Source organism: Serratia sp. MF1(2023), from assembly GCF_030954545.1.
Lineage (GTDB): Bacteria > Pseudomonadota > Gammaproteobacteria > Enterobacterales > Enterobacteriaceae > Serratia > Serratia sarumanii.
In genome coordinates, this window is record NZ_JAVHUX010000030.1 from 1 (window position 1) to 54573 (window position 54573).

Here is a 54573-nt window from a genome sequence, read left to right on the forward strand (position 1 = left end):
GCCGGTTGTCCAGTGAGAGTGTCTTCGATTTTTCCTCACACCGTTTCCGTCACACTATTGACTCGGAGTTGATGAAATCCCCAGACAGAAATCTTAAACTGGTGATGGTTCTGCTGGGTCACCGTAACGTCAGTACAACACTGGAGTATATCGTATTGGATATGGAGGTAGTAGGTAAAGCTCTGGTACAGGAGCTTGTTTTACATTCGGGTATCTCTGCTAGGAGTAGGTTTCAATGCTGGTCAGAGGTATGTTTTGCTGTGAATATCACCAGCGATCGAGAAAAGGACGCCTGTAGGCAAACACAGGCATCCTTCTTGAGGAATTCAACTTACAACGTCGTAGTGGTAAAGGGTTTCTTAACCACCTATTTGACAAGTTTATTCCGTATTAACCACCCGTTAAAGTTCTCATCCTTTAACCAGTGTGCATTGATGCAGAATTAGTGGTGCCCGGACTCGGAATCGAACCAAGGACACGGGGATTTTCAATCCCCTGCTCTACCGACTGAGCTATCCGGGCAACGGGGCGCATTAAACCGTATTGGCCGGATGGCGTCAATCGCTTTCTGTCACAAAGCCGATCGGTTGCTCTATTTTCAGGCAGCGAACCCGGCGGGATGGGGGGCGGGGGGATATCGCCTTTCAATAAATATGCATATAAAACGTGTATTTATACCGATGACACGAGCGTGGGTTCTTATTTTTTAATTAAATAACAATGCATTATGATTTAATCAACGAGCGTTCAATCAAGGCGATTCTTGCTTGAACCCCGCAACGAATCATGCAATCATTGCGCAAATTTTAGCACTATCCGTTCCCTGACGGTGTTCACGCTTCTTATAAGCCAGAGGGTTATTGGCATGACTGGTTTTGTTGCTCAAGCGCTGCTGCGCACCAGACATCTGACGCCACCACCGTTCCGCCGTTGTTTCCTCCGTACGCCATCCGCCCGAATACGCCTGCCGGCCATGCGGTAAGCCGCCTGATGCCCGCTGTTAGGCATGCGTAAAGCCAGCGCTGCGGCCCTGATTTTACTGATGCCTGTCGGACGCTGCCAAGACCAGTTTTCCCGATAGCCGCCTGATGATCGCCGATCATGAGCCGGTCACGCACGCCGCTTATGCTGCCGTGCCCGGGTATCGCTTTTACCGGGATAACCGCGTTATCTCATTACCGTGCCGGTGGCACACCCTCATCCTTCACCGTTTGAGAGTCAGCATGATGAAAGAATTGAAAATCGCGACCAGCGCCAGCCTGGTCGCCACCATTGAGACGCTGCGTCAGATCGTGCGCGTAGAGCAGACGGACTACACCGACGTGGCGGCGGTGGTGGTGTCGGTCGCCGACGTGAACGCCGGTATTCTGGCGCGCTTGCAGGCGACGGGGTTCGACATCCCGACCTTCGTGGCGGTGGAAGGGGACGAGCATCTCTCGCCGGACTATCTGCCATTCGTCAGTGGGGTCTTCGCGCTGCTGGCCGGCGCCAGCAAGCCGTTCTACATGGCGCAGCTGGAGGCCGCCGCCGACGCCTACGAGCAGGCGCTGCTGCCGCCGTTCTTCAAAACGCTGAAGACCTACGTCGAGATGGAAAATTCGACCTTCGCCTGCCCGGGGCACCAGGGCGGCGAGTTCTTCCGCAAGCACCCGGCCGGCAGGCAGTTCTTCGATTTCTACGGTGAAACCCTGTTCCGTTCCGACATGTGCAACGCCGACGTCAAGCTGGGCGATCTGCTGATCCACGAAGGATCGGCCAAGGATGCGCAAAAGCACGCGGCGCGGGTGTTCAACGCCGATAAAACCTATTTCGTGCTCAATGGCACCTCGGCGGCCAACAAGGTGGTGACCAACGCGCTGCTGACCCGTGGCGATCTGGTGCTGTTCGATCGCAACAACCACAAATCTAACCACCACGGGGCGCTGATCCAGGCCGGCGCCACGCCGGTCTATCTGGAAACCGCCCGCAACCCGTTCGGCTTTATCGGCGGCATCGACGCGCGCTGCTTCGACGAACGCTACCTGCGCGAGCAGATCCGCGAAGTGGCGCCGGAGAAGGCGGCGGCGGCGCGGCCGTTCCGGCTGGCGATTATTCAGCTCGGCACCTACGACGGCACGATTTACAACGCTCGCCAAGTGATCGACACCATCGGCCATCTGTGCGACTACATCCTGTTCGACTCCGCCTGGGTGGGTTACGAAGGCTTTATTCCGATGCTGAAAGAGTGCTCGCCGCTGCTGCTGGAGCTGGACGAGCACGATCCGGGCATTTTCGTCACCCAGTCGGTGCATAAACAGCAGGCGGGGTTCTCGCAGACCTCGCAGATCCACAAGAAAGACGACCATATCAAAGGGCAAAAGCGCCACTGCAACCACAAGCACCTGAACAACGCGTTCATGTTGCATGCGTCGACCAGCCCGTTCTATCCGCTGTTCGCCGCGCTGGACGTCAACGCCAAGATGCACGCCGGCCCCGCCGGGCGCCGCATGTGGATGGACTGTGTCAAGCTGGGCATCGAGACGCGCAAACAGCTGCTCAAGCGCTGCTCGCAGCTGAAGCCGTTTATTCCGCAGCAGGTGGCGGGTAAAGACTGGCAGGATCACGATACTGACCTTATCGCCAACGACGCGCGCTTCTTCACCTTCGTGCCGGGGGAGACGTGGCACGGCTTCGAAGGCTATGCCCAGGATCAGTATTTGGTCGATCCGTGCAAGCTGCTGCTGACCACGCCAGGGATTGACGCCGCGACCGGCCAATACACCGAGTTCGGCGTGCCGGCCACCATTCTGGCCAACTTCCTGCGCGAGAACGGCATCGTGCCGGAGAAGTGCGATCTCAACTCGATCCTGTTCCTGCTGACCCCGGCGGAGAACCCGGCCAAGATGGAACAGCTGGTGGAGATGCTGGCACAGTTCGAACGCTATGTTGCAGAGGACGCGCCGCTGAGCGTGGTGCTGCCGACGGTGTACCGCAAGAACGAGCAGCGCTACCGCGGTTACAGCATTCGCCGGCTGTGTCAGGAGATGCACGATCTGTACGTCAGCTTCGACGTCAAACAGCTGCAAAAGGAGATGTTCCGCCAGGATCATTTCCCGCCGGTGGTGATGAACCCGCAGGACGCCAACGTGGAGTTTATCCGCGATAACGTCGAGCTGGTGCCGATCGGCCAGGCGGAAGGGCGCATCGCGGCGGAAGGCGCCTTGCCGTACCCGCCGGGCGTGCTGTGCGTGGTGCCGGGCGAAGTGTGGGGCGGCGCGGTGCAGCGCTATTTCCTGGCGCTGGAAGAGGGCATCAACCGCCTGCCGGGCTTCTCGCCGGAGCTGCAGGGGGTCTACATCGAGAAAAAAGATCACGGCTGGAAGCACATCTTCGGCTATATGATCAAGCCATAGAAAAAGGGCCGGTTCGCACCGGCCCTTCCCATTTATCCACGCGGAACGCGTTACTTCCTGCGGTAGCTCTTCTGCGCGGTATTCACTTTCACCAGATAGCGGCGCGACTCGGCGGCCGGGTGCTTGGTGGTCAGCGTCTGATACACGTCGCCCGGCTGCATGGCGTTGATGATGCCCACCGCGCGCGCTCTGTCGCTGGAGAACACCCGCAGCACGCTGCCGGCGCCGCCGTTGTAGGCGGTGATCACCGCATAGCGGCGCGAGGTCGGGTTCTGAATGCCGCCCAGGTAGTTGTTCTGCAGGATCGCCAGGTAGGCGGTGCCGGTGTCGATGTTGTTCTCCGGATCGAACAGGTAGCTGCGGCTCGGGGTGCCCCACTTGCCGCGCATCTGGAACACATCCTTGCCGGCGGTATGCTGCATCACCTGCATCAGGCCCAGCGCGTCCGAACCGCTCACCGCATACGGGTTGAAGCTCGATTCGGTCTGCATGATAGCCAGGATCAGCGATTCGTCCACGCCGTATTTTTCCGACGCCTTGCGCACCATCGGCAGATATTTGTGCGCACGTTTGTCCAGGTGGTTCGGCACCAGCTGGATGGTGACCGAGTAGATCACGTGCAGGCCGGAGGTGCGTTTTTGCAGCTTGGTCTGCAGCAGGTAATCGGCGAAGTGCGCCGCGCGCCATTCCCAGCGGATCGGCGCGCCCTTGTTATCCAGCACCTGGCCGTACAGGAACGGCTCTTTGCTGATCTGGATATCGTTGGCGTCGGAATAGAGATCGATGGAGCCCGGATCGTCACCCATCAGCAGCGTGCTGATGATCGCCTGGCGCAGGTGCGCGGCCGGATCGGTGGTGGCGATGGTCTCGATGGTAATGGCGCCGGTGTCGAAGTTGATGTGGCTGCGGGTTTGGTATTGGTCGGTATATTTGACGTAGTCTTTCGGCCCGGCGATCAGAACTTCGTTCAGACCCCAGATGTTCTCGATGTTGTGGGCGAATTGGCCCATCAGAATGTCGAAGCCGTTGGTATCTTTAATCCAGGCTTCGTTGATTTCTTCACTTTTTTTGCCGGAACAGGAGATCAGCAAAGGCGCTATTACGAGCAAAGCTAAAATTTTCTTCATCTTAAAGCCGTTTGGAAGAAGTATAAGAGGATTGAAGCGGGCCAGCGCCTGGCCCCAACAGCGTTATTCGCTCGGCGGCGTATAGCCTTCGATGTGCACGTCGTGCCCTTCGAACAGGAACTTGATCATTTCCTCTTCCAGCAGCTTGCGGTCGTCCACGTTCATCATGTTCAGCTTCTTCTCGTTGATCAGCATGGTCTGCTTCTTCATCCACTCGCCCCAGGCTTCCTTGGAGATCTCGTTGTAGATGCGCTTGCCGACGTCGCCGGGATAAAGCTGGAAGTCCTGGCCTTCGGCGTCGCGCTGCAGGAAAGTACAAAAAATGGTGCGGCTCATGCTAATTCCTCATCGATGGCGCTATCGCCATATAAGTTTTGTTGGATCGGGGGCTGCTTGGCCAGCTGTTGCAACAAACGGTCTACCGGCGCCGCCAGCCCGACCGACGGCGGCTGCGCTAAGTTATACCAGAGACCCGCGCCCTCATCCATGCCGCTGCCCGCCGCGTCGAGCGACAGCCACATCGGCACGATATCGAGGTGGAAATGGCTGAACGTGTGGCGAAACGCGGTCAGCTGTTCCAGGCACTTGCCTTTCAGACCGCGCTGCTGCAGCCAGAGTTCCAAATCGACGCGCGCGCTGAACTGCGGGAAGCAGAACAGGCCGCCCCACAGCCCCACCGCCGGGCGCTGTTCCAGCCACACGCGCTCGCCGTGCTGCAGCAATAAGAAGTAGGCGGTTTTTTCCGGCAAGGTCTGTTTGGGTTTCTTGCCGGGGTAGTTGGCCCAGCTGTGGTTGGCGTAAGACAGGCAGCCGACGTTGAGCGGGCAGAGTTCGCACTTGGGCTTGGAGCGGGTGCAGACCATGGCGCCCAGATCCATCATCGCTTGGTTGAACTGGCCGACGCCCTGCGCCGGGGTGACCTCTTCGCTGATTTTCCACAGCCGGTTTTCGACCTCTTTCTTGCCCGGCCAGCCCTCCACCGCGTAGCAGCGGGCCAGCACGCGCTTCACGTTGCCGTCGAGGATCGGATAGTGTTGGCCCAGCGCCAACGACAGCACCGCGCCGGCGGTGGAACGGCCGACGCCCGGTAAATCGGCGATTTCTGCGAAGGTTGTCGGGAACTCGCCGCCGTGCTGTGCGACAATGGTCTGCGCCGCCTTGTGCAGGTTGCGGGCGCGGGCGTAATAGCCGAGGCCGGTCCACAGATGCAGCACTTCGTCCAGCGGGGCCTCCGCCAGCGCGCGCACGTTGGGAAAACGGGCCATAAAGCGCTGAAAATAAGGAATGACGGTGGCAACCTGGGTCTGTTGCAACATCACCTCGGAGAGCCATACTTGATAGGCGGTTTTCTCCAGCTGCCACGGCAGGGTCTTGCGGCCGTAGCGCTGATACCAGTCAAGCACCACCTGTGCGAATTGTTGTGCTTGCATCATGAGCAGCGTCGTTATCCGGCAGAAAATGAAGCGAGATTGCAGCATAGAGTCATGGTGCTGTAAACCGGAACTTTCCGACGCCGCACGGCGGGTACAGAAGATGAACACTTGCTAAACCAATGTATCTTTGCATAATGCGCGTTTCCCTAATTGGCAGCCAAACAGACAGAAAGCACTATGATTAATGACGTCATCTCCCCGGAATTTGATGAGAACGGCCGCGCGATGCGCCGTATCCGCAGTTTTGTCCGCCGCCAGGGGCGGCTGACCAAAGGCCAGCAGCACGCGCTGGAGAACTATTGGCCGGTGATGGGCGTGGAGTATCAGGCTGACGCTGTCGATCTCGCCGCGCTGTTCGGCCGCGACGCGCCGACGGTGCTGGAGATCGGTTTTGGCATGGGCGCCTCGCTGGTGACCATGGCGGGCAACAACCCGCAGCAGAACTTTTTAGGGATTGAGGTGCACTCGCCGGGCGTGGGCGCCTGCCTGGCCGACGCCCACGAGGCGAAGCTGAGCAACCTGCGCGTGATGTGCCACGACGCGGTTGAGGTGCTGGAAAACATGATCCCGGATGGCTCGCTGGACATGGTGCAGCTGTTCTTCCCCGATCCGTGGCACAAGGCGCGTCACAACAAGCGCCGCATCGTGCAAACGCCGTTTGTCGAACTGGTGCTGCGCAAGCTGAAGACCGGCGGCGTCTTCCACATGGCCACCGATTGGCAACCTTATGCGGAACATATGTTAGAGGTTATGAACGGGGTCGCAGGCTACCGTAATCTTTCCAGCGATAATGATTACGTGCCGCGTCCGGATTCGCGCCCACTGACGAAATTTGAATTACGCGGCCAGCGCCTGGGACATGGCGTTTGGGACTTGATGTTTGAGAGGAAAGAATAATGGCTAAGAACCGCAGTCGTCGTTTACGTAAAAAGTTGCACATTGAAGAATTTCAGGAGCTGGGTTTCTCCGTAGCCTGGCGCTTCGCCGAAGGCACGTCGGTGGAAGACATCGACAGCACGCTGGATACCTTCATCGATGAAGTGATCGAGCCGAACGGCCTGGCGTTTGACGGCAGCGGCTACCTGCAGTGGGAAGGTCTGATCTGCCTGCAGAAGATCGGCCACTGCACCGACGAGCATCGCGAGCTGGTGAAAAACTGGCTGGAAGCGCGCAAACTGAGCGACGTTAAGGTCAGCGATCTGTTCGATATCTGGTGGGATTGATCGCGCTTGCCCGATGAGCGCGGCTTCGCGCCGCGCCGTTTTATTGATCTAAGGTGCCTTAACGGCGCCTTTGTTTTGCCCGGAGTGTGACCGAGGTGGTAACAACATTGGATAACGCGTTGCTGGAGGAGATCCTGCAACAGGTGCGCCCGCTGATTGGCCAGGGGAAAGTGGCCGACTACATCCCGGCGTTGGCGGAAGTGCCCGCCGATCGGCTGGCGATCGCCGTCTGCACGGTGGACGGCGAACTGTTCCAGGCCGGCGACGCCGCGGAGCGCTTCTCCATTCAGTCGATCTCCAAGGTGCTGAGCCTGACGCTGGCGCTGACGCGCTATCAGGAGCCTGAGATCTGGCGGCGCGTCGGCAAAGAGCCTTCCGGCCTGCCGTTCAACTCGCTGCTGCAGCTGGAGATGGAACAGGGCAAACCGCGCAATCCGTTTATCAACCCCGGCGCGCTGGTGGTGTGCGACATGCTGCAAACCCGGCTCAGCGCCCCCAAACAGCGGATGCTGGAGGTGGTGCGCCAGCTGGCCGGCGAAGACGACCTGGCCTATGACCTGCGGGTGGCGCGCTCCGAGTTCGAACACTCCGATCGCAATGCGGCCATCGCCTACCTGATGAAGTCGTTCGGCAACTTCGAAAACGACGTGATCACCGTCCTGCAAACCTATTTCCACTACTGTGCGCTGCGCATGAGCTGCGTGGAGCTGGCGCGCAGCTTCGTCTATCTGGCCAATCGCGGCCGCGATCTCAGCGGCGAGGCGGTGATCAGCCCGTTGCAGGCCCGCCAGATCAATGCTCTGATGATGACCAGCGGCATGTACGACGGCGCCGGCGAATTCGCCTATCGGGTGGGGATGCCGGGCAAGTCCGGCGTGGGCGGCGGCATCGTGGCTATCGTACCGGATGAGTTGTCGATCGTCGTCTGGTCGCCGGAGCTGGATGCTTCCGGCAACTCGCTGGCGGGAACTGCGGCGCTGGAACTGTTGTCTCAACGTATCGGTCGTTCGATTTTTTAATCCCAATCTGGATGGGAGTCAGGAGAAGCTATGTTGAAGAAAACCGGGTTAGCCTTACTGCTGCTGGCGGCGACTGCCGCGCAGGCCCACGCCGAGTACCAATGCAGCGTTAAACCCCAGGATGATGTGATCATCAGCCCGCAGAGCGTGCAGGTGAAAGGCGCCAGCGGCGACCTGCAAATTTCGCCGGATGGCGACGTGATCCGCAACGGCCAGGCGCTGAGCCTGAACGACAGCCAGCGGCAGAAAGCCTTCAGTTACCAGAGCGCGCTGCGCAAGCAGCTGCCGTGGATCGACGACGGCGCGCAGCAGCACCTGGAGAAAGCCCGCTCGTCGCTGGATAAGGTGATCGTCAAAGAGCTGGGCAGCAACAGCAACGTGCGCAACCGGCTGACCACCCTGAACGGCCAGCTGAAACAGCAGATGAACCGCATCATCGAGCACCGCAGCGACGGCCTGACCTTCCACCACAAGGCGATTGACCAGGTGGAACAGGACGGCCGCAACATCGTGCAGCAGAGCATGGGCGGCGTGCTGCAGGACAGCCTGAACGAGATGGGCGTCAAACAGGCCGCCAACAGCGGCGGCAACCCGCTGCAGGCGATCATGGGCAACCTGGGCGGCTTGCAGAAGGCGATCCAGAACGAATGGAACAACCAGGAGCAGGACTTCCAGAACTTCGGCCGCGACGTTTGCAACCGCGTCACCGCACTGGAAACCCAGCGCAAGGATCTGCTGAAGGCGTTGAAGTAAGTTAAGAATTTCCTCGGGAGAACGTTCTTTGACCTTCTGAAGCTTATCTGACAGACTGGTCAAACTACGTACAGATTTAGGGATGTTTACGGAGGACGCTATGAGCCATACACGTTACGAAACCGATGTTGTCGCCTGGGCAAATGAACAGGCAGCTCTTTTGCGCTCCGGGAAATTGTCTGAGATCGATATTGAAAAGATCGCCGAGGAGATTGAGGACGTGGGGAAGAGCGAGCAAAGGGAACTTGCTAGCCGGATGACGGTGCTGATTGCACATTTGCTTAAATGGAAATATCAGCCGGCTAGGCGCGGAACCAGTTGGGAGAGAACGATTAAAGCGCAGCGCAAAGAGGTGCTTTACAGCTTGAAAGAGTCTCCCAGCCTAAAAGGTAAACTGGGCGATGCTGATTGGCTGGATGTCGTCTGGTCGAAGGCCGTTGCGCTCGCCACGGCCAAAACCGGGCTGGATGTGTATCCGGAAAATGACATCTGGGAAACTCAGCAGATTCTGTCTCAGACGTTTTACCCGGATTAACACCAATAAAAAAGCGCTGATTATTCAGCGCTTTTTTTTACTCGTCGTCCGCCAGGAACAGTTCCAGCAGCGAGTTGAGGAACAGTTTGCCCTTCTCGGTGATCTGCCAGTGCTCCGCGGTTTCTTCCAGATAGCCTTTGGCCAGCGCCTCGTCCAGCTGCGGGCGAATGACGCTTTCCGCCAGCCCGGTGTAGTTGGCGAAGTCGGCGCGCGGCGCGGCTTCCAGCAGGCGGAAGCGGTTCATGAAGAATTCGAACGGCCGATCCGCCGCCGCCACCTCATGCTGCTTGTCCATGTAGTCGCCGCGCATAAAGCCGCGCGGGTGCTTGGTCTTGGCGGTGCGCAGGATGCGCCCGTTGCTGAAGGTCACCTTGCCGTGCGCGCCGCAGCCGATCCCCAGATAGTCGCCGAAGCGCCAGTAGTTGAGGTTGTGCTGGCATTGGTAGCCCGGTTTGGCATAGGCCGAGGTTTCATACTGCTGATAGCCGGCGGCGCTCAGCAACTGGTGGCCGCGTTCGAAGATATCCCACAGCGCGTCGTCGTCCGGCAAGACCGGCGGGCGCGAGCTGAACAGGGTGTTCGGCTCGATGGTCAGCTGATACCACGACAGGTGCGGCGGATTGAGGGCGATAGCCTGGCGCAGATCGTCCAGCGCCTCTTCCAGCGACTGATCCGGCAGGCCGTGCATCAGATCGAGGTTGAAGCTGCGCAGGCCGAGGCCGGTCGCCAGCGTCGCCGCGCGCTTGGCCTCTTCCGGGCCGTGGATGCGCCCCAGGCGGGTCAGCTTCTCGGCGCTGAAGCTTTGCACCCCGATGGAGATGCGGTTGACGCCGGCGCGCTGGTAGCCGCTGAAGCGATCGGCCTCCACGGTGCCGGGGTTGGCCTCCATGGTGATTTCGGCGTCGTCGGCGACGCGAATGCGCGCCCGCACGCCGTCCAGCAAGGCTTGCATCGCCTCGGCGCTCAGCAGGCTGGGGGTGCCGCCGCCGATGAAGATGGTGCTTATCTCCCGGCCGCCGGCCAGCGGCAGGTCGGCATCCAGATCCGCCAACAGATGATCGACATACTCCTGATGCGGCACGTCACCCTTCAGCGCATGGGAGTTGAAGTCGCAGTACGGGCATTTCTGCACGCACCACGGGATGTGGATGTAGAGACTCAGCGGGGGCAGCTTAAGCATTGCGCATGGCTTCCAACATCAGCTTCAACGCCTTGCCACGGTGCGAAATCGCCCGCTTCTCGTCGCGGCTCAGCTCGGCGGCGGTGCGGCCTAGCTCCGGCACGTAGAAGACAGGATCGTAACCGAAACCGCCTTCGCCGGCGGCCTGCTCGGTGATTTCGCCGGCCCAGCTGCCGTGGAACACCAGCGGCGTCGGATCTTGCGCATGGCGCAGATAGACCAGCACGCAGTGGAATTGCGCGCCGCGCCGGCCTGGCGCCACGTCTTTCAGCGCCGCCAGCAGCTTGTCGAGGTTCTGCCGATCGTCGGCGTCTTCACCGGCGTAGCGCGCGGAGTAGATGCCCGGTGCGCCTCCCAGCGCGTCTACCGCCAGGCCGGAGTCGTCGGCGATCGCCGGCAGGCCGGTGACCTGTGCCGCATGGCGCGCTTTCAGAATGGCGTTTTCGATAAACGTCAGCCCGGTTTCTTCGGCAGATTCCACGCCCAGATCGGTTTGCGCGACCACGTCCAGGCCGAAATCGGCCAACAGGTCGGCGAGTTCGCGCACTTTGCCCGGGTTACCGGTGGCAAGAACGACTTTTTGCATAATGACTACCTTGAAAATTATTCGATGAGCGCCGCGACCACGGCGGGGATCTGTTGCGGATTCACGATGCGTAACTGTTTATGCCGCCCCAGTTCGCCTTTCTCGATGGTGACGTTGCTTTTCGCCACTTTGAACTGCTTGGCGATAAACTTGATCAGATGGGCGTTGGCTTGGCCGTCGACCGGCGGGGCGGTGATGGCGACTTTCAGTTCGTCGCCATGCAAGCCGATAATTTGGTCGCGGCTGGCTTTCGGCTGAATATATAGCCTGATCGCCAGCCCGTCCAGCACCGGAGTGACTGCACTCACAGCAGGAACCAGATCTCGCCGAACAGATCCATGCCCAGGTAATTGATCAGATAGAGGATCAGGATCACCACCATGGCGGAAAAGTCGATGCCGCCCATCGCCGGGATGATGCGACGGATCGGCGCCATCAAGGGTTCGGTAAGCTGGTACATTACATAGTCGATCGGGCTGCGGCCCTGGCTTATCCAGCTCATCAGCGCACGAATGATCATCACCCAGAAGATCAGGTAGCCGGCAGACTTCACCAGCGAGATCAGGCCGAACAGCAGGTTATATGGGCTGAGCGACATCGCGCCGCCCTGGATCAGCAGCAGCAGCGGGTACTTGATGGTCATCAGCAGGAACGCCAGCAGCAGCGAAGCGCTGTCGATGGGCCCCAGCGACGGGATGATGCGGCGCAGCGGGCCGACCACCGGCTGGGTGATCTTCACCACAAACTGCGAGAACGGGTTGTAAAAATCGGTGCGTGTCCACTGCATCCAAATGCGCAGCAACAGCACCATCACGTACAGATCAATAACGGTCTTGACCAGGAAAGTCAGCGTTAGCATGAAGTGGTCCTTCTCCTTAACTCATGGTTATTTAAAATAATTTTTCCATCTCTTGCGCGCGGGAAACGGCGGCCTGCATCGCTTGCGCCACGGTTTCCGGCAGATGGCGTTCATTGAACACCCGCAGCGCTTCGGCGGTGGTGCCACCTTTGGAGGTCACCTGCTCGCGCAGCGTGCCCAGCGGCGTATCCGGGTTGGCTTCCACCAGTGCGGCGGCGCCGGAAGCGGCCTGCTGCACCAGATCGCGCGCGGTCTGGCTGTCGAAGCCCATACGTTCGGCCTCTTTTTGCATCGCCTCCATAAACAGGAAGAAATAGGCCGGGGCGCTGCCCGCGGCGGCGATCACGCCGTTGATGCCATTTTCGTCATCGACCCAGCAAACTTTACCGACCGACGCCATTAAATCACCGGTGTAGTCGCGATCCTGCTGGCTGACCTGCGCCGGCGCGTACAACCCGCTCATGCCCTTGCCGACCAACGACGGGGTGTTGGGCATGATGCGCACGATGTCCAGCTTGTCGCCGAGCAGCTGATAGAAACGGCTGACCTGAATACCGGCGGCGATCGACAGCACCAGTTTGCCGCTGAAATCGACCTGCTCGCGCAGCGGTTGGCAAACGTCGGCCATCATCTGCGGTTTGACCGCCAGCACCACTACTTCGGCCGCGCGCGCGCAGGCGACGTTGTCGCCGTTGCTGACGATGCCATAGTCCGCCGCCAGCGCATCGCGGTTTTTCGCCGAAGGAGCGCAGACGCTGATGGATTTGGCCGGATAGCCGCCTGCCACCAGGCCGGCGATGATTGCACGCGCCATGTTGCCGGCGCCGATAAAGGTAATCTTGCGATGTTGCATCAAATCCCTCGTCTGTTTGTCAGGCCTGCGAGTAGTCGCGGGCGCCAAAAATTGCGGTGCCGATGCGCACCAGGGTGCTGCCTGCGGCAATCGCTGCCGCCATATCGTCCGTCATGCCCATCGACAGCGTATCGGCCTGCGGATAACGCTGACGCAGGGCGAGAAAGGCGTCGTTCATCCGGCCGAATACCGCCAACTGCCGCTGATAATCCGCTTCCGGTGCCGGGATGGCCATCAGGCCGCGCAGTGTCAGGTTCGGCAGCGCAGCGATCGCTTCGGCCAGCGCTGGCAGTTCGCTTAACGCGATGCCGGATTTGCTCTGCTCGTCGCTGATGTTGATTTGAATCAGCACGTTGAGCGGCGGCAGGTCGGCCGGGCGCTGATCGCTCAGGCGCTGGGCGATGCGCAGCCGATCTACGGTGTGGCACCAGGCGAAGTGTTCCGCCACCAGCCGACTCTTATTGGATTGCAGCGGGCCGATAAAGTGCCACACCAACTCGCCGCCCTGCGGCGACTCGGCGAAATGCCGGATCTTGTCTACCCCTTCCTGCACGTAGTTCTCGCCGAAGGCGCGTTGGCCGGCGGCGATGGCTTCTGCGATCGCCGCCACAGGTTTGGTTTTGCTGACTGCAAGCAGGGCTACTTCTTCTGGCGCCCGCGCGCAGTTTTGCGCGGCGGCCGCGATGCGGTTTCTGACATCCTGCAGGTTCTGTTGGATAGTGCTCATTATTGACCCGGGAGAGTGATATGGATATCGATGAATTCGTGGCCCTTAGTGTAAAGCATAATGCTTCCGATCTGCACCTTTGTGCCGGTCATCCGCCGATGTTGCGCATCGACGGTGAACTGCAGCCGCTGGCGGCGGCGCCAACGCTGACGGCGCAAGGCGTGCAGGCCCTCTGCGACGGATTGCTGAATGCGCAGCAGCGCGAGAGCCTGCGGCGGCTGGGGCAGGTCGATCTGGCGCTGCACCGGCCGGGCGGGGAACGGCTGCGGGCCAACGTTTTTCAGCAAAGCGCGGGGATGTCTCTCGCATTGCGGCGCATCGCCGGGCAGGCGCCTTCGCTTGCCGAGCTGGCGGCGCCGGCCATCGTCCCGGCGCTGCTGCGGCGCGACGACGGGCTTCTCCTGGTCACTGGCGCCACCGGCAGCGGCAAGTCCACCACGCTGGCGGCGATGATCGACGAGATCAACCGGCACCAGCAGCGGCACATTTTGACGCTGGAGGATCCGATCGAATTCCTGCACCGCAGCCGGCGTTCGCTGATCCAGCAGCGGGAGATCGGCCGCGACAGCCACAGCTTCGATGCGGCGTTGCGCGCCGCGCTGCGCGAAGATCCGGATGTGATCCTGCTGGGTGAGCTGCGCGATATCGCCACCATCCGGCTGGCGCTCACCGCGGCGGAGACCGGCCATCTGGTGCTGGCGACGTTGCACACCCGCAGCGCGCCGCAGGCGGTGGAACGGCTGGTGGACGTGTTTCCGGCGGAAGAGAAACCCTATGTGCGTGCCCAGCTGGCCGGCAGCCTGCAGGCGGTGATCGCACAAAAGCTGATGCGGCGGCCCGGCGGTGGGCGAGTGGCGATCTTTGAGGTGCTGACGGCGACGGCGGCGGTCAGCAACCTGATCCGCGAAGGGAAAAACCACCAGTTGGCGAGCGTGTTGCAAACCGGCGCGCAGTCCGGCATGCAAACCTTTGAGCAAGGTTTGCAGCAGCGGATCGACGCCGGCGTGTTGGGGGAGAGTGCGGGGGAGGGAACGGAGGGTTAACCCAGCTGCCGTTCGAACCAGCTTTCGAGGATCACCACCGCAGAGGCGGAATCCACGCTGCCTTTGTCGAGCGCGCGGAAGCCGCCGCGATCGAACAGGTTGGCGCGCGCTTCCACGGTGCTCAGGCGCTCGTCATGCAGATCGATTTGGATGCCGAAGCGGCCGTGCAGGCGGTTGGCGAACTTGCGCGCCAGGGCGGTCACGGGTTGTTCGGTGCCGTCCATGTTCAGCGGCAGGCCGACCACCACCAGATCCGGCTGCCACTCCTTCAGCAGCTTTTCGATTTTCAGCCAGTCCGGCGAGCCGTCCTGCGCTTTGAAGGCCGGCAGGGCGCGGGCGCTGCCGGTCAACTCCTGGCCGACGGCCGCGCCGATGCTTTTGGTGCCGAAGTCGAAGGCGATAATGGTGCGGTTGCTCATCAGGCGTGTCCTGCGTGGTTGGCGATGCTGCGAATGTCGATACCCAGAAGGTTCCCCGCCTCGCGCCAACGGCTGGCGATCGGCGTGCGGAACAGAATGTCGGTGTTGGCCTCGATGGTCAGCCAGGCGTTCTCCAACACCTCCTGCTCCAGCTGGCCCTTTTCCCAACCTGCATAACCCAGCGCCACCAGCACGTCGTCCGGTTGTTCCGGGGTGCCGAGCGTTTCCAGCACGTCTTTCGAGGTGGTGATCATGGTGTTGGGGGAAATTTGAATGCTGGCACCGAAGCCGTGGCGCGGCGTATGCAGGATAAATCCGCGATCGTCCGCCAGCGGGCCGCCGGCGAACACCGGCTTGTCCAGGCTGATGGCCGGATCGCGCGCAGGCGGCATGATCTTCAGCTTGCTCAATACCGTGGCTACCGTGAACTGCTCCACCGGTTTATTGATCACCAAACCCATGGCGCCTTCTTCGTTGTGCTCGCAGACGTAAATCACCGAGCGCTTGAAGCGAGGATCCTGCAGGGTGGGCATGGCGATCAGAAAATGGTGCTGTAAATTCATGGCGTTAGTATAAGGTAATCAATGGGTGAGAAAATAAACAGCCGCCAGTATGCGGCTATACCCGCCGCCTTTCAAGCCGCGAAAAGGCGGCTTTGGCGGGCGCGATGCTGGATAGCGGGCGGCAGGCCGCCCGCATGCGCATTACTTCGCCGCCAGGCGCTTTTCAATCGCGTCCATCAGCATGCCGGTAATCGAGATCGGGAATGCCGCCTCAATTTCGCGTGCGCAGGTTGGGCTGGTCACGTTGATCTCGGTCAGGCGATCGCCGATCACGTCCAGGCCGACGAAGATCAGCCCTTTCTCTTTCAGCGTCGGGGCGACGGTGCGGGCGATTTTCCAGTCGCTCTCGCTCAGCGGGCGCGCTTCGCCGCGGCCGCCGGCCGCCAGGTTGCCGCGGGTCTCGCCCTGCGCCGGAATGCGCGCCAGGCAGTAAGGCACCGGCTCGCCGTCGACGACCAGGATGCGTTTGTCGCCGTCCTTGATCGCCGGCAGGAAGTTCTGCGCCATGCAGAAACGGCTGCCGTGTTCGGTCAGGGTTTCGATGATCACCGACAGGTTGGGATCGTCCTGCTTCACGCGGAAGATAGACGCGCCGCCCATGCCGTCCAGCGGCTTCAGGATGATGTCGCCGTGCTGCTGGTGGAATTTGCGGATGTGCGCGGCGCTGCGGCTGACCAGCGTGTCCGGCGTCAGCTCAGGGAACCAGGCGGTGAACAGCTTCTCGTTGCAGTCGCGCAGGCTCTGCGGCTTGTTGACCACCAGCGTGCCTTTGACCTCGGCGCGCTCCAGAATGTAGGTCGCGTAGATGTATTCGGTATCGAACGGCGGATCCTTGCGCATCAGGATCACGTCCAGATCGTGCAGCGCCAGATCCTGCTCGCTGCCGAAGCTGAACCAGTTCTCCTTGTCTTCCTTCACGCTCAGCAGGCGAGTGCGGGCGCGCCCGTCACCGGCGTGCAGATAGAGATCGTTCATCTCCATGTAGTGCAATTCGTAACCGCGGCGCTGCGCTTCGAGCAGCATGGCGAAGCTGGTGTCTTTCTTGATGTTGATGGAATCGATAGGATCCATCACGATGCCGAGCTTAATCATCTTTTCTCCTTTAACCCAGGTCGCCGAAGCGGACCTGCAGAGCGGTAATGGCGGTGAGCGCTGTGGTTTCGGTACGCAGAACGCGTGGCCCCAACAGAATATCAGTAAATCCGTGGCCGGTGGTCATGGCGATTTCGTCGGCGGACAAACCGCCTTCCGGGCCGATCAGCAGGCGGACGCGGTCTACCGGCTGTGGCAGGGTGTTGATGCTGTGGCTGGCGCGCGGATGCAGGTTGAGCTTCAGGCTGCCGTCTTGTTCGGCGCACCAGGCTTCCAGCGACATCGCCTCGCGGATTTCGGGAATGCGGTTGCGGCCGCACTGTTCGCAGGCGGCGATGGCGATCTTTTGCCATTGCTGGATTTTCTTCGCCAGACGCTCGCCGTCCAGTTTGACGCCGCAGCGCTCGGAAAACAGTGGGGTAATGACGTTGACGCCCAGCTCGATGGATTTCTGGATGGTGAACTCCATCTTCTCGCCGCGCGAGATCACCTGGCCCAGATGCAGGTTGAGCGGCGATTCGATGTCGTCCACGCGGCCGTCGCTGAGGCGCACCAGCACGCTCTTTTTGTCCACCCGAACTATCTCGGCGTCGAACACCTGGTTGCTGCCGTCGAACAGCTGCAGCGCCTGGCCGGCGCTCATGCGCAGCACGCGGCCGACGTGGTTGGCGGCGTCCTCGCTGAGGGCGATCTCCGCCCGATCGGTCAACGGCTGCGGATGGTAAATGCGGGGTATGCGCATGGGTAGTCTGATCCTGACGAAACGGCGCCGTGGGTTGGCGGCGCCATGAAAGATAAAGGCTATAGTAGGTTAGCTTTTCCGCTGCTGACAAGCCTGTTGAATATAGGGGTTGTGGTTGCCCTGCACCTTGGCGATACGTGCTTCACGCTGACATTCCCATTGGCTCACCGGATATTGCCGGTTCCACACCTCGAACAGCTGGGTTTGCTGGCGTGACAGCCGCAGCTGGTAGCGATCGCGCATGTAGAAGTAGGTGCGGGCGATGGCGCCGCGGGCGCGGGCGGGCGGCTCCGCCTGTTTATTCTTGAAGTCCACCTTCATCGGGCATTGCCCGTACTGGCCGGCGCCGCCGTTCCATTGGCTGTACATGAAGTTATTGCGGTCGCCGTTCACTTCGCCGATCGCCGGCTGCAGGTTGTGCAGATCGGTTTCTATCTGGCGATAGGTGGCGTCCTTGTTGCAGTTTTTGCGCCCGCCGTCCTGCCAGCACTGCAGCTGGTGGCCGAACTGCCAGGCCGGCACCACGTGTTCCCACTCGATACGCTGCGCGCGCTGGGCGTTTTTACGCACCTGATAGCCGCAGCCGGCGAGATCCGGGATGCCCTTCTTGCCTTGCCAGTCGATGCGGCAGCCGCAGTAAAAGCTGCCCGGCGCATCCTGGTTAATCTTGGCCGACGCCGCCTTGGCCTGAGAAAAATTATTGATGCCGTGCGCCTGTACGGCGCCTGCGGCGAAAACCGCGATAAACAAAATTCTGCGAAGCATATTCCAAAACAGCTCAAAATTGGAAAAGCAGGCAGGGTAACGGAACTTGCCGGCAGTGGCAAATGGCGATATTTGCTTGTTTTAACGTATAAATCGTTTAACTAAAGGTTCTCGCTAGCGAGAAATTTCAGTTTTTCGCCGCACCGGCGGCAGCGGTATTCGCTTTCGCCGCGCAGCACGCGATTATGGCGGCGGATGGTGAGCTGGTGCTGCCCGCAGCCGCAGCGATAGGGGAAGGTTTTGCTTTGCACCGAGGCGGTTTCGAAGCGGTGGGTGCGGCTGGCGGGGGTCAGCAGCACGCTTTCCATCATCCAGCGCCATTCGCGGCCGTGCGGCGCCACCCGGCCGAATTGGCGAAACACCAGCAGGTGCGCCAACTCGTGCGGCACCACTTCATCGATAAACGGCTGTTGGTTTTCCAGCAGCAGCACCGGATTCAGGCGGATTTCCCAGCTTTGCAGCCAGGCGGTGCCCGCGCTGGTGCCGCGTTGCTGATAGACGATACTGGGTTCGGGGAACTCGACGGCAAAATGCCGGCGGGCCAACTGCAGCTTTTCTCGCAGGCAGCGCATTACCGCTTGTTGCAGCGCGATGGGGATTCTCGGTTTGTTCATTGCGGCCTAGCTTAAGCAATGGCGCGGCGGCTGACAATACGCCCCGCGTAAATCGCATCCGGCGCTTTTTCGCCACATTGATAAGACGATCGCCGCCGATGGATTGTAATCAATGTGTTAACTGCGGGATAATAAAGCGTGCATGATGAGCCTGTACCCGCAGTTCTCACCGAGCAAGGTTGAAACGCCGCCTGTGGTAATCCCTTACGCAAAGAGCGGTTATTTTGCGATTTGGCGCAATAACTGACTGATTAAAAATACGTAAGGTGGAGGCAGTTTTTTGACAAGGCGCCGAGCCGTGCGCCGCAAGTGTGAATTTAACGCAGCTGATGTTGCAAGTGAGAGATCAATGTCGAATAAACCGTTCCACTATCAAGATCCGTTCCCGCTGAAGAAAGACGATACCGAATACTACCTGCTGAGCCGCGACCACGTTTCCGTGAGCGAATTTGAAGGCCAGGAAATTCTGAAAGTTGCCCCTGAAGCGTTAACCCTGCTTGCCCAGCATGCGTTCCACGACGCCTCGTTCATGCTGCGCCCGGCGCACCAGCAGCAGGTGGCCGATATCCTCAAAGATCCGGACGCCAGCGAAAACGACAAGTATGTTGCGCTGCAATTTCTGCGTAACTCAGAAATCGCCGCCAAGGGTATTTTACCGACCTGCCAGGACACCGGCACGGCGATCATCGTCGGCAAAAAGGGCCAGCGCGTCTGGACCGGCGGCGGCGATGAAGCCGCGCTGTCGCGCGGGGTGTACAACACCTACATCCAAGAGAATTTGCGCTATTCGCAGAACGCCGCGCTGGATATGTACAAAGAGGTCAACACCGGCAGCAACCTGCCGGCGCAGATCGATCTCTACAGCGTGGACGGCGAAGAGTATAAGTTCCTGTGCATCGCCAAGGGAGGCGGTTCCGCCAACAAAACCTATCTGTATCAGGAAACCAAGGCGCTGCTGTCGCCGGGCAAACTGAAAAATTACCTGGTCGACAAGATGCGCACGCTGGGCACCGCGGCTTGCCCGCCGTACCACGTGGCGTTCGTCATCGGCGGCACCTCGGCGGAAGCGACGCTGAAAACCGTCAAGCTGGCTTCGACCAAGTATTACGATGGTCTGCCGACCGAAGGCAACGAGCATGGCCAGGCGTTCCGCGATCTGGAACTTGAAGCGGAATTGCTGCAAGAAGCGCAGAACCTGGGTCTGGGCGCGCAGTTCGGCGGCAAATACTTCGCGCACGATATCCGCGTGGTGCGCCTGCCGCGCCACGGCGCGTCGTGCCCGGTCGGCATGGGCGTCTCCTGCTCCGCGGATCGCAACATCAAAGGCAAGATCAACCGCGACGGCATCTGGCTGGAAAAACTGGAGCACAATCCGGGGAAATTCATTCCTCAGGAGCTGCGCCAGGCCGGGGAGGGCGAGGCGATCAAGGTCGATCTCAACCGTCCGATGGCCGAGATCCTCAAACAGCTGTCGCAGTACCCGGTTTCCACCCGCCTGTCGCTGAGCGGCACCATCATCGTCGGCCGCGATATCGCGCACGCCAAGCTGAAAGAGCGCCTGGATCGCGGTGAAGGCCTGCCGCAGTACGTCAAGGATCACCCGATCTACTACGCCGGCCCGGCCAAAACGCCGGAGGGCTACGCGTCCGGTTCGTTGGGGCCAACCACCGCCGGGCGTATGGACTCCTACGTCGATCTGCTGCAATCCCACGGCGGCAGCATGATCATGCTGGCGAAAGGCAACCGCAGCCAGCAGGTAACGGATGCCTGCCACAAGCACGGCGGTTTCTATCTCGGCAGCATCGGCGGCCCGGCGGCGGTGCTGGCGCAGCAGAGCATCAAGAGCCTGGAGTGCGTGGAGTACCCTGAGCTGGGCATGGAAGCGATCTGGAAAATCGAGGTGGAAGATTTCCCGGCGTTTATCTTGGTGGATGACAAAGGCAATGACTTCTTCCAGAAGATCCAGGCCGGTCAGTGCTCCAGCTGCCTGAAATAAGCGCGGCCCCCTTCGCCGCCTGCGGGCGGTGAAGGGGATTGTGTAAAGTCCTGTAGCCTGCTGGACGGCGAGTTTTAACCTGTATACCCTACGCGGACAGCACTAAAATTCGACTAATGGAATATCGGCAACAGAAGGCTCGGCAAGCACATGAGTACGCAGGAAAGTCATATCAAGGAATTGCTGGTCTGGATTGAGGATAATCTGACCAATCCGCTGTCGTTGGATATCGTTTCCGCCAAGTCAGGCTATACGAAATGGTATCTGCAGCGCATGTTCAAGAAGCAGACCGGATTATCGTTAGCTTCGTATATCCGCGCTCGCCGCCTCTATCTCGCCGCCTTCGCCTTGCGTTTCACGCAGAAGAGCATCCTCGATATCTCGGTCGAATACCAATTCGATAACCAGCAGACGTTCTCGCGCTGTTTCAAGAAACACTTCGCCGAATCGCCCAGCGTCTATCGCCATGCCCGCAAGCAGGACTTCAGTAATCTGGTGCGTTCGCTGGCGGCCAGCCAGCCGGGCGATATTCAGGTCGAACGCGTCAGCATCGCCAGCGGGCAATACGCCTTTCACGGCAAGCAGTACGCTTATCACCTGGATATCGAGAAGCTGGACAAGTCGCACCTGCCGCAGCGCAGCGCGCTGCGGGCGCAGTTCTATACCTTATTGGGCGAGCGCCCGATGCAAACCTATTCGTTTACCCAACTGGTGCCGGACGGCGAGCGGGTCAGGGTCGATTATACCCTGGGCGTGACGACGGAATACCCGCTGCGCGAAGGCGTGGTGCTGGAGCCGCTGCCGGAGATCCACGGCGAGTTTTGCCGTTTTCGCTATTCCGGCAAGCCGGTGGCGCTCAATGACCACATCATTCAAATCTACACGCAGGTGCTGCCCGAAATGGGGCTGGCCCGCGGTGACGGGCCGGACATTACGGTGTTCAGCTATTCGCTGAGCGGGAAAGAGGAGCTGCATCTGGAGTTGCAGCATCTGGTGCCGGTGGTGCCGCTGCATTGAGCCCGTCGGCGGCCGGCAGCCGGTTTTTTTGCTGCACGATCGCCGCCATCACCGCCAGGGCGATCTCCGCCGGGGTTTTGCTGCCAAGCGGCAGGCCGATCGGCGCATGGATGCGTTCCAGCTCCTGCGGGGTGAATTCGGCAATCTGCTGCAAACGCTGGCGCCGCCGCGCGCTGTTTCTGAGCGAGCCCATGGCGCCGATGTAAAACGCCGGGGTGTGGATCGCTTCCATCAGCGTCAGGTCGTCCATGCGCGGATCGTGGGTCAGCGCCACGACGGCGGTATTGGCGTGGCAACCCCCTTCCTCAATGAATTTGGCCGGAAACTGACGCAGCAACGTCACGCCCGGTTTCAGCTCGGTGGCAAAGTTATCCAGCGCCTCCGGGCGGTTCTCGCACACCAGCATATTGCGCGCGAAATCATTTGACACCATTTTGAAAAACATTTGATACGTGCAACAATGCAGGAAACAAAGACTTTTGATACCAAATGACGCCAAGGGCCACATGCGTGCAGCCCCTGGCATCAGGTCAATTTACGTGGTTTCGTCCCTTATAATGTCTCAGTCATCAACTATTGACCTCAATGCCGAAAAGCTCTGAGGCGGAAAAAATAAACGGGTAATAGGATGAAAAGTTGTCAAAAACGACCTCATAGTAAACTTCATCCTCATCCGCTGAATCTCCCCCGAGCACAACAGATACCACCCCCGTCGCCGGTAGCCCAGAAAAACTACCGGACTGCGAAACTCGTTCACCTACTTCAAATCGTGGCATATGACCTCACTGAGCTAACTCATCAACAATCTTGGCCGTAGACCCTGGCGTTTTGTTTACTTGCCCCAAGACTCCCGCGGAAGAGATGTGATACATGGCAGAACCCATAGCGCCCGACTCTACGGTCAAATCATACGAAGGTCGATTGGGTTGGCCAGAATCAGATATGATATTGAACCTATTGCGATTTCCACTAACGTATCTCAGGGATGAATACGTTGCATCTTGTGAATAACCGGCGTCATAAACTTTCAAATTGGTGTTGCAGTCAGTGATCTGTTGCATCGTTATGCCGTTACGACCACAGTAATTTACTGCATAATCAATTTGTGTCCGTTTTACATCGGTGAGTACCCCTCCCGCTAATAAAATATCGCTTAGTTGAATGATGAGGTTCCCATTGTAAAATGAGTTGATGGCGATGCCATTTCTTCCTGATTTCTTGATATTAGCATTCAAGATCAAGCCATCGCATGCGTTGACAACGACAGAGTTCACTTCAAACGCTCTGCTCACATCGTACCCAGTAATTTCAACTCTCCCGGTACAATTGTTAACGGTTAACGCGCCACCTTGTGTCGTTCTCACATCAAAGCGGCCATTTACATTGATGACATTGACCAACTCAATAGCAAATGTGCCAGACCTGCCTTGCCCTATAACTTTGCAAGAGCCGTGGTTTACATCACGGACATAACGAATGCCCACTGCGTTAACTATCGTATTAATAAAGATATTGTTATCTAAAGTTATCCCTTCAATTAAGAGTCCTGCCGCGATGAAATCAGCATTGACAGTACCAATCCCAATGCCACCGTAACACCCAACAAAAACATTATTCACATAGGTGTTATAGCTTGCTTGAAAAACCGAATCTACATCTTCAGCGTTGTTTGCAATTCCAGCGCCTTTCAACCCATTCCCAATATTTTTAAAATAGCAGCCGTCGATGAGTACAAATTTCCCCTTCACAACAATGCCGTCACCACCACCCAGCGATGCGATCATGGCGGAGTCAACTATCTCGCAATTGGTGAACGTAATTTGTTCACATGTCTTCCTGATGATTGCGCCGTCCTGGCCAGAATGATGAAACTTACATCCTTCAAAAATCAATCTCTTACAGTCATTTTGGATGGCTAAATTTTTGAATTTGGCATTTTTGAACGTCACATTAATAAACTTACAGTCAGTCCAGTTATCAAGCGTGTTCTCTGCAAATAAAAAGCCTGACGCTCCCGTCGTATCCGTATAATTGGTATCAATTATGATGTTTTTTATAATCAAATTTGATACTCCAGAGGTTCCATTGGCCGTGTCGTTCGAGTCCCCCTGGGCTGTTTTGATTGAGGAAATGAAAGGACATCGGACATCGGAAACACACTTAAATGTTGTGTTTTTACCAACCCATCCCTTGCCTAAGCTGTGGTTTATTGAGCGGGAGAAGTTATATATTTTATTCTCAACCAACGGCACTGGCTTTGTTGAAACGGTTTGCGCAATTTCCATCAGGTGCGCATCATCGTTGCCAAAACCACCGCCAAGAGACTCAATGGAAACACTTCCATTGATTGGCATCAATTGGAATGCACGGCCATTCACATCATAAATCAATGCCTTACCTCGAATTGCACCGTTAGCTACCCAATCTGTCCCTGATAGCAGTACGTTATCTTCATATTCATCTCTTTTTAATTGGCTTTCATTTAAAACAAGAGATGAATTTGAGTGTTTTCTGGTATAGACGAATTGTACGGAATTCGGTATTGATCGCGACTTTATCTCTGATGAGTTTTCATAGTAATGAACAACACTGGTTACACGCTCTCCCCCGTAGGGGTCAGAGAGTTTTTCAACCCCTAATTCCTTTATGGCTTCACTGAGCTGGAATAAATCGCGTTTATTTAAATCAATACCTGCTTTTTTTACTGTATTTATCAATTCAGCTTGTACAATGTTAAACCAGTCAGCGCCAGGCCAGCTTATACCGCCTTGTTGCACGCTTTCCCCAAACCAGCGTGTCGTATTGCTCTGCGGATCTTTCACTTCCGGCATTTCAGGAACACCGCTGGTATTGTCTAAATGAAACATAACGCCCCCTTACGGTTTCTCTGGCCAGGTGATTACCGTGGCTGTGGTATCTACACGGTTGACAGCCAGGCGGTATTCTTCCCACAGTGCCAGTTTACCTATTTCGCTATCGGTGGCGGTGCCTTTACTGATGGCGTAGGTCAGCACAGCAATTTGTTCTGTCGCCTCAGCTAATAACGTAGTTTTCTTACGTTCTGCTTGGTCGGCGTAGAATACACGTTCGGCAAACTCATCCTTCACCCAGTGCTGACCCTCCCATTGTTCGAAACGGCCAGGGGGCAGCAGCGTGTAACCGTCAGGCACTGGACCAACCTCGGTGATGGAGAGCGGGTCTTTGGTTTCGGTGTTATAGGCAAGCTGGCCGCGCAGGTCTTTCACGTAAATCCATTCGGTGCCGTTCCACTGAGTGACGAACGTTGGTTTGGCCTCTGGAGGCGCAATAAAAGTGCAGCCTTCCGGCAAGATGTAGTACGCATCCGGCACGATGTGTTTATTGCCGTTACCCTCATAGAACGCCTGGCCGGTTCTGTCTTCAATCTGCCACCACTGGCCATCAGTGAACAATAAAACGCAACCTGCATCAGCTACAGGCGGCGCAATGTTGACAGCCCAATCAGGTAGCGATTCCTGTAGGCTGGAAATAACAAATCCCTGGCCGCGTGCGTTCCAGTATTGCGTACCGCGTATATCCTTAACATAACGCCAGGCTCCGTCATTGAATATGCCGGTTTCCCCTAAATTGCATTCACAGGGAATGTGCGTAGTATTGGCAGGCAAGCCCATATTGGCCGGTATGGTCATGAATACAGAACCAATATACGTGCCATCGGCATCATATTGATAAAGCCACAGAGCCTGCGGCGATGGTGAATAAATAAAAGACATTACGCTAACCTCACGATGGCGTTAAAGGCGATATTTTTAACGGTATTTTCGCCACTCCCTGTCATGGCGATAGACGCGGTGTGTGCATGTGCACCGATGTAGACAGTGTGGTGGTGCGCTGGGGCTGTGCTGGTATTGTTGCGTGTGCGGTGTGAATCATTGTCGGAGCCGATAATGAAATCGGGGTCCCAGGCAGCACCGGGGCCAGACATCCCCCCCTGATGGAAGTGTTCGTTATCATCGCTGGTCAGTTTGGTTCCAAGGTCGGTACTGTTGATAGTGATGCTATGCCCATGAGAAATCACGCCGTCAGCCTCATAGCTCAACAAGGCTCGACCAGAGGCTGGCAGGAACTTGATTGTTTGACCACGCATGTCTGGGATAATACCTGTCGGATAGGCTTGTGCCAGGCGCGGGTACGCCACCATGCTAAAGCCTTGCCCCAACATCAAGGCAAAGCCAGTGGGTGCCGTATAACCGGGCCATGGCAATGGAATACCGGGTGGCAACATATAGTCCGACGAGAAAGCACGAATTGCTCTGGCGAATTGGTCGAATTGTGATTTATCCGGGGTGATATTAGCCAATGCCAATACGTTCAGCATTTCCATCTGGATAATATTGAACCAATCAGCACCAGGATAACTTGGTGCGACGCCGTCACCGCCTTCGGTAAAAAATCGCTGGTTAGCAAAGAGCACCGATTTAACCGGCGGCATATCGGGAACACTGGAGGCATTATCCAGGTGATACATAATTACACCTCGTATAAAAAATCATAATCGTGACCGGCCAGGCGGTAACGACGCAGAAAGCATTCCAGGATTTGTGCCTGGTAACTGATTAATGGCGTCAAGACATTGCTGACACTTTTAAACCGGATCATCGGCATATCAGTGACAGTCACTTGCATAATGAAACGGTATTTATGGGAATAAATCGGATACATGATATTGCGCATGACATGGTGCGGTAATATCTCGGTCACCTCGATAGTGAAGCCCAGCGCATCTTTAACTGCCTGCTCGATTTGCCAGGGGGCTAACCCGCCTCTGCGGTGATATTTCTCCACCACGGCATCGCGGCGCCGCTCAAACCCATCAGGCATAGCGTTACAGTCCGGCAATCCCAGATAGTCTTCCCACTCTTCCAGTAACAGTTCCGTGGTCTCCGGGCGCATCTCTTTAACCAGCAGATCGGCGTGGTTTTCCACTGCGTTTAAACGCCCACTGAACCCTCTTAGAAGGGAGGTTAACGCGGCTGTCTGGTCACGGGGCCAGGCTTTGCCGCGCGGCATCAGCTGCTGCAGCACGTCGTGCCATTCGTCTAGACTATGCGCCATTTAACAATCCCCAGGGTGATCAGCTCGTAGTTCTCGCTGGGTTGGCTGGTCGTGAGATCCAGCTCATAGTCTGACACGCCGGTTGCTGAGCCAATGGCCGTGCGAATTGACGACAACAGCATCGTTTCACCCGGCGATTGCGAGCGGAATAACGCTTCGAGGCTGGCCATCACCGCACGACGTGTCGCCGCCGTGTCGGGAACAACACGGACTGTCATATCTAACGGCTTGATCGTGAGTGGAATGGGCCACACTTCGACGCCGCCGGGTTTGCCGACATACGTGCCGGTTGCAGGGTCTTGATGGCGAAACAGATAGGCTTGCATCACAGCCCGGTCTGTCTCCGTTGGGGTAATGTCGTCTCGCTGGTCATACACCCATGCGAGGCCAACGGTACCGATGCCATGCCAGCTATCGAACGCCCAGGCGCGGCTTACACCCGCCGTCTCGGTGGCCCAGATGACAAAATCATGCAATGCACCCCCGACAGGGGGATTGCGCTTGCGATACAGCAGGCGCACCAGTAATTCGTTGATGGTCTCGACATCGGCACCGCCGGACACGCCCTCGTCAGCAACCACACCGTCACTGTTGATGCCAGGAACAGGAGAAATCAGCGTGACCACGTCGCCGCTTTTGAGATTGCCGCTCGTGCCTACATCATCTGCCTGGATGGTCACCCGCACCTTTCCGGCAACAGGTGATTCGGTCGCAATGACGTGATAACGGACACCGTCTTGCGTCTGCATTTCGGTGTCCAGCGGCAATGGGCTATTGCCGGTGAATACTGCCGGGCCAGCGGCATACTGCGCAGCTTTACGGATCACGCCCTCATTGCGAGCGGTATCGATAATGGTCTCATCGTCAGATTTATCGGACGGGATAATTTGATTCACTATCCACGACTGATAATCGTAAACATCGCGCAGCGCGCCGCTAAAGGCGATATTTAACGCGCGCTCGACACCGACGATAGGCACCTGTTGATTTAATTCAACCTCCAAGTCCTGGAGGCCGGTACGAATAATTTCACGCGTGGTCGGTACATTAAATGGCATTTCCCATTGCCTCCCAGCGTTTTTTTATTTCTACGGTGAGCGCGGTTTTATCGGGACGGGTGAGCACAATACTTAAGGCCAACCAATTCATACGCGGAATGGTGGCAACAACCTGCGCACTGCGGGCATAGCCGTAGCGTAATAATGGCTGCAATGATAATGAGGCGTAATTTTCCGCTCGCAGGCGAATTTCTTCGGTCAGCTTTTCGCGGTCAATTAACCAGAGCTTTGAACCCCAGGGGAAATCACTGAATGAATCACCGGGCCAACCGCGCCGGTCGTCAGTGCCATCGGGCAGGATGTCGCTGGTTTCAGCGCGGGCATCGGTGAACAGGCAAATCAGCACTAAAGAAACAAGGCCCTCGTCAAGCGAAAGGCCACTGTGTTCTATTTCAATATCGCCACCGGCGGGGAGGTGCCAATTTACTTTGATGGTCATAACGGTTTCGTTGTATCAGCACCGTCGCCATCCTTGTGAATGTGTTCAAGGAAACTTTTTCCCTGAACCTGAATATCTTCACTGAAGTTGGCGGGTCCGGTGAAATTAATGAGTTTACTCACAATGTCACAGGATTCTTCAGCAACCAGATTAACCGCTTTCCCTCTTATTTCTATGACGCCATCCTTCTTGAGGGTAATGGTGTGGCCCTCACTGTGATACGCGCAAACGTCGCCGGGGTCTAGCCCCTTAGGGCGTGATTTCTTGTCCTCGACGGCGATGGCAACCAGGCCGGAACGGCGACCGCCGACGGCGACAACAATGGCCTCAGCGCCGACCGGTGGCACCGATGACATGCCGTAGTTCTGGAAGCGCTCCACGTCGTCATTAGTCTCATCCGCCAGGCTTTGTACCTGGAGGTTCTGCCGCCCCAAACTGTCGGTGACGATGCGCACCACGGCGCGGTCTACCATCAAACGCAAGCGGCGACCGATCGCTCCGATGGAGCGCGCCACATTGCCATCTTTCAGTCCCATGTTGCCCCCACGGTTGCCTTTTTCTTGCCTTTCTTGCCCTTGGCTTTTTCTGCCGGAATATCCATGGACTCCGGCGGGACCAACGACAGTACGGTGACGCGGCCGGAGTCACCCTCCATGAATGACACGGTTTTAATCAGCCAGGTCACATCCAGTTGCTGGATAGCATCCTTCACAACGACCAGACGGTTGAGTTGCCACAAGGGGCCGGTCTCGCCGTTCTCGCGCCAACCTGCCACGGTGATTTCGCTGGTGTTGGCTTCTCCTTGCATCCGGGCCTTGTACCATTCGCCACGCGCGCTGGCACCGCCAACCGTGAGGTTGTCCTCATTGACCAGAATTTTTGGCCGGTAACGGGTGATTTCACTGTCAGTGACGATGACCTGACGACCCCCCACCACTTTCGCCGGTTGATCATCCCAGGTGCTACCACCGGCAGCGACGGAGCCTTTGACGATGTATTGGCTGGCTCGCCCCTGCCAACTGAAACGGCCACGCGCCGCCAGGATGTTTTCGCCCAGCACCAATGCCACTCCTGCACGCCGAGTGGATGCACGGGTGATAACCAGCCGTCCCCAGGCATCCGAGGTCATCAGCACACCGCGCTGTTTGGCCAGCCTGTCCAGTAACTCGAACACGGTTTCGCCTTGCTCCAGCGTGATACCGCTGAAGGCGTCGCCGGTGTCGGTCTCGTTGATGACTTCGATACCGTAGGGCTTGCAGAGGCTCACGGCGAGGGACTCCAACTTTTGGCCGCGCCACTGGCCGGATTTATCCACCACGGAGCTGTCGACCAGGTCGCCGGTCTTGTCGCGACCCAATACACGCATTGCCACGTTCTCCGCGTCATAGCTGGGAATAAAATCATCAATGTATCCGGTCAGCACACGGTCACTGCCGATGTTGACCACGCAGGGCATACCGGGCTTGATAGCGCGTGGCGCAGCAGCAGACCAGCGGGCGGTGATAGTGAGATCAAACTCACCGGCGACGCTTTCCAGGGAACGGTTAATGGTCATATCTGTCCAGCCGCCCCAGATTTTGCCGTCAACATTCAGGGTTAACTCTTCACTCATCGCCGATCACCTCAATCACCTGGGAGGGAAGGATAAACGACGGATATCGCAGCCGGTTACGGGTCACCAGTACATCGCGCTGTTCGGCATCGCCGGTCTCGTGCCAGGCCAGTAACATCACTGGCGTGGTTTGTCGGGTCGATACCCGGCGTAGCTCCGGCAATTGGACGCTACGAATGCGCACGTCATTAACCACAGCAAAGCGTAATGCGCGCAGCGAACGCCACAGCTCGCGCTGGCCGGACTCCACCGCATCAATGGACTGTTCGCCAAGGCGTTCGGCCAGCTCGTCGCCGGTGCTCTGGGCTTCCTGGCTGGTCTGGAATGTCGCTGTGGCCACTGTTTCTGCCTTGGCCACCAGGGCCGATGTCACCACCACCAGTCTGAAGTCTTCGATGTTGGTGTTCATCTCGTCGGTAATATCGACCAAAGCCGTGGGCGTGACGCTACTGGCGAATCCGGTGGTGGCATTCACCGCCACATTGTCCGCCAGGGATTTTGTTGCGGACTGCGCCGCCCGATCACCGTCCCATTTGGCGCGTAGCTGGTCATAGACTTGCAGCGCCCAGGGGGCCTCCGTCACCAGGTCTTTCATCTCACTGATAAGGTTGGTCATATCCCGAATCAACTCACCCGGCGTGGCTACAATGATGCCCGCCAGGTCTTTGAAGCGGTTGAGCCTGTCCATCCACTCATTCAACTCATCGGGCAGGGTCGGCAAGTTGGTGGCAAAGCCTTGCAGGTCATCCAGCAAGGTGTCCACCATGCTGCCGACGCCGTCCAGCGCGGCAAAGTAGTCGCCGTTGGCCAGCGCCGCTTTGACACTATCCGCTGCGCTGAGCGTGGTGGCTGTCGTGTCTTCCTGCTGGGTTGGGAAAAGCTGCTCACCCGCCTCGAATACTTCGAAGGAGACATAGGCAATGCCGCCTTCTTCGGTGCTGAGCTTGTGGGTGACTTTCCCCGCCTGAACCTGCTGCACACCAAACCAGGGGTGCACCAGCTCACCTGGCCCTGGGGTGTTCAGTGCCGCCAGCAGACGATTGAACTGGGCCTGGTAATCGTTCCCCAGCAGGATGCCGTTAATTTGTTGCTGGGTCAGAACGGCCCCGTGGTCTTCCGTCCAACCCACCTCTTTTTTGGGGTAGGCATGGGGGATCGCGCGACGGCCGCCAGTGCCTTCTACATCGACGAAATAAAAGGGTACGCCCCGGAAAGAGGCATCACGCAGATCTTCCCACTTGATTGTGGCCATTAGTCCTGCTCCACATTACTGATGCCGGTTTGTGCGCTCATCGTCACGCCCGGCGTATTGATTTTGACGCTGGTCACCTGCACCCGGTCATCCTTAACGGATACCTCAATCTTGCCCTGGAGCTGGGGAGGTATCATCGGGTAACTGCCCATTTGATTTTGCGGCTGGAGTGACGCCCAAGGGGACGGGTCTTGATAGGTTGGGGCAGAAGCCATCCAGTCCTTTATTTCCTGCAACACGCCCCCGATGGGGGTTTGTTCCGGCAACTGCGACTTGTCCACTGATGTATCGACCCAGTTGCGAAACGATGAACCCTTAGCCCATTCACCGACACCGCTGGAATCGTAGAGGGTTTTGGCTGCCCACTGTGTGGCTTCGTTCTGCAAGTAAACCATCGCTGCACCTGTACCGGCAGCTCGCGCCAATCCCCAATATCCCACCGAACCTAAAGCTGTTTCTGCTGCTGCGGCACCACCAAGACCTAACGGCACACCTTTCCCTTTCGCCTTACCGGCAGCAGCGCCACCCATGCCACCTGCACCCATATTGACCACGTAGACCGGCATCACGCCTGAGCCGAAAACATCCGTAACGTCCTTGGGAACACCTTTCTTACCAGGGCGCAAAAAGTCATAGGTACCTTTGCCAATCTGGAATGCCTTGCGGGCCACCAGCAGGCCACCTGTAGCGATGGCCACGTTTTTGCCAATCTCCAGCCAGTTTTGGACGGTATCCTGGTCAACGGAGTTAAGTGCGTCAGCCAGCTCTTGCACTGGCTTAGCCAGTTGTGAATTGGAGAACTTTTCCCATTGAGTGTTAAGGCTTTGCAAGGCGGAGGTAAAATCTTGGGCTGCGTATTTAGCATCGTCAATCAGACTTGTACCATCAGCAACAACCCCCATGTATGTTTTTAGCTTAGCTGCTCCGGCCTCGCTGGTGACCCCGGCAATCAAGTCCATGCCGTACTGATCGAAGCCAGCCTCCATTAGCCTACCCCGTTGTTTCTTAACCCCACCTCTGGATGATCGTTCTGCAATTTCCTTAAGCAACAAAGGCAATGGCCTAATCGCCCCCTCATTATCGAAAACATTTACACCGTTACGTTTCAACGTGCTGACTACTTTGGGCTCTTGCAGTTTACGAATGAAATTTTCTACGGTTGTTTTGGCCACATCTTTGTTTGCAGTGACATCTTGGGCTGCTTCAGCAACAGCCATAACATCCATTGCGGCCTTTGGGCCTTTAGCACCTGCGGCTGCATATAGTGAGATTGAGGCTGGTAATTTCTCTGCTGCATCTTTCAGCTCAAAAGCGCCTTCTTTACCCAGCTTATTCATGCCGTCCAGAGCGATTTTTACACCATCACGCTCAGTTATCAGGAGTTTTTTAAACTCAGAGATAAGACCACCAATGCTCTCTCCCGAACCTCCGGAACCCGCAACGGCAGCGCCAATGTTATCTTTGTTCTGAAGTGCAAAATCCAGGTCACCAGTTCGTCCGTTAATTTCTTCATACGCCCCCATAATTTCCCTGGTGTCGACCCTGAACTTAATTGATACGTCCTGTATGCCATCGAAAACACCAGCGATATCCTTACGGGTTTTGCCTGCTGTAATCCCCATTCGCGTTAGGCGACGATCTGTTTCGCTATATTTGTTCAACATGGCACCACCGGCAAAACCAGCAACAGCCGCCGTATAGCGGTTTCCCAACCGATCAAGCCCACGACCAGCAGCCTCGCTCGTGGCTTTGACGACAGACATGGCGCGTTGATTCCGCTGGGCGAACTCTGACATGTTGGCACCGTACTGGCGGGCCTTGGCCGTCAGGTTACCTGCTAGGTTGATGATGATTTCGGTATCAAGGCGCTTTCCCATGCTGCTTCCTCAATTGTGCTGTGATGCGGAACAGTTGCCGTAAGGGCAACTGTTCCAGGTAGGACACGCTAAACCGCGCGGAAAGGTTGACGAGTAGATTACTGAGCGCCGTCGCCAGCGGCATCAGTTCGCCCCCTCTGACTAACCTCCGTCAGCAGACTGTCGATATCATCCGCACGTTTGGTCAGCAGCTTCAGATCTTCAGGATGAAGCTGGTAAATCTGCTTCAGACTTAATGGGCCGGGGATGCTACCGATGGAGGCGATTTGGCGGCGCAGCATCTCCAGCCCCATCATGACCTCAGAGCAATAGGCTACGGCCTTACCGTTATCGGCCAAAACTACCCGCTCAGAAGCTAACTGGGATTCCACCACATCCTGGGTATTCAGCTCGCGCAGCTCCACTTCCCTGTGGGTCGCCTCATCCGGCGAGCCTTTACCGGTGACCAGGCCGTGCGTCAATGTCACTGTCATCTTGGCCATGCGTTACACCCTCACCAGTTTGGTGCCGATAAAGGTGACATCAATTTCACCCGAGTCTTCGCTGAGGGTTGCCGGATTATCCGTTGCCGCGCCGGTCATCATGTAGCTCAGCCCGTTATCACCCTCGAACATCACGGTAACGTTCTCCCACTGGCTGATTTCAATAACGTCAACGTCCTCCGCTGCGGCAATGCTCATCTGAATGGATGGCCCAGCCAGCTTGCGGGAATACCCCCAGTGCTTGCCGCCGCCGCTGTGAAGCGTGCGGGCATAACCGCCCGGGTTCAACGTGGATTTACCCGCCGTTTTAATCTCGCGACCGTTAATGCGGATCGCCGCCATGCCTAAAATCATAGTGCCCCCTTAGAGCTTGAACTGGATCAGGCCCGCGAGAACGCGGAGCTGGTTGATGATGTTCGGGTGAATGATGAAGTTCAGCCGGTTGCGGTCACTGGTGTCACGGGTGACGGACAACGTGGACTTATAGTCGTCAAAGTCTTCCACCAGCCCGGCAGGCTCCAGCTCGGTAATGAAGATATCCAACAGCTCCTGGGTACACAGTTTCGGTGTCATGACCGGCTGTCCCGGCTCCAGCGTACCCAGCACATCATCGTCAGCCAGCTTGTGGCGAGGGTAACGGGTGGTGAAGCGGTTCTTGATAACGTAACGAATATGGCCCAGTGTCGCCGGGGAGGTGATATCCAGATACGAGGTATCCGCATCCCCGAAACGGTTCACACGGTAGGTGGTGATCTCCCGCTCGATGCAGACGTTGCCGCCCGCGTCAACAAAGTGTGTTGCCACACCGTCGAACAGATGCAGATTGCGTTCGACCATATCCCAGCGCACTTCTTTGGCAGGGGGTAGGATGCCCGGTAAGGCCAACGTCTGGAGGGGCCGTGCCGGATCAATCGCCAGGTAATACGCTGCACGGCCTGCATAGGCTGCGGCCCACTGGTAAGCCGGTTGCGGAGCCAGGTTGGTGCCGAGTGCTGTGATCAGGAAATCATTGCGGTCATTCCCCCACGTGCCGGTCTGCGCGTGGGTACCGCGCACGGCGGTATAGGCAATGGCTTCGACCATGCGCATCGGCCCCCAACGGTCAAGCAGTTCGTCACGCAAGGTATTCATACTGGCCACATCGTTGAATGGGCACACAATATGGTTGAACCACTCATCGCCCAGGGCGGCAATGATTGCCGACATATCCGGGGTGCCGGTACCGCCGGTGAAAGCGGTCGTGGTCACGTCCAACCCGGCCGGTGTTTGTTCGCCTGTATAGTAGTTGACGCGAACATCCATATCGTTGGTGGTTTGGCCTTTCCATTTTGCGGTCAGCTCGACGGTGCCGCTGGCATCTGCTTTCGCTGCTGCGGTGACCGGCAACGTGTTCACGCCGTTGATGGCGGCCACAATTGCCGACGCTACCTTGGCGGCGGTATCTGTAGCTTTCACCCCCACCGGCACCGAAATACCGCACACCAGCAACGCCAGCGTACCGGCCGCAGTGGCTGTTCCGGTGACGACCAGTTCGCTATTAGCCGCCGCCCCGGATGTCAGATCGCCGATCCCCATCGACCAGGTTTCGGTGTAACTGTTGCCTTTACGCAAGGTCTTGAGCATCTCCGCCAGCATGGAGCCACGTCCATACAGGCTATCGGCGCTGTTGTCACTGGTAATACGGTGCTGTGTCAGCGGTGTCGCGCTGCCGCTGGCCAACTGCTGGCCAATGACCAGGATTTTATGTTGCTGTGCCGGCGCGCTGTCGAGCGCCATCGAGTTGTCTACCTCGATATATACCAGTGGCACCCGAACATCATTGGGGATCGAGCCTACGGTCATGGTTTACTTCTCCGTCTTGGTGTTTTTTGATACGGACGACTCGACAGGAGCCACCTCGGCTTTTGGCGATGGAATGTCGCTCACGGCAACATCGCCTTCGGCAATACGTCGCAGCCAGTAGGCGGTCAGCGTCAGGCTTTCCCCCTCCTTGGCCAAATGGGAGCCGTCCGGCTTGCGCACGAGTACGTCGGCGTTGGGCTTAAGGTTCTTGGTCTTCATCATCCAGTTCTCTCACGGGGATAACGGCTTCAATGACAGGGACGCCGCCTTGTGGTGTGGCGGTCATCCCCAGTCTCAGGAAATCAGGCAATGTGCTGATGTCCGTTTCTTGGTCGAGCTTAAATTCTTGCTGCCACATCACCGCCCACATGGTCACGCCCAGACTGTCCAGGCTGCCGCTGTAAATGTTGTCGGCGGAAATATCGAGCGCCTTGCGCTCTGCACCCATTCCCTTGGCCGCAGCAGGGTCGGCCAGGCGGCGGCACACCTTACCGGTCATCACTTCGGCACGTAGATCACGACCATAGCCCCAGAAGTCGGTGGCCATCACGTAAGCCACCCAAGTCACTAGACCTACCGTGCCACCGGCCTCATGTCGGATATCGCGCACCCGGATCGCCGCCACACGGATGGTGCCGTTGCGGTCAGACAGGTGGCGCTTCACTTCTTCGGGGGTGTTGAACTGACCGATATGGCGCTCAACCTTGCGTACCTGGTCGGGCTGCTCACCTTCAAGCACGGGTTGCAGCCAGGCCACAATCCGCTCGGCTGCACTCACGGTGCTGCCGAGGGTCACCAGACTCGGGCGCTCAATACTCATGGCAATACCTCCTTCCAGAAATCGCCAATGACATGCATCAGCTCGTCACTGTTCTGGGCCGACAGACCCAGCCATTCACGTTGCGGGATAGCCATCATTCGCGTGTGCGCTTTCACTGACTGCCACACCGGGTGTCTGAGCGCCCGGCCAAACGCCTGCTTGATTAACCGCTGGTGAGCATTGATAGAGACGCTGCCGCTGAAACCGTCCTGATGCACGCCACCGTAAGCCAGCGGTGTACCGACGCGCACCTGGTTACGCTCGGTGATGAAAGTGACGCTGTCGAGGAGATCGCCATTACCTTGCAACAGGCTCTGATTGCCTTGGCGGGTTTTGGCGTAGCTGCTCGACCATTTCTCCCAGGCCTGACCGGCGGGAGATTGTTTTTCATCGGTGATGCGGCGGCGGGTTTGTGATTCCACCACCGCGCCAATGCTGTCGAGCAGTTCAGCACGCAAGCCACTGTCCGCCAGTTTTTCCATGGCACGCTTGATATCGGCAAGCTTCGCCGTGCCCAGGACTTCAACCTGAATGCCCATCAGAGCACGCCTTTCAGGCTATTGCGGGTGAACAGACGTGTGTTCTCGCCGACCATGATGACCTTGCCGCCGGTGCCTTCCGTGGGTTGCTCAGTCGTCGGCAGGCCCAGGTCGCGCTGGCCGTTGGCGATATCCTTCAGCGTCTTGATCGCATCGTCGTAGCGCTTTTGCACCAGCTCGGTGACCTGATTGTCACGGTCGGCCAACCAGTAAAAGGCGATGGACACCGCCACCCGTTGCAGCAGACGCGGCACCGTTGTTTCCAGCGGTAACTTGAAGCGACGTGACAACCAGGAGTTGATCTCCTCGTCGGTGTCGTCCAGCGCCTGGCTGATGGCGGCTTCGTCAAGCTGCTCCGTCTCCGGGTTCATGGCGACGTTCCAGACAAAAGAGCCGTCAGCCGTCAGCAGGTCTTCACGGGTGGCGTATCTCATCATTCCCCCTTGTCATCGGTGCTGACCGTTTCGACGACGGTGACATGGAGGTTTGGCTCTGCTTTCAGCCGTTCGGCAGTCGCAACGCTAATGAACGGAGCTGCGCCGTCTTCCGCCAGGCTGGCAGCATTATCGACGTCCGGATCATCACTGACGAAAGCATGGACACCTTCATTAGGCCAGAACCGCCCGGCACGCCAGAAGCCGTTACCTGACGCGGCTTTTACCAGCAACACCTCAACGCCTGCCGGATTAGCATCGCCGGGCGTTGCCAACGTCTCAGTGGTCAACGTCTGTGCCTGATTGAGCTGCTCAGCGTCGAGTTGAGTACCGCTGGCGTCACCTGTTGCGGTTCCGGGGATACCTTCGCCGGTCAGCTCAGGTGCTGGCGTATCCGGTTGCGATGGCGCACCGGGCTGGGTAACGGCCTGATAGTGTCCTGCAACAGTCGGAGTAATAACCGGCGCTTCAGGCGCTTTAACTTCTGCTGGAGCTGCCTGACCGGCTTGCTCCTGCTGTTTCTTGTTTGGCTTCCCACTCACTTTTCCATCCTCTTTCTGGTGGCTTTATCGGGTGTTTGAACACCCGATAAAGAGGGTGTAAACGCTGGTTAACCCGGCTTAGCCGCCGGACGGTGGCGCAGCAGGCGTCACGATGAACGGGCTGTTGAGGATATCCACATCCTTGTAGTAGATGTTGGAGTCACCGCCATCGACCAGCATGGCGTCGATAACCCGTTTCGCCGCTGCGCGATTTTTGCGCCCGACGACCAGCGTGGTCGGCCGGATGCCCAATGGGGACCCATCGGCACGTTGCATCCCCTGAAGGACTTCCACGGCTTTCTCATAGTTCGCCACGTTCAGCGGCGCGCGCGACCCCACGGCGGTTTGCCAGAAACCGAAACCAACGTTGCAACGACCATCCACCCCATAAAGAAACTCATTCTTCAGGAAGGTGTGCTCGCTGTTGAGGTCATCCAGGGAGACGAACTTAAAGGGGCGACGGTTTTGGTACAGGATGGGCTTCAGCACCTGAGACTCATCAATCAGGAACCACGGCTCACCCGTCTCGGTACCGTCACCCACGATGTTGCTGTAGGTGCCACCGGCCATCGGGTGGTCAGTGTCGAAGAAGTTCTGGCCGTCGAAGCACAGCGTGTTGAAGCCTGCGACCAACAGCGGGAAGCTCAGCGTGTCCGGGAACTCGCTCACCTGGCGACCGAACGCCTTGGCAATCACGCTGTATTGGCCAATCTGGTCATCTTCGATGTTTTCGCGCTTCACACGGATGGAGCTTTCCCAGGTCTTGTTGCTGATGGTGTAACCCTGCTGGCTCAGCACGGCAAGCTGGCGGTCGCTGATCCATTCCTTGATGCCCGGTAAATCTGACAACCAGCCGTAGGTGTTGGAGGCGGACCCGCTCGGCACTTCTGTGGCGATACGCAGGTATTGCGGCTCTACGCCTGACAGCCCGGCGGTAAACGCGGCGCTCAGGGAGGTTGTTAGGGCGTGCAAAATCTCTGCATTAGGTGTTGGCATTACGGTTATTCCTCAGTGGCGTTAGGTTTGGCGGCCAGGAACTCCGCCTCGGTGATACCCATGGAACGGCACATGGCCACCTCGGTTTCGGTCAGCGCCTGCTTGTCCTTCTGGCCTGGCGCTTTCTTTTTCTCCGGGTCGGTGTTCACAATCACCGGTGCGGCTTCGGTGAACGCGCCGAACTGCTTGCGACCTTCCTCGGTGCGGCAGGTTGCCAGGTACATATCACGGTTGGCTGGGGCGATTTTGCCTGCGGCAATCGCCGCATCCACCAGGCCTTCCGCGTCTTTCTCTGCGCGTTCTTTCAACGCGGTCTCCGCTGTTTCAGCACGATTGAGCGCCAACAGATGGGTCTCTTTCGGCACCCAGGTCGTCAGATCGGGGTTTTGCGCACGGTTCAATGCGACCTGTTCGGCGGTCTTCAGGCTCTGGATAGCAGTGACACCGGATTCCACGGTGGCATCTGCGCCCAGGCCCAAGACTGCCGCAATCTGTTCAGGCAGTTTCATGTCGGTGTTCTCCGAGTTAAGGGCAGGTACAAATAAATTGGGTTTGTTGGTCAGGCCGACGCTGGATAATTTCGTAACCAGGCCATCAGCGGTGTAACCGAAGGCGGGGCTGTAGTAGCGATACTTTTTCCCCAAGATGAGTTCAGCGCCCTCAGCATTCCAGGCAACATGCGCCCAGACCTGATCGCCCTGAATTTTCAGGTCGTCAATCCAGCCGTAGGCGGGCGCGGGGTCACCTTTCGTCCCTTTAAGTTCGGTGGAGTGCTCCATATCGAACGGCACGTCGCTGAATTGCAGCGATTTGGAAATGACGGCTTCGGGCTCGTTGTTGATCCACGAACGGCCATCGCGCCCTGTGAAGGGGCCGATAGGCAACATCGGCAGCCAGTCAGGCAGCTTGTTGTCAATGGTGTCCGGCAACTCGAAACAGAGCGCCAGCAATTCAACGGACATGGGGTCATCCACACAAAGAAATCGTATGGACAGTGTGCGGGGGAACGGAGGGAAAGGTGGATTAACCGCTTTCCCTCCAAATGCGGGAGAGAACCGTGTTTAAAACACGTTTAAAAGCGCACAGGAACGTTTAACAAATTTTCTATGCGCCATCGTACCACAGAGCGCGTTAGCGTCACTACGCGCGTTACAGCGAGGTTACCCGCCGGAGTTAGCGGCCAGCACCAAATGCCTGCTGCTTGGCCTGGAGCTGGCGTTCCAGTGCGGCCTGGCGACTGATGCCGGGATTGTAATTCCACCCAGGGTCAATACCCTCCGGCACCAGTTCCTCCTCGCCGGTGCGCTTGTTCAACCATTTGACGTTTTTGACTGGCGGAGCCTGCGTTTTCAACGGTACCCTGGAGCGACTGACCTGTCCGGTGGGCTGGCCATTACCGTCGTACACTGGCGCAGCCTCTGTGACGCCGTTTTGCACCATCTGGTCATACTCGTATTTGCTGACCTGGCGCACACCGCATTTGCAGCCCCAGCCGTTCGGGCCGATGTGAGTCAACCAGAACGGGTGATCGACAGGCAGGCAAGTGTTGGCCCATTGGAGATGATCCACGCGGTGCTCCCTGGACGGCCCCAGGGTATAAATCAGGTACGGCATCGCGCGCTTGGTTCGCTCAATACGCTGCCACTGCCCGGCGCTGCGGGCGGTGCGCATGTTGGTGTTGTAGATAGTGCGCAGGCGGCTATCGCTGCCGAGCTGCACGACGCGGGTTTCGCCGGTCAACGGGTCGTCCATCTCCCGCACTCCCCACCATCCGCGTTTGACCAACAGCGGCTCCAATACTTTCTGAAAGTCGCGGAAGGTCTGGCCCTCGGCTAGCGCCTGGGTGACCAGGGCTTTCACATCACTGAGCAAATCGAGCTGCGTTATCTTCGCCACGGTAAATGCGGCGCTGTGCTCCTCAAGCCACACATCACGGTAATCAAAGCCGGGTTTGAGCTTCTTGGCCTTGAACCAGGCCAAGGCCTCCTTGGGGATAATGTCGTTATCAGCCATCGTTCATATCTCCCAGGCCGCGCGCCTTGAAGCACAGTTGCGTCAACCCTTCGATAAACTCGCTGGCATCCAGGCTGGCTTGCAGCTCCGGCAATCGCGCCAGGAACTCTTCATAGCTGCCAACCTCATTGACCAGCGCTAATACCGGATTGGTGAACGCCGTGCCAACGCGCTGCCAGTCGTTGATCCCCTCGCTGGTCAACAGGTCAATATCATCCGGTGCAGACTCTCGATTCAACGCCAACTGTTCGCGATTAAGGGCGGGCAACATGGCATAGCCACTCTGGCTACCGGCAGGTTGCAGAATATCGGAACCTTCTTCCGGCTCGTCCAGGCCAAACTTGTCACGCAGCGCCGACGACTGGATCTTCATCCCTCGATCAATCAGCGGAACCAGCGCTTCCACCATGGCCTTGAGGTCTTCCGGTTCATTGATACGCAGGCAGACTTTCGGGTAATTGGCCTGCGGGCCATAGTTGAGCATGATGAACGGTCGCACCAGGAACTCATTGAGGGTGTTCTCCAGTTGGCGAGCATCCCACCTGGCGATATCCATGCGCACCCGGTCATGCACGTTGGCCTGGCTCTGACTGCTGCCGTTGTCGGTGGTCATCGTCTGCCCCAGCACCGCCTTACTGGTCTGTGCGTCACACCATTCCGCCATGCCCTTGAACAAGTCGCCGCCGCCCTGGCGGCTGGCGGTCTCGACCATGTCCACCTGCATGGTGGACGGGATGGCGCACCCGGCATCGGAAGCCAGAGACGCGATGGCGTCAATAAGGGTCTGAATATCTTCAGCGCTGGCGTTGTTACCATATTTGCCGATGGTGATCGGCAAACCGAACTTCTCACCGAACGCCCACCAGTCGCGCACCGTGAATGACTTCAGCATATACATGACCGCCACCAGACGCGCCAGACCGTTGCGCAGCGGCAAGCCGGATTTAAGGCGGGGCTGATGGATGATGTATTTGTACGCGGCCAACGGCTCGCCGTTGAACGGCTCCGCTTCGGTCAACACATGCACCTGGCGCAGCGTATCCGCGTCCATCTTGAGGAAGCGTGGATCAACCCAGGAATAATCACGCGGCATCCATGGCACGGTTGAGGTGTCCCAAAGGATCTCCGCCACACCAATGCCTTTACCCAACCCGTCAAGCAGGTCAAACAGCAGCTCAGGGAGCTGCGGGCGCTCAATCATCACGCGGACAGCATCAGCCAGCTCGACGTCGCGCGCATCATCGCTGGCGGCCTCGACCGTCGGGATAATACCGGCGACGGTGAGCTTACGGGTGCGCAGCACGCTGGAGTAGTGGAGATCGCGCTCCTCCATCTCTTCGGCCAAGATGAAATAATCCAGGGCATTGCCGTCAGCCGCGTTGCGCAGCACCCCCGCCAAGCGTTGCGGCGTGATGGTGCTGGCGACGCTGATACCGGCGTTGGCGCGGCGGGTGCCGGTGGCGCGGGCGCGGGTTTGTTCTTCCTTCAGCAGGTCTTGACTTACCTCTACCTTGTCACCGGTGGCGGGGTGAAACAGGTTACGGATGGCTCCGGTCAGCTTGTTTAACATTACAACATCCCTCGTTGATTTTTCAGCCCGCGCGTGATGCGCATTTGGCGGCGCTCATCGCGCTCCTCCGGCCGTTCGGGTTGATTGAGTCGGTGCAGCTCATAACGGCGGCAATCCTCTTTACTGGCCAGATAGGCCAGGAAAATCGCATAGGCGCTGTCACCGTGCCGCTTGTGGCCATCGCTGCCGGTATTCTCCCGGTCATCGATACCCGGCACGCCGCGCAAGACGACAATCTGACCCAGGTCGTTGACAACATCCTCATGCTTCGGCACGACCAGTTCATCGTCTTCAAACGCTGCCTTGAAGCGCGGCATGTTCTCGCGGTAGTGGGCGACAGACGGCATCACGACTTCCACTTCGGCACCGTAGCGTTCGGCGGCCTGCTCGGCCAGGTAGTTGCCGTTGCCGCGCCCATCAAGCTTGATGCCGTCACGATGCGGCAGACGGTCGCAGATGAAGAACAGCGCCTGTTCCTGCTGCTTGTAGGGGACGTTCGCCAGCTCGACCAGGAACGGCACCGTTCGCGTGGTGTCATCGTTGATAGTGATCGGCGCAAAGACCGTCAGGTGACCGGAGCGTGCGAAGTCTTCGCCCAGCACGTGACGTTTTTCGGGGAGCGGGTTAAGTACCGGCAGCACGGTGTTCTCCAGCCATTCCCGCATATCCAGCGCCCGCATCCCTTCCGGCAGAGCGTTGAACTCCGCCGAGCCGGTAAAGCGCAGAACGGGGCCGTCACCGCGTGCGGCACGCTCTCGGATTGAGCGGGCCAGGTAGGTGCCGCTGCCGTTCTTCGGCACGCAATAGTATTCCTCCAGCGCGTCATCCTGCGTGGCGGTATCGCGCAACAGATCGGCTTTCCATTGGTCTTCGGCGGGCTGGCTCCATTCGCGCTTTTTCACCTGGCAGATGCGCTTGTACAAGCCATCGCGGCACGCATCATCCAGGGTGATGGTATGAACGGAATAGCGTTTCTTCCCGGCGCGACTGTCCTGGATCAACTCGTTGAACAGATTGTCCGTGCCGTTATGGGTGCTGATAAGGCGGACTTTTGCGCCCCACATGGTGAGCGCCAGCGCCGCCTTCAGCACCTCTGCCAGGCGTTCATGGAACGCCGCTTCGTCGATGGTCACGTTGCCTTGCATTCCGCGCAGGTTGCTGGGGTTACTGGACAGCGCCTGCACCTTGAATCCACTGGCGAAGTAGATGACAAACGTCAGAATGTCCTTATCGTCATCGGCCAGGACTTCTTCGCAAACGTCCGCCGCTGCCAGGTCGTAGGCTTTGGCCCACATCGCCGCCGCATCGATAAACTCGCGTGCCATCTCTTTGTTGGAGCCGACGTAAAAGTGATTGGTGCCACCGGCGGCTTTGGCTTTCGACGCCGTTAAAGCGGCATCTGCCGCCTCTGCCCAGGTGATACCGGTTCGGCGGGATTTCTCCGCAATCTTCAACGGTGAGTCGTCGGCGATCCAGCGCCGCTGATAACCAAGGAGGACTTCGTTTTCATCGAAGTCCTCCCCGCCGTTAATGCCGGTCGCAATGGCGTTTAAGCTGGCTGTTAGCATCATGCAATCCCCAATATCTGGCGTTTGATATCTGCTGCTTTATCCGCAGACAGTCCCGCCTGAGACACGATTTTCTCCGCTGTGGCTGCCGCTTCTTCCGCGAATGCCTGGCGGATCTCTTTCTCGCGTTTGTGGCTGACCATCTGCGCGGCCTCGATACGATGCGCGACCAATGCCAATTGGCCTAGTGCCTTAGGCTCAACGGTTTTCTCGGTCTCGGCCAATGCCATTGACGTTTCAAACGCCAGGGTTTTCACAAACTCCATCAACAATTTGCCGACGTCAGACGTCGGCGCGGAACCCAGCTTGGCGGCCCAAATTTCCGCCATCTCGCGGGAGGCGCGAATTTTGGAGCCGATGGCCTCCATGCGGCTGGCGTAGCGATTCAGGCCGGTACGGCTGAGCTGCATATCGTCCGGCAACTCATGCTGGTCAATCAGCGTGTTGATAGCCTCGCGGATTTCTTCCTGAGTGTGGCGTTTGTCGCGCAGCATCTGGTGCAGCGCGTCACGGATGTTCTCCGGCAACAGGTCAATCTTTGACGGACGGCCACGGGTCGGCTTGTCATCGGCCATGCTTCGTTCTCCAGGCTGATATCTGCGCTTTACGCTCTTTGCCAATGGCCCGTCGTAGCGTATCCATGGCGCGCTTGTAAGACGGGTTATTGTTCAAGAACGTGTTGGTGAAGCTGTCTGGTGACTCGCGGTCATAGGTCTTGCCGGTGGCCTTTTCAAAGGCTGGCGCAATCACATCGGACTCTATCTCCAGACAGACCATAACGGCGGCAAGGTGGTGGATAAGCCGCCGTTGAGCATCGATATAGGGCTTAAGCTTTGCCATCCGTTACCCCCGTGCCCGTGGCTTTTTGACACCAGGCACGACGGCCCGGCCGTTGGCTACATCGTCACCGCGACCGCTGATCGTCGCGACATAACATCCGGCTACATCGCGCAGGCTGACAAGTCGCTGCTCCGCCAGCCAGGCCAGATGCGTGCGTACCACATCACGGGATGTGCTGTGGCCATACGCCTCAAGGCAGGTTTGCAGCACGGATTCGTTCGCGCTGTCACCGCACTCCAGCAAGGAACGCAGGATGACCAGTCGCTGATCGCTATCAAGAATTTCTCGCATGGCCATGGCCTCACTTATCCTTCAATTCGTTTTCCAGTAGGAGATCGCTGACGTGTTTCACCTGGCGAATGGCCGGGCCGAGTTCTCGTAGGTCTCCCCGTAAATTGCTCATTTCAAGCTGCAACTGGTGCAGGTCTTTTTGACTCGGTAGCCCGGCGATGGTGTTCTCCATGGATTGCAGACGTGTGCGGAACAACTCCAGTTCCTCACGCTTCACATAGGTTTTGGCGAGCAGTAACTGGATCACGTTGACGGCAGACATGAACAACGCCCAAATGATGGCCCAGTTGCCCTTAACGACTTCCCAATCCACGCTGGGCCTCCCGTTGCTCTCTGATTTGTTGGCAGGTCACACAGCAGACAGCATCAGGTAACGACGCCAGCCGCCGCGCGGGAATATCGTCCCCGCAGTCATTGCAATAGCCGTACTCGACAGGAGCCTCTTTAACCCGGTTTAAATGGGTATTTAACGCTCGTTTACGGTCTTCCATTTCCAGTTCGCTGGCGCGGTCGAACGCATCACCCATCACTTCACCACCGGCAGTTTGTGCTTGCTAGACTTGCTGAAGCGGGCGAACCCATCAAGCGTGCGGAAACCGAGATACCCCAATGCAGGGGTCGCCAACATCAGGGCGATATCCCAATCCGGCGCGGGCATCGTCAGCACATGACCGGCAGCGGTGGCAATCGCCGCCGCCTGCTGTCCGACGGCCAGCAACAGCACATAGGCGATGGAGCTGTAGAGTGACAGACGCGCCATCAACGGGCGGGTGCGGCGCACATAATCATCAACGGCGTTGTCACCGTTGCGAATGGTCTCCTGCTGTTCGTGGTGGGCAGCCTGCTGATCGGCAAACCGGTTACGTTCACGTTCGGCCTGGATCTTCTCCAGCTCAGTCTTGAGTGACTCGAGCTGCACGAACTGCTCCGGCGGGAGTGACGCCAGTTTCTGTTCCAGGACGCGCTGGCGGTCCTGCGGGTTGACCGCACTGTTGACGGCTTCCACCATCCCGGCGACGGTGTCCGCTGTCTTGGCTGAGGCACTGCCGAACAAACCGCCGACGGCACGCAGCACGGATGGACCGGCTTTCATCAACACCCCGGCGACGGTAGACACGGTTATTGGATCCACGGCAGCAGCCCCTTATAGCAAACCAGACGTACAGCCAGCAGGCCGGTGGCAAAGGCCAGCAACTGGACCCCACCATAGGGCGCGACGAAGAAAGCAATCATCCCCAGGAAGTTGCCAATGGTGCTTAGCAGCACGGAAAGCATCTCGCGGTGAGAAAAGGCGTTGCGCTTATCCTCAAGCCAGATGCCCAGGTAAGCCAATCCGCCTCCGAGCAGTGCCAGCAGCCAATACCACAATGAGGCCTGAGGCAACCCAACGGCCAGAGTCAGGGAAGCCAACAGTACGATGCCGACCAACCAGGTAGAGTTAACGATGTTCATGGTTTTCACTGTGTTGTTCCTTGTAGCGCTGGCATTGCCAGGCAATATCTCTGGGGCCGACAGACTCCCAACCCCGCATGTAAAAGCTGGCATGGGTCCCGTCGCAGCCGGTGTAATCCACCGGGGTGGGTTTGGGGCCACCGGCCATGCGATGGAGCACCTCTTTTTTGAGGCGGTCCCGCTTGCCCTGGCGAAATGACTCATCCCAGCCTTTACCCATGGTTAGCTCCGGGCAACCGATGCCGAACCGCCGACCACTTCCCAGGCCGCGTTCGCCACATCGTCCAGGCGGTTGAACCACCCGTTGAGGTATTTACCCTGGGACGGATTGGACTTGATGATGTCGGCGTAATAGCGGGCGCGGTAGACCAGGAAACGGGCCAGCAGCCATTCGGGATCAGCAGTCAGAACAGCCGAACGGGTGTTTTTACCAATAATCCCATCTACAGCTTTGCCGCTGAATCCAACAGCTTCCTGCAACAGAAATATGGATTTTTTAACACCATGCTGAACGGCGGCATCAAAGACCAACAGCGAGATGCCGTCCGGCCAATCCGGGCAGTAGGCCGGATACCAGTAATCGCGGAAGTAAATCTGGCTGGCTTGTTCGATGGTCAAGTCTTTGATGCGGGTGTCGGGCTTGCCGTCACCGTTAATGTCGGTCATGCCGTCGGCGACACCGTCGCGCTTGTCGGAAATGCCGTACTTGGTCTCACCGCCTTTGTCGGCAGGGTCATTGACGTAGCCGCCTTCTTTGCCCAGGACAAAAGCAACGGCATGGGTAAACGCTGGGGTAGGATTGAACTGACTCACATTTGCACCTCTGGAAAGCTAGCTGTAAGAAATAAGCTGAGGTTTCCATAGTGCGACAGGCAAAAAAAAAGCCGGATTAACCGGCTTCATTTGAATTAAATTAGCCTTACCAAGGCTCAAACGATTCGACACTACAACTCAGTAGTGAATATTTATCGATGGAACTTAACTTAACATTAAACACCAAGCCATCAATGACATCTGAGCTTTCCTCACCTGGCTTAAGGTAAGCATATTTTATTATATTAAGGGCCTTCTTTTTTTTGTCAGAGCTTAGACCATTAAGTGCGATTGTCGGCATAGATAGGCATATCAGCATTCCAGCTTCAATCCTTTCCTTTTTTAAACTCCCTTCATTTATTATAACTGCACCGAATGAATCATCGTAAATGCTAAAAACCAAAGAGTTAATGTTTACTGTTCTAGCCTTCTGCTCACCAACCCGCTCTGACCACGCATCCTTCTTCGCAATACCTGCCGCTTCAAATCGTTCCAGCAGAACATTTTCTGGCGGAATTTGACTTGCAACAACATTGATGGAAACACATGCTGCAATTATTCCTATTGCCATTTTATTGAACATAACGCCCTCAAAATAATTCTGGTTGATGCTTCCGATGCTCAAGCCTACGCATCCGCTTGATAGCTTTATACACCGTTTTATAGGTCACTTGGTAGATTTCAACCAGCTCGGGAACATTGTTGCCAGTGAAGTCTCGCCAGATATGCATGTCACGAACAAGATATTCTAACGCCTGGCCTCGTGGAAAATACACCTGCATACCGCCAATCTGTTTACTGATGGCGACAACCAGCTCAAGCGAATGGCGTGGGTCATAACCCAACCGAACCAATTCAGTGCGGAGCAGCGCGTTAAGCTCAGCCAATAGTGCTGGGAAGCGAGAACTTTCACCTGCATCATCAAGATGATTGAGTAGACTATCATCCTGATCGTCGTCGAAAAGCTCAAAGTTATCAGCCATGGTTTCCCTCTCCATTACGTTCTAGCCACTCTGTACCGCCGGGCAATTTTGACACGTCCTGACCCAGGCGGTGCATATGGGCCAGATAATCGTCGCGACTTTTATCTTGGTCAGTCTCACGCTTGCTTTCGTCGCGTTCACGAGCAGCGATATTGCTGGTCTGCGCGAACATCTGTTCAGAAGTGCGGTAAACCTCTCGTAGATAGCTGTGGCCACTCAGCGGCTTTTTGTCACCTTTGATGCGCTTTGCCCTAATACGCTCAACGGTTTCGCTCAGGGCATGGGTCAGCACTCGGCCCGGCTGATGCTGCGCAAGCACTTCGTTGATGAGTTTCACCGCCCGAGAATGGGACAGGTTAGACTTCTCAGGGCGGAACAACCCGATATACGCCACCATCACTTTGGCAGCGCCACCCGGCAGTTTGGCTAACAACGTCAGCAACTCACGCCCAGCGTCGTCTTCAAGGATGGCGTCGAGATGCAAATCAGAATGACAGACAGGACAGCGGCCTAGCTTCATAGTGAGTCCTCGTAAGCATCAAAAATAATGTCATAGCTCCGTGCCTCTTCACCGGTCAGCGGGTGTTGCGGGCGGGGCTTCTTGCGGGCGTCCAACGTTGCCAACATCATGCGGATATGCCATTGCTTCAGGCATTCCAGCACACGAAACGCCAGATAACCGTCGAGCCAGCCCACCTCATCTACACCGGCACCGCCGTTGAGCTGGCGACTCATGCGTTTGACGTAGTTGTTCAATGCGATCTCCTCACCGCTTTCAATGAAGCCGTGACGGTGCATGGTGGCCCAGATGGCTCGAAGCTTGCTGATTTCCTCTACACGCGGTGTGCCCTTGGCGTTCTCACGCACACGCTTTGTGGTTTTCTTGAAGCTACGTTTGAACCCTTTACCTTGCAGCTCGGCATAGACGTCACGCAGCTCCATAACCGACATCTGGCTGCAACTGCTTTTCCCGTTAGCGGTGTTCGCCAGCAACGCACGATAGGCATCGTCAGGGATACTCAGCTTTCCCTTGGCTACATGAATCAATCGGATTAATTGCAGTTTATTCATATTAACTCCGAACCCATAAAATAAAGATTAAGCCCAAGGCCCCAAAGCATAATGAAGCGGCGAAAGTACAAATCCAGGCTGTCCGTTTCATTCCCATCCCCCTTGATTTAGGCGTAAGCGCACCCCGGCGCACCTACGCCCGACAAAAACACAATTGAATAAATTAAGCTGCGGTCAGCGCGGTGACTTTAACGAAATAAGGTTCCTGATTTATCTCAACCACCGTGCCTGAAACTTTGAAATCCCTGGCTGGCCCTACCGTTTTTACAATCGGACCACCGCGTAAAATCGGGCAGGACTGGTAAATAAACATGCTGCCGACTTTATACTTTTCATTAAATTCACTGGCGTTGATTGCTTTCATCTCAGACTCCGGCAATATCCAGGCTAATTTGCTCGTACTTGCCATTTGGCTGCCGCTCGTAAATCCGCAGATATTGGCTGGTGCCGGTCACCCGGATAGAATCGGCGATGGCGTCCATCGCCTCCTGCCAGCGTGCGTCATCGATTTCAACCTGTCGCAGACCCAACACCTCGTTCACATCAATGCGGCCTTGCTTGTTGACGCGGAAAGCATGGTCAACCAGCGCTTTCAGGTTGTCGTTCGCACCGTCTGACCACGCGATGACACAGTCATCAATCAGTTTTTTTGCCGCCTGAATGCGCTCATCGAAAACGCGGTGGTCACCAACGGCGCGCAGGATTTTGAACTGCCCGTCAAAGCTCGGCAAGGTGACGTTGCCCTTGGTACCACCATACTCCACGCCGTACTCCTTCGATGATAGGTCGGTAAAATCACCGATTTTTTGCATGGAAGCGGTCTTGAAATCTACCATCGCCTGGCGTAATACCTTGGCGGCTTCGACAATATCCAGCACGACATCATCACGCAACTTATCGACCGGGCGAATCAAGTCTTCCGGAACGAGATAACCCTGGGCGTTTTTGCGGTAGCCGGTTTGTTCAATCTCTTTATTCATAAACACCTCAGTGAAAACTCTTGATATCATTGCCAATTACAGCTTTGGAAACATCCGCAACCAAGCCACCTTGTAACTCCACAAACGCTTTAATATATTTTTCGCTAAATTCCTTAGCCATTTCAGTTTTCATAAACTTCGAATCAATATCTTGTTTGATGGCTCCGTCCTTTGTCACATAGAAGCGGATCTTCATCTCCAGAAATTTCACTTTTTCCATAATTATCTCCAGTAAATAATGCAGCCCTGAATAGTGGCGGCGGATACAGCATGGTAGTTATGCGCTTTGCGCTTCAGGTCAGCGTCTGGCGCGGCGACTTCAACGATAGGTTGAGCACGGCTGATATTCACATGCTTGATTTCGACGTTGCGGCGTTGCAGCCAGCCCAGCGCGTTTACCAACTTGGTCGGGTTAATCATGGTGTTAGCCTCTCAACAGGGTGGAAACATCAACATCCAAATCCAGATCGCGGAAGGCTTTCAGGATGTAGCTTTCGTTCACGGACTCACCGGCCCCGTGGGCGGTCATAGCAGCAAGGCGCAGGGAATGACTGAGGATGCGCAGTGCTCCCGGCTTCTGAGCAATTTGTTGCAGCAACTCCCGCTCTTTCTCACCATGGATGTGCCAGGCATCAGCAATAGCAGCCACATCCGCCTTTTTGGTTTTGTTGATGGCGACACGTTTGGCGATACGGGAGAACAGACGGGCGAACTCCACGGTGCGGTTGCCGCCGGTCATGTTGGAATAGACACGATGGTTTCCCATCAGCACCAGTCCGACACGTGTGGCTTCCTGCATCAGTCGCAGTTCTTCGAGGGTTTCAGCACCTAGGTGGTCGGCCTCATCGATGATGATGAGGCCCTGTGTACCCTCCAGGCGACGACGCAGCGCACGCGCCAGCGGCCCCTTACGGCGCGGGGCATCGTTCATGCCCAGTTCATAGGCTAACTCGGTCAGGCACTCAAGCACGCTGGCACAGGCTGGCGTGATGGTAATCATCCAAACGTTGTCGTTGCTGCGGCGGTATTCCCGCGCAGACTCAGACTTACCGACGCCAGGGTTACCGCAGACCACGCCGATGCATTCCGTCAGGTGTGCATAGCGGAAGGCTGTCCATATCTGCTTGACGGTCGGCGTCTCAATAAAGCGCGGAGGCTCCGGCAATTCGGCTACAGTGTGTTGCTTCTCGACCCAGCGCTGAATAGCCTTTTCCACACGGTCATTATCCCCGGCGTATTTGTTATTCATAAAGCCACTGACCACACTGGTAGACAGGCCGATTTCACGTGCCATACGGGCGAAAGTTACGCGCTCACCATCCACCAGGTTGCGGACAGCCTCGCGAATATCAGTAATATTCACTTCAGACATAATTAACTCCATTATTTGAACTGTATTTAATTGCTGTTAAATCGCGTTCTTGCGCTTATTTGATTCAAGAATATCTAGCGAGTTATTGAGATATTCATCTTCGCTGTACTCAGCATCCTCCACGTCTGCCAGCATCACAGGTGTTGTTCGTCGCACCGGTTTATAGACATTGCCTGGAAGCCAGTCCTGTTCTGCCGGTGCTGCCAGCGTATGCACGTTCTCAGCTTCAGCCAGGCGGACCTTCTCTTCTCCACGCTGCCGCATCCCTTTAATACGTTGTTGACGCTGGTGATATTCGGCAGTAACCGGGAATGCTTGCTGTTTGTTGCCATCCCAAATGGCTTCGCAAATAAACGAACCATCCAGGCGACGGACGATAACCTTAGAGGCATCATGCAGGTCATAATTCACCAGCACCTGATTACCGTGTTCATTGTTCAACTCGGGTGAGTAATAGAAGTTATTAAATAACCGAACTTCGCAGCGGCTTACATGTCGCTCAATCTGTGGCATAAACATCTCACGCAGCTCCAGGTCAGACAGCCACTCGATCGCCGTGGCTTCTTTTTCCAATTTGTAGCGACGGAACTGTGCCGGAGTGAAGTGTTCGCCATCACCACGCAGGGGCAAAGAGTCGTGGGGGCGGTTGTTGTACCACTCCACGCCAGCCTCAATGGCATCAATCAGCGCCTCCCATGACGGCAAATCACGCAGGGTTTTCTCTTGTTTTGCGCTCAGTTCTTTACCCTTATTGGCGGCATTCGTTGCCGATTGCAGGGCCTTTGTCATGCGGCGAACGGTGCTACGGTCTGCGCCGGTGCCGTAATAGGTGGCAAACTGGCGGGAGATGCGCATAGCCAATGAGCGGTTGAGTCGCTCAATGATGCCGCGACCCTGCGGATTCTCGGGGATACCCAGGCGGTGATCGATTCCCAGGCGGGGTAAAATACCGGTCAGCTCAGCATCGAAGGTGTTGTTGGTTTCACCGCCCCCGTTATCGGAGTAGTACAGGAAAGGCTTCCCGTGATTTTTGATGCCGTGGCGCAGCGCATCAGCAACGGCAATGACACTTTCCGACAGTGCCAGACTCCACCCGACAATAAAGCGACAGCTACCATCCAAAATGAACGTCACCTCTGGAGAGAACGGGTTGCCGTGGTCAGGGTGGGCAACCTTCATTTTCATGCCGTGACCGTCACCAATCCAGACGTAATTCACCGGCAGCGACTCCCAGTCACGGCGAATAAACCCCTCATACTGACGGAATTCACTGCCGGTGATGCGACCTTTTTGTTTGACGACAACAGGTAACTTATTCATGGCATAGCACACCTGATCATAAGAGGGGATGGCAGCGCGCATCAGGAGATCATCCTGATATCGCTCGACCCACTCCTTTGCGAAATCATCATAGGCTTCTTGAATGCCGCGCCCATCCGGTCGGCGATAGAAGCTAAGGAACTCGGGCAACCACTTGATTTCCTCCGGTTTAACGACTTGACGCTTACCGGGAGCAAGCAACAGCAGGCGCTCAGCGGCAGAACTCGTTTTATTGAAGTCTGCCACCCAGCGTTTGAGGGAGATTTCGCTCAGGGAGCGTGATGTTCCTTTCTTGGCATTTGCGGCGGCGGCCGCATTAGCCAGGCGTTCAGGCAACTCGCTTGCCTGAGCTTGACGCACGATCTCCCGGATAGCTTTGGCACGGCTGAATCCCGGCAAATCCCCGAGACGCATCACCTCAACAACCAGGGCCATACGGGCATCAGCGGTTTGGCGTTGGGCTGCCGTCAGGGTGTTCAGTTTCTGCTCCAGCAACGCCGGACACTTACGATAGACCGCGATTTTACTTTCGTCAGCGCCTTTGGCACGGGGTGCAGCCGGAGACTGAGGTTTCGCCGCTGGAAGTTCTTTTGCAGAATCGTTCATCAGTTCTTTAATCTGGCGTGCCCGCAGCGATTGCTGCGCAACATCCGGCAGGCAATCGATGTGATATTCGAAAGCCTTGCTGCCGGTACGCTTGCGCACAAGTGACTCTGAACCGGCAGAGAATCGGCACAGCGCTTCTCTGATGCCTTTCGCCGTTTTAGGCAGGCCTGGAATACCGACCAACTCCTTAGCAACAAAGAACATGATCAGACCGCCTTATTGATGTAACTGGTTGTTGTGTAACGGCTCGGCCAAATAGCTTCCGGAGATACACCGAGAGCGTCAGCAACAATCTGTTGGTAGGGCTTGCAGGGAGTGCGCAGCACGCTCTTAAGCGAATCCTTACTGTAGCCAGCCTGTAGGGAGAGCGCCCGGAAGGACAATCCACGCTTGTGGATCTCAGCTTTGATGGTCTCAGGATGCCAGTCGGCATTCAGATCTTCATTTCGGCTCATGTTTCCTCTATCCTAAAAAGTTATCCGCGCGGATAACTGCGCGGGTATCCGTATGGATAAATCATAAGAACACAAAGAACACAAGTCAATGTTCTTTTATGTTTTTCAAGGGCATCGAATTTAGTTCATTGATATCAATTGGTTGCACGCAAAGGAACATGAAATGAGAAAAGAACACGAACGTTCTTTACCTGATGATAGAAAAGAACCGATTATCGAGCGGATCTTTGCTCTGGTAGAGCGCTACCCTTCACGGAATGAAGCCGCAAAAGCTTGGGGTATTAATATCAATACGTTACAGAACTACTATAAGA

General features: G+C 57.0%; 68 protein-coding genes, 1 tRNA gene and 1 pseudogene (1 of these 70 only partly in view). 10 read left to right on the forward strand and 60 right to left on the reverse strand.

The genetic code is table 11. From position 1 onward, the window contains the following. Window positions 1-446 precede the first annotated feature (446 nt). Window positions 447-522: transfer RNA gene (locus REA38_RS14970), tRNA-Phe, on the reverse strand. A 704-nt stretch (window positions 523-1226) separates the two neighbouring features. Between REA38_RS14970 and speF the strand changes: the two genes are divergently transcribed. Then, on the forward strand, window positions 1227-3392 hold the full coding sequence (gene speF, locus REA38_RS14975; protein WP_308886174.1) for an ornithine decarboxylase SpeF: 2166 nt from the start codon (window positions 1227-1229) through the stop codon (window positions 3390-3392). Between the two features lie 50 nt (window positions 3393-3442). Here the strand turns inward: speF and mltC are convergent, their stop codons facing one another. The 3 genes from mltC to mutY form a co-directional block, all read right to left on the reverse strand. Further along, the gene (gene mltC, locus REA38_RS14980) at window positions 3443-4519 is read right to left on the reverse strand and encodes a membrane-bound lytic murein transglycosylase MltC (protein WP_074026736.1); all 1077 of its coding nucleotides are present in this window, start codon (window positions 4517-4519) and stop codon (window positions 3443-3445) included. A 63-nt stretch (window positions 4520-4582) separates the two neighbouring features. Beyond that, entirely contained in the window at window positions 4583-4855 is a 273-nt protein-coding gene (locus REA38_RS14985) for an oxidative damage protection protein (protein WP_004937404.1), read from the reverse strand. Then, window positions 4852-5952, reverse strand: coding sequence for an A/G-specific adenine glycosylase (gene mutY / locus REA38_RS14990; protein WP_308886135.1), 1101 nt, complete (start codon window positions 5950-5952; stop codon window positions 4852-4854). The genes REA38_RS14985 and mutY overlap by 4 nt, the downstream gene beginning before the upstream one ends. Window positions 5953-6129: 177 nt before the next feature. On the opposite strand from mutY, the gene trmB reads away from it, so the two are divergent. The 5 genes from trmB to REA38_RS15015 all read left to right on the forward strand — a co-directional run bounded on the left by trmB (window position 6130) and on the right by REA38_RS15015 (window position 9482). After that, window positions 6130-6849, forward strand: coding sequence for a tRNA (guanosine(46)-N7)-methyltransferase TrmB (gene trmB, locus REA38_RS14995; RefSeq protein WP_033654659.1), 720 nt, complete (start codon window positions 6130-6132; stop codon window positions 6847-6849). Next, complete coding sequence (locus REA38_RS15000) at window positions 6849-7175, forward strand: YggL family protein (protein WP_025304256.1); 327 nt, start codon at window positions 6849-6851, stop codon at window positions 7173-7175. Before trmB ends, REA38_RS15000 begins: the two co-directional genes overlap by 1 nt. A 95-nt stretch (window positions 7176-7270) precedes the next feature. Next, on the forward strand, window positions 7271-8194 hold the full coding sequence (gene glsB / locus REA38_RS15005; protein WP_039567907.1) for a glutaminase B: 924 nt from the start codon (window positions 7271-7273) through the stop codon (window positions 8192-8194). Window positions 8195-8224: 30 nt separating this feature from the next. Beyond that, window positions 8225-8947 (forward strand): DUF2884 domain-containing protein, encoded by a 723-nt coding sequence (locus REA38_RS15010; RefSeq protein WP_033654660.1) that lies wholly within the window; start codon window positions 8225-8227, stop codon window positions 8945-8947. Between the two features lie 100 nt (window positions 8948-9047). Then, entirely contained in the window at window positions 9048-9482 is a 435-nt protein-coding gene (locus tag REA38_RS15015) for a DUF29 domain-containing protein (RefSeq protein ID WP_308886136.1), read from the forward strand. A 37-nt stretch (window positions 9483-9519) separates the two neighbouring features. Here REA38_RS15015 and hemW read toward each other — a convergent pair whose 3' ends face one another. Genes hemW through REA38_RS15045 form a run of 6 tightly spaced genes read right to left on the reverse strand, consistent with a single transcriptional unit; the run spans window position 9520 to window position 13687 of the window. Next, window positions 9520-10662 (reverse strand): radical SAM family heme chaperone HemW, encoded by a 1143-nt coding sequence (gene hemW, locus REA38_RS15020; RefSeq protein ID WP_308886137.1) that lies wholly within the window; start codon window positions 10660-10662, stop codon window positions 9520-9522. After that, complete coding sequence (locus REA38_RS15025) at window positions 10655-11248, reverse strand: XTP/dITP diphosphatase (RefSeq protein WP_033635946.1); 594 nt, start codon at window positions 11246-11248, stop codon at window positions 10655-10657. The genes hemW and REA38_RS15025 overlap by 8 nt, the downstream gene beginning before the upstream one ends. A gap of 17 nt (window positions 11249-11265) precedes the next feature. Further along, the gene (yggU, locus tag REA38_RS15030) at window positions 11266-11556 is read right to left on the reverse strand and encodes a DUF167 family protein YggU (RefSeq protein ID WP_004948014.1); all 291 of its coding nucleotides are present in this window, start codon (window positions 11554-11556) and stop codon (window positions 11266-11268) included. Continuing rightward, window positions 11553-12107, reverse strand: coding sequence for a YggT family protein (locus REA38_RS15035; RefSeq protein ID WP_033635944.1), 555 nt, complete (start codon window positions 12105-12107; stop codon window positions 11553-11555). The genes yggU and REA38_RS15035 overlap by 4 nt, the downstream gene beginning before the upstream one ends. A 31-nt stretch (window positions 12108-12138) precedes the next feature. Next, window positions 12139-12960 (reverse strand): pyrroline-5-carboxylate reductase, encoded by an 822-nt coding sequence (gene proC / locus REA38_RS15040; protein ID WP_308886138.1) that lies wholly within the window; start codon window positions 12958-12960, stop codon window positions 12139-12141. 19 nt (window positions 12961-12979) lie between these two features. Next, window positions 12980-13687: a YggS family pyridoxal phosphate-dependent enzyme gene (locus REA38_RS15045; RefSeq protein WP_308886139.1), complete on the reverse strand. Its 708-nt coding sequence runs from the start codon at window positions 13685-13687 to the stop codon at window positions 12980-12982. Window positions 13688-13707: 20 nt separating this feature from the next. On the opposite strand from REA38_RS15045, the gene REA38_RS15050 reads away from it, so the two are divergent. After that, the gene (locus tag REA38_RS15050) at window positions 13708-14730 is read left to right on the forward strand and encodes a type IV pilus twitching motility protein PilT (protein ID WP_308886140.1); all 1023 of its coding nucleotides are present in this window, start codon (window positions 13708-13710) and stop codon (window positions 14728-14730) included. Here REA38_RS15050 and ruvX read toward each other — a convergent pair. From ruvX to REA38_RS15080, 6 genes are all read right to left on the reverse strand, one after another. Beyond that, entirely contained in the window at window positions 14727-15149 is a 423-nt protein-coding gene (gene ruvX, locus REA38_RS15055; protein WP_308886141.1) for a Holliday junction resolvase RuvX, read from the reverse strand. The two genes, REA38_RS15050 and ruvX, sit on opposite strands and share 4 nt — an antisense overlap. Continuing rightward, window positions 15149-15712 carry a YqgE/AlgH family protein gene (locus REA38_RS15060; protein ID WP_033635940.1) on the reverse strand — a complete coding sequence of 188 codons (564 nt, stop codon included), beginning with the start codon at window positions 15710-15712 and terminating at the stop codon, window positions 15149-15151. The genes ruvX and REA38_RS15060 overlap by 1 nt, the downstream gene beginning before the upstream one ends. 141 nt (window positions 15713-15853) lie before the next feature. Next, window positions 15854-16804 (reverse strand): glutathione synthase, encoded by a 951-nt coding sequence (gshB, locus tag REA38_RS15065; RefSeq protein ID WP_033635939.1) that lies wholly within the window; start codon window positions 16802-16804, stop codon window positions 15854-15856. Between the two features lie 10 nt (window positions 16805-16814). Beyond that, window positions 16815-17546 (reverse strand): 16S rRNA (uracil(1498)-N(3))-methyltransferase, encoded by a 732-nt coding sequence (rsmE, locus tag REA38_RS15070; RefSeq protein WP_033649590.1) that lies wholly within the window; start codon window positions 17544-17546, stop codon window positions 16815-16817. A 69-nt stretch (window positions 17547-17615) separates the two neighbouring features. Further along, window positions 17616-18311 carry a deoxyribonuclease I gene (endA, locus tag REA38_RS15075; RefSeq protein ID WP_041036666.1) on the reverse strand — a complete coding sequence of 232 codons (696 nt, stop codon included), beginning with the start codon at window positions 18309-18311 and terminating at the stop codon, window positions 17616-17618. Window positions 18312-18412: 101 nt separating this feature from the next. Then, a complete protein-coding gene (locus REA38_RS15080) occupies window positions 18413-18925 on the reverse strand; it encodes a SprT family zinc-dependent metalloprotease (RefSeq protein ID WP_016930082.1) in 513 nt (170 codons plus the stop codon). A gap of 349 nt (window positions 18926-19274) precedes the next feature. Between REA38_RS15080 and fumA the strand changes: the two genes are divergently transcribed. Together fumA and REA38_RS15090 are read left to right on the forward strand one after the other, a co-directional pair. Next, the gene (gene fumA / locus REA38_RS15085; RefSeq protein ID WP_033649593.1) at window positions 19275-20921 is read left to right on the forward strand and encodes a class I fumarate hydratase FumA; all 1647 of its coding nucleotides are present in this window, start codon (window positions 19275-19277) and stop codon (window positions 20919-20921) included. 150 nt (window positions 20922-21071) lie between these two features. Further along, complete coding sequence (locus REA38_RS15090; RefSeq protein WP_039567215.1) at window positions 21072-21938, forward strand: helix-turn-helix domain-containing protein; 867 nt, start codon at window positions 21072-21074, stop codon at window positions 21936-21938. On the opposite strand, the pseudogene REA38_RS15095 reads toward REA38_RS15090, so the two are convergent. The 44 genes and pseudogenes from REA38_RS15095 to REA38_RS15310 form a co-directional block, all read right to left on the reverse strand. Continuing rightward, window positions 21862-22344, reverse strand: a pseudogene (locus tag REA38_RS15095) (XdhC family protein); the annotation flags it as partial. The gene REA38_RS15090 and the pseudogene REA38_RS15095 sit on opposite strands and share 77 nt — an antisense overlap. Before the next feature lie 376 nt (window positions 22345-22720). Next, on the reverse strand, window positions 22721-24805 hold the full coding sequence (locus tag REA38_RS15100) for a hypothetical protein (protein ID WP_308886142.1): 2085 nt from the start codon (window positions 24803-24805) through the stop codon (window positions 22721-22723). Window positions 24806-24814: 9 nt separating this feature from the next. Next, on the reverse strand, window positions 24815-25690 hold the full coding sequence (locus REA38_RS15105) for a tail fiber assembly protein (RefSeq protein ID WP_308886143.1): 876 nt from the start codon (window positions 25688-25690) through the stop codon (window positions 24815-24817). Then, window positions 25690-26445, reverse strand: a complete 756-nt coding sequence (locus tag REA38_RS15110; protein WP_308886144.1) for a phage tail protein — start codon at window positions 26443-26445, stop codon at window positions 25690-25692. Before REA38_RS15110 ends, REA38_RS15105 begins: the two co-directional genes overlap by 1 nt. A 2-nt stretch (window positions 26446-26447) precedes the next feature. After that, the gene (locus REA38_RS15115) at window positions 26448-27032 is read right to left on the reverse strand and encodes a YmfQ family protein (protein ID WP_193147625.1); all 585 of its coding nucleotides are present in this window, start codon (window positions 27030-27032) and stop codon (window positions 26448-26450) included. Next, window positions 27017-28090, reverse strand: coding sequence for a baseplate J/gp47 family protein (locus tag REA38_RS15120; protein ID WP_308886145.1), 1074 nt, complete (start codon window positions 28088-28090; stop codon window positions 27017-27019). Before REA38_RS15120 ends, REA38_RS15115 begins: the two co-directional genes overlap by 16 nt. Next, complete coding sequence (locus REA38_RS15125) at window positions 28080-28529, reverse strand: phage GP46 family protein (protein WP_308886146.1); 450 nt, start codon at window positions 28527-28529, stop codon at window positions 28080-28082. Before REA38_RS15125 ends, REA38_RS15120 begins: the two co-directional genes overlap by 11 nt. Continuing rightward, window positions 28526-29065, reverse strand: coding sequence for a phage baseplate assembly protein V (locus tag REA38_RS15130; RefSeq protein WP_308886147.1), 540 nt, complete (start codon window positions 29063-29065; stop codon window positions 28526-28528). The genes REA38_RS15125 and REA38_RS15130 overlap by 4 nt, the downstream gene beginning before the upstream one ends. Beyond that, the gene (locus REA38_RS15135; protein ID WP_308886148.1) at window positions 29056-30141 is read right to left on the reverse strand and encodes a phage baseplate assembly protein; all 1086 of its coding nucleotides are present in this window, start codon (window positions 30139-30141) and stop codon (window positions 29056-29058) included. Before REA38_RS15135 ends, REA38_RS15130 begins: the two co-directional genes overlap by 10 nt. Continuing rightward, window positions 30134-31393, reverse strand: a complete 1260-nt coding sequence (locus tag REA38_RS15140; protein WP_308886149.1) for a DNA circularization N-terminal domain-containing protein — start codon at window positions 31391-31393, stop codon at window positions 30134-30136. Before REA38_RS15140 ends, REA38_RS15135 begins: the two co-directional genes overlap by 8 nt. Beyond that, entirely contained in the window at window positions 31393-33270 is a 1878-nt protein-coding gene (locus tag REA38_RS15145; RefSeq protein WP_308886150.1) for a phage tail tape measure protein, read from the reverse strand. The genes REA38_RS15140 and REA38_RS15145 overlap by 1 nt, the downstream gene beginning before the upstream one ends. Before the next feature lie 98 nt (window positions 33271-33368). Further along, on the reverse strand, window positions 33369-33752 hold the full coding sequence (locus REA38_RS15150; protein WP_308886151.1) for a phage tail assembly protein: 384 nt from the start codon (window positions 33750-33752) through the stop codon (window positions 33369-33371). A gap of 3 nt (window positions 33753-33755) precedes the next feature. Next, window positions 33756-34106 carry a phage tail tube protein gene (locus tag REA38_RS15155; RefSeq protein WP_308886153.1) on the reverse strand — a complete coding sequence of 117 codons (351 nt, stop codon included), beginning with the start codon at window positions 34104-34106 and terminating at the stop codon, window positions 33756-33758. 9 nt (window positions 34107-34115) lie between these two features. After that, window positions 34116-35594 carry a phage tail sheath subtilisin-like domain-containing protein gene (locus tag REA38_RS15160; protein WP_308886154.1) on the reverse strand — a complete coding sequence of 493 codons (1479 nt, stop codon included), beginning with the start codon at window positions 35592-35594 and terminating at the stop codon, window positions 34116-34118. 3 nt (window positions 35595-35597) lie between these two features. After that, complete coding sequence (locus tag REA38_RS15165) at window positions 35598-35816, reverse strand: DUF2635 domain-containing protein (RefSeq protein ID WP_308886156.1); 219 nt, start codon at window positions 35814-35816, stop codon at window positions 35598-35600. Next, window positions 35794-36414, reverse strand: coding sequence for a hypothetical protein (locus tag REA38_RS15170; RefSeq protein ID WP_308886157.1), 621 nt, complete (start codon window positions 36412-36414; stop codon window positions 35794-35796). Before REA38_RS15170 ends, REA38_RS15165 begins: the two co-directional genes overlap by 23 nt. Then, window positions 36411-36953, reverse strand: a complete 543-nt coding sequence (locus REA38_RS15175) for a phage virion morphogenesis protein (RefSeq protein WP_308886158.1) — start codon at window positions 36951-36953, stop codon at window positions 36411-36413. Before REA38_RS15175 ends, REA38_RS15170 begins: the two co-directional genes overlap by 4 nt. Beyond that, the gene (locus REA38_RS15180) at window positions 36953-37387 is read right to left on the reverse strand and encodes a gp436 family protein (RefSeq protein ID WP_226911568.1); all 435 of its coding nucleotides are present in this window, start codon (window positions 37385-37387) and stop codon (window positions 36953-36955) included. The genes REA38_RS15175 and REA38_RS15180 overlap by 1 nt, the downstream gene beginning before the upstream one ends. Further along, entirely contained in the window at window positions 37387-37929 is a 543-nt protein-coding gene (locus REA38_RS15185) for a hypothetical protein (protein WP_308886159.1), read from the reverse strand. Before REA38_RS15185 ends, REA38_RS15180 begins: the two co-directional genes overlap by 1 nt. 78 nt (window positions 37930-38007) lie before the next feature. Next, a complete protein-coding gene (locus REA38_RS15190) occupies window positions 38008-38925 on the reverse strand; it encodes a Mu-like prophage major head subunit gpT family protein (RefSeq protein WP_060446303.1) in 918 nt (305 codons plus the stop codon). A 5-nt stretch (window positions 38926-38930) separates the two neighbouring features. Continuing rightward, window positions 38931-39887 carry a phage protease gene (locus REA38_RS15195; RefSeq protein WP_308886160.1) on the reverse strand — a complete coding sequence of 319 codons (957 nt, stop codon included), beginning with the start codon at window positions 39885-39887 and terminating at the stop codon, window positions 38931-38933. A 211-nt stretch (window positions 39888-40098) separates the two neighbouring features. Then, entirely contained in the window at window positions 40099-40938 is an 840-nt protein-coding gene (locus REA38_RS15200) for a phage minor head protein (protein WP_308886161.1), read from the reverse strand. Further along, window positions 40931-42508, reverse strand: coding sequence for a DUF935 domain-containing protein (locus tag REA38_RS15205; RefSeq protein WP_264383626.1), 1578 nt, complete (start codon window positions 42506-42508; stop codon window positions 40931-40933). The genes REA38_RS15200 and REA38_RS15205 overlap by 8 nt, the downstream gene beginning before the upstream one ends. After that, a complete protein-coding gene (locus tag REA38_RS15210; RefSeq protein ID WP_308886162.1) occupies window positions 42508-44076 on the reverse strand; it encodes a hypothetical protein in 1569 nt (522 codons plus the stop codon). Before REA38_RS15210 ends, REA38_RS15205 begins: the two co-directional genes overlap by 1 nt. After that, entirely contained in the window at window positions 44076-44651 is a 576-nt protein-coding gene (locus REA38_RS15215; RefSeq protein WP_308886163.1) for a DUF3486 family protein, read from the reverse strand. The genes REA38_RS15210 and REA38_RS15215 overlap by 1 nt, the downstream gene beginning before the upstream one ends. After that, window positions 44641-44916 carry a hypothetical protein gene (locus tag REA38_RS15220; RefSeq protein WP_308886164.1) on the reverse strand — a complete coding sequence of 92 codons (276 nt, stop codon included), beginning with the start codon at window positions 44914-44916 and terminating at the stop codon, window positions 44641-44643. The genes REA38_RS15215 and REA38_RS15220 overlap by 11 nt, the downstream gene beginning before the upstream one ends. Before the next feature lie 3 nt (window positions 44917-44919). Then, window positions 44920-45207 (reverse strand): ArsR family transcriptional regulator, encoded by a 288-nt coding sequence (locus REA38_RS15225; protein WP_308886175.1) that lies wholly within the window; start codon window positions 45205-45207, stop codon window positions 44920-44922. A gap of 10 nt (window positions 45208-45217) precedes the next feature. Continuing rightward, the gene (locus REA38_RS15230) at window positions 45218-45520 is read right to left on the reverse strand and encodes a DUF2730 domain-containing protein (RefSeq protein WP_060430672.1); all 303 of its coding nucleotides are present in this window, start codon (window positions 45518-45520) and stop codon (window positions 45218-45220) included. Beyond that, entirely contained in the window at window positions 45501-45734 is a 234-nt protein-coding gene (locus tag REA38_RS15235; RefSeq protein ID WP_072264940.1) for a TraR/DksA family transcriptional regulator, read from the reverse strand. Before REA38_RS15235 ends, REA38_RS15230 begins: the two co-directional genes overlap by 20 nt. Continuing rightward, window positions 45734-46339, reverse strand: a complete 606-nt coding sequence (locus REA38_RS15240; protein WP_060430671.1) for a hypothetical protein — start codon at window positions 46337-46339, stop codon at window positions 45734-45736. The genes REA38_RS15235 and REA38_RS15240 overlap by 1 nt, the downstream gene beginning before the upstream one ends. After that, window positions 46327-46668, reverse strand: coding sequence for a hypothetical protein (locus tag REA38_RS15245; RefSeq protein ID WP_162598287.1), 342 nt, complete (start codon window positions 46666-46668; stop codon window positions 46327-46329). The genes REA38_RS15240 and REA38_RS15245 overlap by 13 nt, the downstream gene beginning before the upstream one ends. Continuing rightward, a complete protein-coding gene (locus tag REA38_RS15250) occupies window positions 46646-46879 on the reverse strand; it encodes a hypothetical protein (RefSeq protein WP_110157981.1) in 234 nt (77 codons plus the stop codon). Before REA38_RS15250 ends, REA38_RS15245 begins: the two co-directional genes overlap by 23 nt. Before the next feature lie 2 nt (window positions 46880-46881). Beyond that, complete coding sequence (locus REA38_RS15255) at window positions 46882-47472, reverse strand: glycosyl hydrolase 108 family protein (protein ID WP_308886165.1); 591 nt, start codon at window positions 47470-47472, stop codon at window positions 46882-46884. 106 nt (window positions 47473-47578) lie between these two features. Continuing rightward, window positions 47579-48097: a hypothetical protein gene (locus tag REA38_RS15260; RefSeq protein ID WP_308886166.1), complete on the reverse strand. Its 519-nt coding sequence runs from the start codon at window positions 48095-48097 to the stop codon at window positions 47579-47581. Then, a complete protein-coding gene (locus REA38_RS15265; RefSeq protein WP_110157978.1) occupies window positions 48063-48455 on the reverse strand; it encodes a Mor transcription activator family protein in 393 nt (130 codons plus the stop codon). The genes REA38_RS15260 and REA38_RS15265 overlap by 35 nt, the downstream gene beginning before the upstream one ends. Then, on the reverse strand, window positions 48448-48975 hold the full coding sequence (locus REA38_RS15270; protein ID WP_308886167.1) for a hypothetical protein: 528 nt from the start codon (window positions 48973-48975) through the stop codon (window positions 48448-48450). The genes REA38_RS15265 and REA38_RS15270 overlap by 8 nt, the downstream gene beginning before the upstream one ends. Continuing rightward, window positions 48972-49526, reverse strand: coding sequence for a regulatory protein GemA (locus tag REA38_RS15275; protein WP_308886168.1), 555 nt, complete (start codon window positions 49524-49526; stop codon window positions 48972-48974). The genes REA38_RS15270 and REA38_RS15275 overlap by 4 nt, the downstream gene beginning before the upstream one ends. A 163-nt stretch (window positions 49527-49689) precedes the next feature. Further along, on the reverse strand, window positions 49690-49881 hold the full coding sequence (locus REA38_RS15280; protein WP_070559325.1) for a hypothetical protein: 192 nt from the start codon (window positions 49879-49881) through the stop codon (window positions 49690-49692). 10 nt (window positions 49882-49891) lie between these two features. Next, window positions 49892-50506, reverse strand: coding sequence for a DUF3164 family protein (locus tag REA38_RS15285; protein ID WP_110157975.1), 615 nt, complete (start codon window positions 50504-50506; stop codon window positions 49892-49894). Between the two features lie 7 nt (window positions 50507-50513). Further along, window positions 50514-50726 carry a hypothetical protein gene (locus REA38_RS15290; RefSeq protein ID WP_070559308.1) on the reverse strand — a complete coding sequence of 71 codons (213 nt, stop codon included), beginning with the start codon at window positions 50724-50726 and terminating at the stop codon, window positions 50514-50516. Window positions 50727-50728: 2 nt separating this feature from the next. Continuing rightward, window positions 50729-50926, reverse strand: a complete 198-nt coding sequence (locus REA38_RS15295; protein ID WP_060430655.1) for a hypothetical protein — start codon at window positions 50924-50926, stop codon at window positions 50729-50731. A 4-nt stretch (window positions 50927-50930) separates the two neighbouring features. Beyond that, entirely contained in the window at window positions 50931-51878 is a 948-nt protein-coding gene (locus tag REA38_RS15300) for an AAA family ATPase (RefSeq protein WP_060430653.1), read from the reverse strand. 36 nt (window positions 51879-51914) lie between these two features. Next, a complete protein-coding gene (locus REA38_RS15305) occupies window positions 51915-54008 on the reverse strand; it encodes a Mu transposase C-terminal domain-containing protein (protein ID WP_308886169.1) in 2094 nt (697 codons plus the stop codon). Between the two features lie 2 nt (window positions 54009-54010). After that, on the reverse strand, window positions 54011-54259 hold the full coding sequence (locus REA38_RS15310) for a helix-turn-helix domain-containing protein (RefSeq protein WP_070559312.1): 249 nt from the start codon (window positions 54257-54259) through the stop codon (window positions 54011-54013). A gap of 163 nt (window positions 54260-54422) precedes the next feature. On the opposite strand from REA38_RS15310, the gene REA38_RS15315 reads away from it, so the two are divergent. Continuing rightward, window positions 54423-54573 carry the 5' end (the start) of a hypothetical protein gene (locus tag REA38_RS15315; RefSeq protein ID WP_308886171.1) on the forward strand. 431 nt of this gene lie beyond the right edge of the window, so only the first 151 of its 582 coding nucleotides appear in the window; it begins with the start codon at window positions 54423-54425; the stop codon falls past the right edge of the window.

Excerpts from the sequence above, each read along its gene's own strand:
- speF (WP_308886174.1), top strand. The coding sequence starts at position 1,227 with ATGAAAGAATTGAAAATCGCGACCAGCGCCAGCCTGGTCGCCACCATT.
- mltC (WP_074026736.1), bottom strand. The coding sequence starts at position 4,519 with ATGAAGAAAATTTTAGCTTTGCTCGTAATAGCGCCTTTGCTGATCTCC.
- REA38_RS14985 (WP_004937404.1), bottom strand. The coding sequence starts at position 4,855 with ATGAGCCGCACCATTTTTTGTACTTTCCTGCAGCGCGACGCCGAAGGC.
- mutY (WP_308886135.1), bottom strand. The coding sequence starts at position 5,952 with ATGATGCAAGCACAACAATTCGCACAGGTGGTGCTTGACTGGTATCAG.
- trmB (WP_033654659.1), top strand. The coding sequence starts at position 6,130 with ATGATTAATGACGTCATCTCCCCGGAATTTGATGAGAACGGCCGCGCG.
- REA38_RS15000 (WP_025304256.1), top strand. The coding sequence starts at position 6,849 with ATGGCTAAGAACCGCAGTCGTCGTTTACGTAAAAAGTTGCACATTGAA.
- REA38_RS15010 (WP_033654660.1), top strand. The coding sequence starts at position 8,225 with ATGTTGAAGAAAACCGGGTTAGCCTTACTGCTGCTGGCGGCGACTGCC.
- REA38_RS15015 (WP_308886136.1), top strand. The coding sequence starts at position 9,048 with ATGAGCCATACACGTTACGAAACCGATGTTGTCGCCTGGGCAAATGAA.
- hemW (WP_308886137.1), bottom strand. The coding sequence starts at position 10,662 with ATGCTTAAGCTGCCCCCGCTGAGTCTCTACATCCACATCCCGTGGTGC.
- REA38_RS15025 (WP_033635946.1), bottom strand. The coding sequence starts at position 11,248 with ATGCAAAAAGTCGTTCTTGCCACCGGTAACCCGGGCAAAGTGCGCGAA.
- REA38_RS15035 (WP_033635944.1), bottom strand. The coding sequence starts at position 12,107 with ATGCTAACGCTGACTTTCCTGGTCAAGACCGTTATTGATCTGTACGTG.
- proC (WP_308886138.1), bottom strand. The coding sequence starts at position 12,960 with ATGCAACATCGCAAGATTACCTTTATCGGCGCCGGCAACATGGCGCGT.
- REA38_RS15045 (WP_308886139.1), bottom strand. The coding sequence starts at position 13,687 with ATGAGCACTATCCAACAGAACCTGCAGGATGTCAGAAACCGCATCGCG.
- REA38_RS15050 (WP_308886140.1), top strand. The coding sequence starts at position 13,708 with ATGGATATCGATGAATTCGTGGCCCTTAGTGTAAAGCATAATGCTTCC.
- ruvX (WP_308886141.1), bottom strand. The coding sequence starts at position 15,149 with ATGAGCAACCGCACCATTATCGCCTTCGACTTCGGCACCAAAAGCATC.
- REA38_RS15060 (WP_033635940.1), bottom strand. The coding sequence starts at position 15,712 with ATGAATTTACAGCACCATTTTCTGATCGCCATGCCCACCCTGCAGGAT.
- gshB (WP_033635939.1), bottom strand. The coding sequence starts at position 16,804 with ATGATTAAGCTCGGCATCGTGATGGATCCTATCGATTCCATCAACATC.
- rsmE (WP_033649590.1), bottom strand. The coding sequence starts at position 17,546 with ATGCGCATACCCCGCATTTACCATCCGCAGCCGTTGACCGATCGGGCG.
- endA (WP_041036666.1), bottom strand. The coding sequence starts at position 18,311 with ATGCTTCGCAGAATTTTGTTTATCGCGGTTTTCGCCGCAGGCGCCGTA.
- REA38_RS15080 (WP_016930082.1), bottom strand. The coding sequence starts at position 18,925 with ATGAACAAACCGAGAATCCCCATCGCGCTGCAACAAGCGGTAATGCGC.
- fumA (WP_033649593.1), top strand. The coding sequence starts at position 19,275 with ATGTCGAATAAACCGTTCCACTATCAAGATCCGTTCCCGCTGAAGAAA.
- REA38_RS15090 (WP_039567215.1), top strand. The coding sequence starts at position 21,072 with ATGAGTACGCAGGAAAGTCATATCAAGGAATTGCTGGTCTGGATTGAG.
- REA38_RS15100 (WP_308886142.1), bottom strand. The coding sequence starts at position 24,805 with ATGTTTCATTTAGACAATACCAGCGGTGTTCCTGAAATGCCGGAAGTG.
- REA38_RS15105 (WP_308886143.1), bottom strand. The coding sequence starts at position 25,690 with ATGTCTTTTATTTATTCACCATCGCCGCAGGCTCTGTGGCTTTATCAA.
- REA38_RS15110 (WP_308886144.1), bottom strand. The coding sequence starts at position 26,445 with ATGTATCACCTGGATAATGCCTCCAGTGTTCCCGATATGCCGCCGGTT.
- REA38_RS15115 (WP_193147625.1), bottom strand. The coding sequence starts at position 27,032 with ATGGCGCATAGTCTAGACGAATGGCACGACGTGCTGCAGCAGCTGATG.
- REA38_RS15120 (WP_308886145.1), bottom strand. The coding sequence starts at position 28,090 with ATGCCATTTAATGTACCGACCACGCGTGAAATTATTCGTACCGGCCTC.
- REA38_RS15125 (WP_308886146.1), bottom strand. The coding sequence starts at position 28,529 with ATGACCATCAAAGTAAATTGGCACCTCCCCGCCGGTGGCGATATTGAA.
- REA38_RS15130 (WP_308886147.1), bottom strand. The coding sequence starts at position 29,065 with ATGGGACTGAAAGATGGCAATGTGGCGCGCTCCATCGGAGCGATCGGT.
- REA38_RS15135 (WP_308886148.1), bottom strand. The coding sequence starts at position 30,141 with ATGAGTGAAGAGTTAACCCTGAATGTTGACGGCAAAATCTGGGGCGGC.
- REA38_RS15140 (WP_308886149.1), bottom strand. The coding sequence starts at position 31,393 with ATGGCCACAATCAAGTGGGAAGATCTGCGTGATGCCTCTTTCCGGGGC.
- REA38_RS15145 (WP_308886150.1), bottom strand. The coding sequence starts at position 33,270 with ATGGGAAAGCGCCTTGATACCGAAATCATCATCAACCTAGCAGGTAAC.
- REA38_RS15150 (WP_308886151.1), bottom strand. The coding sequence starts at position 33,752 with ATGGCCAAGATGACAGTGACATTGACGCACGGCCTGGTCACCGGTAAA.
- REA38_RS15155 (WP_308886153.1), bottom strand. The coding sequence starts at position 34,106 with ATGATTTTAGGCATGGCGGCGATCCGCATTAACGGTCGCGAGATTAAA.
- REA38_RS15160 (WP_308886154.1), bottom strand. The coding sequence starts at position 35,594 with ATGACCGTAGGCTCGATCCCCAATGATGTTCGGGTGCCACTGGTATAT.
- REA38_RS15165 (WP_308886156.1), bottom strand. The coding sequence starts at position 35,816 with ATGATGAAGACCAAGAACCTTAAGCCCAACGCCGACGTACTCGTGCGC.
- REA38_RS15170 (WP_308886157.1), bottom strand. The coding sequence starts at position 36,414 with ATGAGTATTGAGCGCCCGAGTCTGGTGACCCTCGGCAGCACCGTGAGT.
- REA38_RS15175 (WP_308886158.1), bottom strand. The coding sequence starts at position 36,953 with ATGGGCATTCAGGTTGAAGTCCTGGGCACGGCGAAGCTTGCCGATATC.
- REA38_RS15180 (WP_226911568.1), bottom strand. The coding sequence starts at position 37,387 with ATGAGATACGCCACCCGTGAAGACCTGCTGACGGCTGACGGCTCTTTT.
- REA38_RS15190 (WP_060446303.1), bottom strand. The coding sequence starts at position 38,925 with ATGCCAACACCTAATGCAGAGATTTTGCACGCCCTAACAACCTCCCTG.
- REA38_RS15195 (WP_308886160.1), bottom strand. The coding sequence starts at position 39,887 with ATGTCCGTTGAATTGCTGGCGCTCTGTTTCGAGTTGCCGGACACCATT.
- REA38_RS15200 (WP_308886161.1), bottom strand. The coding sequence starts at position 40,938 with ATGGCTGATAACGACATTATCCCCAAGGAGGCCTTGGCCTGGTTCAAG.
- REA38_RS15205 (WP_264383626.1), bottom strand. The coding sequence starts at position 42,508 with ATGTTAAACAAGCTGACCGGAGCCATCCGTAACCTGTTTCACCCCGCC.
- REA38_RS15210 (WP_308886162.1), bottom strand. The coding sequence starts at position 44,076 with ATGCTAACAGCCAGCTTAAACGCCATTGCGACCGGCATTAACGGCGGG.
- REA38_RS15215 (WP_308886163.1), bottom strand. The coding sequence starts at position 44,651 with ATGGCCGATGACAAGCCGACCCGTGGCCGTCCGTCAAAGATTGACCTG.
- REA38_RS15220 (WP_308886164.1), bottom strand. The coding sequence starts at position 44,916 with ATGGCAAAGCTTAAGCCCTATATCGATGCTCAACGGCGGCTTATCCAC.
- REA38_RS15225 (WP_308886175.1), bottom strand. The coding sequence starts at position 45,207 with ATGCGAGAAATTCTTGATAGCGATCAGCGACTGGTCATCCTGCGTTCC.
- REA38_RS15235 (WP_072264940.1), bottom strand. The coding sequence starts at position 45,734 with ATGGGTGATGCGTTCGACCGCGCCAGCGAACTGGAAATGGAAGACCGT.
- REA38_RS15250 (WP_110157981.1), bottom strand. The coding sequence starts at position 46,879 with ATGGGTAAAGGCTGGGATGAGTCATTTCGCCAGGGCAAGCGGGACCGC.
- REA38_RS15265 (WP_110157978.1), bottom strand. The coding sequence starts at position 48,455 with ATGGCTGATAACTTTGAGCTTTTCGACGACGATCAGGATGATAGTCTA.
- REA38_RS15270 (WP_308886167.1), bottom strand. The coding sequence starts at position 48,975 with ATGAAGCTAGGCCGCTGTCCTGTCTGTCATTCTGATTTGCATCTCGAC.
- REA38_RS15275 (WP_308886168.1), bottom strand. The coding sequence starts at position 49,526 with ATGAATAAACTGCAATTAATCCGATTGATTCATGTAGCCAAGGGAAAG.
- REA38_RS15285 (WP_110157975.1), bottom strand. The coding sequence starts at position 50,506 with ATGAATAAAGAGATTGAACAAACCGGCTACCGCAAAAACGCCCAGGGT.
- REA38_RS15290 (WP_070559308.1), bottom strand. The coding sequence starts at position 50,726 with ATGGAAAAAGTGAAATTTCTGGAGATGAAGATCCGCTTCTATGTGACA.
- REA38_RS15295 (WP_060430655.1), bottom strand. The coding sequence starts at position 50,926 with ATGATTAACCCGACCAAGTTGGTAAACGCGCTGGGCTGGCTGCAACGC.
- REA38_RS15300 (WP_060430653.1), bottom strand. The coding sequence starts at position 51,878 with ATGTCTGAAGTGAATATTACTGATATTCGCGAGGCTGTCCGCAACCTG.
- REA38_RS15305 (WP_308886169.1), bottom strand. The coding sequence starts at position 54,008 with ATGTTCTTTGTTGCTAAGGAGTTGGTCGGTATTCCAGGCCTGCCTAAA.
- REA38_RS15310 (WP_070559312.1), bottom strand. The coding sequence starts at position 54,259 with ATGAGCCGAAATGAAGATCTGAATGCCGACTGGCATCCTGAGACCATC.